At 68.2% G+C, this 47,993-nt stretch carries 49 protein-coding genes and 1 pseudogene; 19 read left to right on the top strand and 31 right to left on the bottom strand.

Annotated elements, in window-relative coordinates; all coding sequences use genetic code 11:
• Positions 1–256 (top strand): GNAT family N-acetyltransferase (locus DM816_RS11390; protein ID WP_162907351.1); only part of this gene is annotated, 256 nt, incomplete at its 5' end.
• Here DM816_RS11390 and DM816_RS11385 read toward each other — a convergent pair.
• The 4 genes from DM816_RS11385 to DM816_RS11370 form a co-directional block, all read right to left on the bottom strand.
• On the bottom strand, positions 235–990 hold the full coding sequence (locus DM816_RS11385; RefSeq protein WP_117210132.1) for a VOC family protein: 756 nt from the start codon (positions 988–990) through the stop codon (positions 235–237). The two genes, DM816_RS11390 and DM816_RS11385, sit on opposite strands and share 22 nt — an antisense overlap.
• A gap of 382 nt (positions 991–1,372) precedes the next feature.
• Entirely contained in the window at positions 1,373–2,875 is a 1,503-nt protein-coding gene (locus DM816_RS11380; RefSeq protein ID WP_211588642.1) for an alpha/beta hydrolase, read from the bottom strand.
• 87 nt (positions 2,876–2,962) lie between these two features.
• Complete coding sequence (locus DM816_RS11375; protein ID WP_117210130.1) at positions 2,963–3,616, bottom strand: response regulator; 654 nt, start codon at positions 3,614–3,616, stop codon at positions 2,963–2,965.
• On the bottom strand, positions 3,613–4,752 hold the full coding sequence (locus tag DM816_RS11370; protein ID WP_117210129.1) for a sensor histidine kinase: 1,140 nt from the start codon (positions 4,750–4,752) through the stop codon (positions 3,613–3,615). Before DM816_RS11370 ends, DM816_RS11375 begins: the two co-directional genes overlap by 4 nt.
• A 111-nt stretch (positions 4,753–4,863) precedes the next feature.
• Between DM816_RS11370 and DM816_RS11365 the strand changes: the two genes are divergently transcribed.
• Complete coding sequence (locus tag DM816_RS11365; RefSeq protein ID WP_211588641.1) at positions 4,864–6,498, top strand: alpha/beta fold hydrolase; 1,635 nt, start codon at positions 4,864–4,866, stop codon at positions 6,496–6,498.
• A gap of 49 nt (positions 6,499–6,547) precedes the next feature.
• Here the strand turns inward: DM816_RS11365 and DM816_RS11360 are convergent, their stop codons facing one another.
• The 4 genes from DM816_RS11360 to mshB all read right to left on the bottom strand — a co-directional run bounded on the left by DM816_RS11360 (position 6,548) and on the right by mshB (position 10,075).
• Positions 6,548–7,036, bottom strand: a complete 489-nt coding sequence (locus tag DM816_RS11360; RefSeq protein ID WP_117210128.1) for a hypothetical protein — start codon at positions 7,034–7,036, stop codon at positions 6,548–6,550.
• The gene (locus DM816_RS11355) at positions 7,036–8,673 is read right to left on the bottom strand and encodes a VanW family protein (RefSeq protein ID WP_246001870.1); all 1,638 of its coding nucleotides are present in this window, start codon (positions 8,671–8,673) and stop codon (positions 7,036–7,038) included. Before DM816_RS11355 ends, DM816_RS11360 begins: the two co-directional genes overlap by 1 nt.
• 183 nt (positions 8,674–8,856) lie before the next feature.
• The gene (locus tag DM816_RS11350) at positions 8,857–9,228 is read right to left on the bottom strand and encodes a hypothetical protein (RefSeq protein ID WP_117210126.1); all 372 of its coding nucleotides are present in this window, start codon (positions 9,226–9,228) and stop codon (positions 8,857–8,859) included.
• Positions 9,215–10,075 carry an N-acetyl-1-D-myo-inositol-2-amino-2-deoxy-alpha-D-glucopyranoside deacetylase gene (mshB, locus tag DM816_RS11345; protein ID WP_170318804.1) on the bottom strand — a complete coding sequence of 287 codons (861 nt, stop codon included), beginning with the start codon at positions 10,073–10,075 and terminating at the stop codon, positions 9,215–9,217. Before mshB ends, DM816_RS11350 begins: the two co-directional genes overlap by 14 nt.
• Before the next feature lie 142 nt (positions 10,076–10,217).
• On the opposite strand from mshB, the gene DM816_RS11340 reads away from it, so the two are divergent.
• Entirely contained in the window at positions 10,218–11,903 is a 1,686-nt protein-coding gene (locus DM816_RS11340; protein ID WP_117210125.1) for a S9 family peptidase, read from the top strand.
• A 334-nt stretch (positions 11,904–12,237) separates the two neighbouring features.
• Here the strand turns inward: DM816_RS11340 and DM816_RS11330 are convergent, their stop codons facing one another.
• Genes DM816_RS11330 through DM816_RS11320 form a run of 3 tightly spaced genes read right to left on the bottom strand, consistent with a single transcriptional unit; the run spans position 12,238 to position 14,896 of the window.
• The gene (locus tag DM816_RS11330; protein ID WP_117210123.1) at positions 12,238–13,032 is read right to left on the bottom strand and encodes an ABC transporter permease; all 795 of its coding nucleotides are present in this window, start codon (positions 13,030–13,032) and stop codon (positions 12,238–12,240) included.
• Complete coding sequence (locus tag DM816_RS11325) at positions 13,016–13,972, bottom strand: ATP-binding cassette domain-containing protein (protein ID WP_117210122.1); 957 nt, start codon at positions 13,970–13,972, stop codon at positions 13,016–13,018. Before DM816_RS11325 ends, DM816_RS11330 begins: the two co-directional genes overlap by 17 nt.
• 12 nt (positions 13,973–13,984) lie before the next feature.
• Positions 13,985–14,896 carry an ABC transporter ATP-binding protein gene (locus tag DM816_RS11320; protein ID WP_117210121.1) on the bottom strand — a complete coding sequence of 304 codons (912 nt, stop codon included), beginning with the start codon at positions 14,894–14,896 and terminating at the stop codon, positions 13,985–13,987.
• Positions 14,897–14,950: 54 nt separating this feature from the next.
• Here DM816_RS11320 and DM816_RS11315 point away from each other — a divergent pair, with 54 nt between their 5' ends.
• From DM816_RS11315 to DM816_RS11290, 6 genes are all read left to right on the top strand, one after another.
• Positions 14,951–16,381, top strand: a complete 1,431-nt coding sequence (locus tag DM816_RS11315) for a TldD/PmbA family protein (RefSeq protein WP_117210120.1) — start codon at positions 14,951–14,953, stop codon at positions 16,379–16,381.
• A complete protein-coding gene (locus tag DM816_RS11310; protein ID WP_117210119.1) occupies positions 16,378–17,679 on the top strand; it encodes a TldD/PmbA family protein in 1,302 nt (433 codons plus the stop codon). The genes DM816_RS11315 and DM816_RS11310 overlap by 4 nt, the downstream gene beginning before the upstream one ends.
• 71 nt (positions 17,680–17,750) lie before the next feature.
• Entirely contained in the window at positions 17,751–18,560 is an 810-nt protein-coding gene (locus DM816_RS11305; RefSeq protein ID WP_117210118.1) for a hypothetical protein, read from the top strand.
• A complete protein-coding gene (locus DM816_RS11300) occupies positions 18,560–20,434 on the top strand; it encodes a fumarate reductase/succinate dehydrogenase flavoprotein subunit (RefSeq protein WP_117210117.1) in 1,875 nt (624 codons plus the stop codon). The genes DM816_RS11305 and DM816_RS11300 overlap by 1 nt, the downstream gene beginning before the upstream one ends.
• Before the next feature lie 61 nt (positions 20,435–20,495).
• Positions 20,496–21,485: a succinate dehydrogenase/fumarate reductase iron-sulfur subunit gene (locus DM816_RS11295; RefSeq protein WP_117210116.1), complete on the top strand. Its 990-nt coding sequence runs from the start codon at positions 20,496–20,498 to the stop codon at positions 21,483–21,485.
• Between the two features lie 35 nt (positions 21,486–21,520).
• Positions 21,521–21,835, top strand: a complete 315-nt coding sequence (locus DM816_RS11290; RefSeq protein WP_162907350.1) for an STAS domain-containing protein — start codon at positions 21,521–21,523, stop codon at positions 21,833–21,835.
• 114 nt (positions 21,836–21,949) lie between these two features.
• Here the strand turns inward: DM816_RS11290 and DM816_RS11285 are convergent, their stop codons facing one another.
• Positions 21,950–22,252 carry a 4a-hydroxytetrahydrobiopterin dehydratase gene (locus tag DM816_RS11285; protein ID WP_117210114.1) on the bottom strand — a complete coding sequence of 101 codons (303 nt, stop codon included), beginning with the start codon at positions 22,250–22,252 and terminating at the stop codon, positions 21,950–21,952.
• Positions 22,253–22,439: 187 nt separating this feature from the next.
• Between DM816_RS11285 and DM816_RS11280 the strand changes: the two genes are divergently transcribed.
• On the top strand, positions 22,440–22,850 hold the full coding sequence (locus DM816_RS11280) for a (deoxy)nucleoside triphosphate pyrophosphohydrolase (protein ID WP_246001868.1): 411 nt from the start codon (positions 22,440–22,442) through the stop codon (positions 22,848–22,850).
• Here DM816_RS11280 and ychF read toward each other — a convergent pair.
• The 9 genes from ychF to DM816_RS11230 form a co-directional block, all read right to left on the bottom strand.
• Positions 22,840–23,913 (bottom strand): redox-regulated ATPase YchF, encoded by a 1,074-nt coding sequence (gene ychF, locus DM816_RS11275; RefSeq protein WP_117210112.1) that lies wholly within the window; start codon positions 23,911–23,913, stop codon positions 22,840–22,842. The genes DM816_RS11280 and ychF overlap by 11 nt on opposite strands.
• A 161-nt stretch (positions 23,914–24,074) precedes the next feature.
• Complete coding sequence (locus DM816_RS11270; protein ID WP_117210111.1) at positions 24,075–24,968, bottom strand: restriction endonuclease; 894 nt, start codon at positions 24,966–24,968, stop codon at positions 24,075–24,077.
• 669 nt (positions 24,969–25,637) lie between these two features.
• A complete protein-coding gene (locus DM816_RS42425) occupies positions 25,638–26,117 on the bottom strand; it encodes an excalibur calcium-binding domain-containing protein (RefSeq protein ID WP_162907349.1) in 480 nt (159 codons plus the stop codon).
• Positions 26,118–26,187: 70 nt separating this feature from the next.
• Positions 26,188–26,619, bottom strand: coding sequence for a hypothetical protein (locus DM816_RS11255; protein ID WP_162907348.1), 432 nt, complete (start codon positions 26,617–26,619; stop codon positions 26,188–26,190).
• A 46-nt stretch (positions 26,620–26,665) separates the two neighbouring features.
• Positions 26,666–27,730, bottom strand: coding sequence for a DNA recombination protein RmuC (locus tag DM816_RS11250; RefSeq protein WP_117210107.1), 1,065 nt, complete (start codon positions 27,728–27,730; stop codon positions 26,666–26,668).
• 3 nt (positions 27,731–27,733) lie between these two features.
• On the bottom strand, positions 27,734–29,188 hold the full coding sequence (locus tag DM816_RS11245; protein WP_117210106.1) for a S10 family peptidase: 1,455 nt from the start codon (positions 29,186–29,188) through the stop codon (positions 27,734–27,736).
• Positions 29,189–29,199: 11 nt separating this feature from the next.
• Positions 29,200–29,649: a methylated-DNA--[protein]-cysteine S-methyltransferase gene (locus DM816_RS11240; RefSeq protein ID WP_246001866.1), complete on the bottom strand. Its 450-nt coding sequence runs from the start codon at positions 29,647–29,649 to the stop codon at positions 29,200–29,202.
• Positions 29,636–31,012 carry a DNA-3-methyladenine glycosylase 2 gene (locus DM816_RS11235; protein ID WP_117210137.1) on the bottom strand — a complete coding sequence of 459 codons (1,377 nt, stop codon included), beginning with the start codon at positions 31,010–31,012 and terminating at the stop codon, positions 29,636–29,638. Before DM816_RS11235 ends, DM816_RS11240 begins: the two co-directional genes overlap by 14 nt.
• A gap of 132 nt (positions 31,013–31,144) precedes the next feature.
• Positions 31,145–32,119 (bottom strand): 4-hydroxy-3-methylbut-2-enyl diphosphate reductase, encoded by a 975-nt coding sequence (locus tag DM816_RS11230; protein ID WP_117210105.1) that lies wholly within the window; start codon positions 32,117–32,119, stop codon positions 31,145–31,147.
• A gap of 22 nt (positions 32,120–32,141) precedes the next feature.
• On the opposite strand from DM816_RS11230, the gene xseA reads away from it, so the two are divergent.
• The 3 genes from xseA (at position 32,142) to DM816_RS43445 (ending at position 34,029) form a co-directional block, all read left to right on the top strand.
• Positions 32,142–33,350: an exodeoxyribonuclease VII large subunit gene (gene xseA, locus DM816_RS11225; RefSeq protein WP_117210104.1), complete on the top strand. Its 1,209-nt coding sequence runs from the start codon at positions 32,142–32,144 to the stop codon at positions 33,348–33,350.
• A 151-nt stretch (positions 33,351–33,501) separates the two neighbouring features.
• Positions 33,502–33,699: an exodeoxyribonuclease VII small subunit gene (locus DM816_RS11220; RefSeq protein ID WP_117210103.1), complete on the top strand. Its 198-nt coding sequence runs from the start codon at positions 33,502–33,504 to the stop codon at positions 33,697–33,699.
• 132 nt (positions 33,700–33,831) lie between these two features.
• Positions 33,832–34,029: a hypothetical protein gene (locus tag DM816_RS43445; protein WP_117210102.1), complete on the top strand. Its 198-nt coding sequence runs from the start codon at positions 33,832–33,834 to the stop codon at positions 34,027–34,029.
• A 5-nt stretch (positions 34,030–34,034) separates the two neighbouring features.
• Here DM816_RS43445 and DM816_RS11210 read toward each other — a convergent pair whose 3' ends face one another.
• Both DM816_RS11210 and glpX read right to left on the bottom strand, forming a co-directional pair.
• On the bottom strand, positions 34,035–34,931 hold the full coding sequence (locus DM816_RS11210) for a DMT family transporter (protein WP_246001864.1): 897 nt from the start codon (positions 34,929–34,931) through the stop codon (positions 34,035–34,037).
• Between the two features lie 2 nt (positions 34,932–34,933).
• A complete protein-coding gene (glpX, locus tag DM816_RS11205; protein WP_117210101.1) occupies positions 34,934–35,926 on the bottom strand; it encodes a class II fructose-bisphosphatase in 993 nt (330 codons plus the stop codon).
• 86 nt (positions 35,927–36,012) lie between these two features.
• Between glpX and DM816_RS11200 the strand changes: the two genes are divergently transcribed.
• Genes DM816_RS11200 through DM816_RS11190 form a run of 3 tightly spaced genes read left to right on the top strand, consistent with a single transcriptional unit; the run spans position 36,013 to position 37,685 of the window.
• A complete protein-coding gene (locus DM816_RS11200; RefSeq protein WP_162907347.1) occupies positions 36,013–36,495 on the top strand; it encodes a DUF4245 family protein in 483 nt (160 codons plus the stop codon).
• A 38-nt stretch (positions 36,496–36,533) separates the two neighbouring features.
• Complete coding sequence (locus DM816_RS11195; RefSeq protein ID WP_117210099.1) at positions 36,534–36,725, top strand: hypothetical protein; 192 nt, start codon at positions 36,534–36,536, stop codon at positions 36,723–36,725.
• Positions 36,726–36,734: 9 nt separating this feature from the next.
• Positions 36,735–37,685, top strand: coding sequence for a PfkB family carbohydrate kinase (locus DM816_RS11190; RefSeq protein WP_117210098.1), 951 nt, complete (start codon positions 36,735–36,737; stop codon positions 37,683–37,685).
• On the opposite strand, the gene DM816_RS11185 is transcribed toward DM816_RS11190, so the two are convergent.
• From DM816_RS11185 to DM816_RS11165, 5 genes are all read right to left on the bottom strand, one after another.
• On the bottom strand, positions 37,639–38,589 hold the full coding sequence (locus DM816_RS11185; protein WP_117210097.1) for an NAD(P)/FAD-dependent oxidoreductase: 951 nt from the start codon (positions 38,587–38,589) through the stop codon (positions 37,639–37,641). The genes DM816_RS11190 and DM816_RS11185 overlap by 47 nt on opposite strands.
• Before the next feature lie 70 nt (positions 38,590–38,659).
• Positions 38,660–39,424 carry a serine protease gene (locus tag DM816_RS11180; RefSeq protein ID WP_117210096.1) on the bottom strand — a complete coding sequence of 255 codons (765 nt, stop codon included), beginning with the start codon at positions 39,422–39,424 and terminating at the stop codon, positions 38,660–38,662.
• A 40-nt stretch (positions 39,425–39,464) separates the two neighbouring features.
• Positions 39,465–40,052 carry an aggregation-promoting factor C-terminal-like domain-containing protein gene (locus DM816_RS11175; RefSeq protein ID WP_162907346.1) on the bottom strand — a complete coding sequence of 196 codons (588 nt, stop codon included), beginning with the start codon at positions 40,050–40,052 and terminating at the stop codon, positions 39,465–39,467.
• Between the two features lie 314 nt (positions 40,053–40,366).
• A complete protein-coding gene (gene phoH2, locus DM816_RS11170) occupies positions 40,367–41,653 on the bottom strand; it encodes an RNA 5'-3' helicase PhoH2 (protein ID WP_117210095.1) in 1,287 nt (428 codons plus the stop codon).
• Between the two features lie 3 nt (positions 41,654–41,656).
• Positions 41,657–42,592, bottom strand: a complete 936-nt coding sequence (locus DM816_RS11165) for a GlxA family transcriptional regulator (protein WP_117210094.1) — start codon at positions 42,590–42,592, stop codon at positions 41,657–41,659.
• A 121-nt stretch (positions 42,593–42,713) separates the two neighbouring features.
• Here DM816_RS11165 and DM816_RS11160 point away from each other — a divergent pair, with 121 nt between their 5' ends.
• The 3 genes from DM816_RS11160 to DM816_RS11150 all read left to right on the top strand — a co-directional run bounded on the left by DM816_RS11160 (position 42,714) and on the right by DM816_RS11150 (position 45,250).
• Positions 42,714–43,886: an MFS transporter gene (locus tag DM816_RS11160; protein ID WP_246001874.1), complete on the top strand. Its 1,173-nt coding sequence runs from the start codon at positions 42,714–42,716 to the stop codon at positions 43,884–43,886.
• Between the two features lie 123 nt (positions 43,887–44,009).
• Entirely contained in the window at positions 44,010–44,465 is a 456-nt protein-coding gene (locus DM816_RS11155) for an RrF2 family transcriptional regulator (protein WP_117210134.1), read from the top strand.
• Positions 44,450–45,250 carry an isoprenyl transferase gene (locus DM816_RS11150; protein WP_246001857.1) on the top strand — a complete coding sequence of 267 codons (801 nt, stop codon included), beginning with the start codon at positions 44,450–44,452 and terminating at the stop codon, positions 45,248–45,250. The genes DM816_RS11155 and DM816_RS11150 overlap by 16 nt, the downstream gene beginning before the upstream one ends.
• On the opposite strand, the gene DM816_RS11145 is transcribed toward DM816_RS11150, so the two are convergent.
• The 3 genes and pseudogenes from DM816_RS11145 to DM816_RS11135 all read right to left on the bottom strand — a co-directional run.
• Positions 45,247–46,296 (bottom strand): DUF695 domain-containing protein, encoded by a 1,050-nt coding sequence (locus DM816_RS11145; RefSeq protein ID WP_117210092.1) that lies wholly within the window; start codon positions 46,294–46,296, stop codon positions 45,247–45,249. The two genes, DM816_RS11150 and DM816_RS11145, sit on opposite strands and share 4 nt — an antisense overlap.
• A gap of 215 nt (positions 46,297–46,511) precedes the next feature.
• On the bottom strand, positions 46,512–47,636 hold the full coding sequence (locus DM816_RS11140; RefSeq protein ID WP_117210091.1) for a S8 family serine peptidase: 1,125 nt from the start codon (positions 47,634–47,636) through the stop codon (positions 46,512–46,514).
• Positions 47,633–47,993 (bottom strand): annotated as a pseudogene (locus tag DM816_RS11135) (hypothetical protein); the annotation flags it as partial. The pseudogene DM816_RS11135 and the gene DM816_RS11140, both read right to left, overlap by 4 nt.

Here is a 47,993-nt window from a genome sequence, read left to right as displayed (position 1 = left end):
ACTGCTGGCGATGGCCCGAGGCACGGTGACGCGGGGCTGGCTGGGCCTGCACCACGTGGAGACCGCAGCGGCCGCGCGCCGCCGTGGGCTCGCCCGCGCCGCGGTCGGCGCGCTGGCCCGCTGGGGTGAGGCACATGGCGCCCGCCATGCCTACCTGCAGGTGCAGGACGACAACGCGGGCGCTATCGCACTCTACGAATCACTGGGCTTCAAGACACAGCACTCCTACGCCCGCTACGTGGAGAACGGGCGGTAGCGGTCGCGTGGCGTGGGCCGGAGGCTGGCCTCCACGGCTTCGACGGCAGCAAGTGTTTCGCTGAGTTCGGCGCGCTCGGCTTGGGATAAGGTGAGCGCGCGGGCCCGTGCCAGGGCATCGCGGGCGGCGCCGGTGTCCTCGGCGCGGAGTGCGAGTTCCGCGCGGTAGGCCAGCGCTTGGAGTAGCTCAGCGACCGTGGCGGTGTCCCTGTCCCGTTCCAGGGCCGCATCGAGGATCTGGGCCGCCCGTAGGTGTTCACCGTGGGAGTCGCCCATGACGACCGCCTTTTGCAGGGTTGTCGTGAGCTTGCCGGAGACCGCGTCCCCGCCCTCGGGCCCGGGTTTGGCGGCCACGATCCTGATCGAGTTCCCGCCGGGGTCGATGATGGTGAATCCGGAATGGTCGTCGGCGTTCTTTCGTTTGCGGGGCCGGGTCATCCGGGGAATTCCGGAGACCAGGATTTTGCCGTGGGCCTCGCGCATACCCGCGGCGAACGCCTCGAAGAGCTCACCGGTGTCAGGCACGATTACCAGGCAGGTCCCGTAGGAGTTCGCGGGATCGAAGTCTTCGGGCATACCGAAGAAGTCCAGCTGGAGATCCTCACGTTTGAGCGACACATACGGGTTCGGGCGGACCTGGTAGTAGGTCCGCGTGAAGCCCAGCATGGTGTAGAACTCGGCGATCTCGTCAATGGACCGGCAGGGAAGCAGCGGTACGGTGATCTCGTTGGCCATGGGGCTCCGTTCTGATGAACCTGGGATCGTTGTCTTGGGTCGCCATTGGACGTGCGGTGCGGGTGGCGGGGTCCTCGCCGGCCATGGTGAAGGCGCCCTCTTCCAGGCGGCGGATCAACCGGTGAGTCCATTGGGCGCCTGTGTCGGCGGTGGTCAGCACCCCGACAGCACCTCTCCCGCTGCCCCCACGTGTCCAGATCGGTGTCCGCGGGCAGGTGCGAGGTGATGCTCCTGCGCCACTCGTGCATCGCGCGGGCCCGCTCGCGCGACAACTGCAGGGCTCATTCCCGGGGAAGGTCCTCGTTCAGACCAACAGCGCGCCCAGCTTACCGCAACGTGGGCCCCGCCAGGTTCTCGGCGGGGCCCACGTAGTCGGTCGGCATCAGCGGTGCACGACACCGTCGAACTGTGCCGGTGCCGCGGATGGCTCGGTCGGGAAGATGGCCGGGCAGTGCGAGCCCGGCGGCGGGGCCGCCAACGTGATCAGGTAGCGGTCGGAGGCTTCCTGCACGCACGGGCTGATCCGGTACGCGACGTGCCCCACACCGTCGTAGGTGAGCAGCACTGCGGAACTGCCGATCTGGCCGGCCGCGTTGGCCGCCCACGCCCACGGCGTGGACGGGTCGAACCGGCTGCTGCTCACCAGGATCTTAGGCGCGCCGACGACCTCCAGCTCGTGCTGCGGGTTGCTCAGCTGCGTCGGCCAGTTCTCGCAGCCGGTCATGTCGGTCCAGGCGAGCGTGTTCATCCGGGTGTGCCGCGCGACCTGGGCCAGATCCCGGCGAAGCTGCTCCAGCGCCTGGAACGAGCCGATCGTCAGGTCGAAGTCCTCGCACAGGATCGGGTAGTAGTCGTATATCTCTTCCTGCTGCGGCGCCCGCGTGCCGCTGACGGTTCCCGCGTCCCAGGCCGCGAGTTGCTCCGCGAGCGGGAACCAGAACCGGGCGGGGATGTCCATGGCCTCCAGTGTCGTGTTGATGATGAACTGCGGCGTGATCACGACCGGCGGTGGGCCGGGATCGATGATCTCGCCCCGGTCGGCGCGGGCCAGCAGGTTGTCGAAGAATGCCCGCACGTCACGCCCGTTCAGCGCGCACGGTTTGGTGCGCTCGCACCAGTCGGCGAACTGCTCGAACGACTCCTCCATGGCCTTGGCCGAGGTGGTCTGGTATGGCCTGAGGGCCAGGCTGTGGTCGATGTTGGAGTCGAGCAGCATGGCCCGGATGTTGCCGGGAAACATCTCGGCGTACTGCTGGCCGATCAGTGTGCCGTAGGAGAATCCGGCATACGTGAGATCGCCCTCGCCGAGCGCGGCGCGGATCGCCTCCAGGTCCCGGACCACGCTGGCGGTGTCGACGTGCTCCACCAGCTGGCCGGTGTGCTTGATGCAGTTGGCGCCGAGTTCCTCGTTGGTCTTGCGCAACGCGGTGAACTCGTCGGCGTCGCGTGGGAACTGCAGCGCCTCCTGCTGGTCGATCAGTGCCGAGTCGCACGTCACCCCGCGGCTGCGGTTGACGCCCCGCGGGTCGAACCCGACGATGTCGAACCGGGCACGCAGGTTCGCCGACAACGGCGATGGATTCCGGAAGACGAAGTCCACTCCGGAGCCTCCCGGCCCGCCCGGGTTGATCACCAGTGAGCCGATCCGCTGGGCCGGGTCGGTGGCCCGGCTGCGCGCCAGCGCCAGTTCGAATCGTGGACCGAACAGGTTGCCCCAGTCGACCGGCACGCTGATCGTGGCGCAGTCGAAGGTGGGCCGGTCCGGGCACGGTTGCCACGCGATGGGGCCGGCCAACGGAGTGGCCGAGGCCGGCGCGGGCAAGAAGGCGAACGCCCCGATCAGCGCCAATACGCCGCTGACGAACATTCTCGGTTTTCTTCGCATGTTTCCTCCCCGTCGTGGCCGGGCGTTTCCGGGCCACAGGAGCAACATGCCATTGATCCCCTTGCGGGCCAACGGTTTCAGCTCCGGCTAAAAGCCACCGGTGCGGACCAGGCCGCTCTCGTAGGCATAGACCACCGCCTGCACCCGGTCGCGCAGCCCGAGCTTGGCCAGGATCCGGCTGACGTGCGTCTTGACCGTGCCCTCGGACAGGTAGAGCCGCGCCGCGATCTCCGCATTGGACAGTCCGCGCGCGATGAGGCCGAGCACCTCGCGCTCCCGCTCGGTGAGCGTGGTCAGCCGGGGATCGGGTCCGGACGGGCCCGTGCCCACGTGACGCTCCAGCAGCCGCCGGGTCACGCTGGGCGCCACGATCGCGTCGCCGCGCGACACCGCGCGGATGGCCGACAGCAGATCGGGCGCGAGCGTGTCCTTGAGCAGGAAGCCGCTCGCCCCCGCCCGCAGCGCCGCGTAAACATATTCGTCGAGATCGAACGTGGTCAGCACGAGCACCCGCGTCGCGAGCCCCAGCGCGACGATGCGGCGTGTGGCCTCGACCCCGTCCATCATGGGCATCCGCACGTCCATCAGCACGACGTCGGGCTCGTGTTCACGGACCTGCGCAACCGCGGCGCCCCCGTCCCCGGCCTCGCCCACGACCGCCATGTCACCGGCATTCTGCAGGATCATGCGGAAACCCGTGCGCACCAAGGCCTGGTCGTCGGTGATGAGGACGCGAATCATGTCAGCGGGAGCCTCGCGTCCACCGCGAACCCGCCCTCGGCCGTCGGACCGGCCGTGACCTCCCCGCCCAGCAGCGCCGCCCGCTCCCGCATGCCGCGCAGCCCCGCTCCCCCGTCGTCGCTGACCCGCAGGCGCAACTCCCGATCTGTATAGGTGATGTGGACGCGTGCCTGGGCTCCCGGCCCGGCGTGCTTCATGGTGTTGGTCAAGGCTTCTTGGATGATGCGGTACCCAGAGAGGTCCACAGTGGACGGCAGGGCACCCGCCCGCCCCTCCACCACGACCTCCACCGGCACGCCCGCATCGGTGACGTGCGCCGCGAGGCGGCGCACGTCGGCCAGCCCGGGTTGCGGCTCCCGCGCCACCGCACCCAGCACGTGCCGCATGTCCGCCAGCGACTTGCGTCCGGTTTGGACGATCGCCTCCAGCGCGGCGCGCGTGTCGGCGGGCCGGTTGTCCAGTGCCGCCGCCCCACCCTGGGCCTGCACGACCATGACCGAAAGCCCGTGCGCCACAACGTCATGCAGCTCTCGGCTGATCCGCGCCCGCTCGGCGGCCGTGGCCAGCTCGGCCTGCCGGTCGCGCTCGCGCTCCAGATATCGGCGCCGCCCACGGGCGCTCGACCCCACGGCCCACGCGGCCACGAGCATCGAGCCGAGCACGGATATCCCGCCCGTGATGTTGAACGTGGTCGCCTGCTTCTCGATGAGCAGGATGCCCGGGGGGTTCGGCCTCGGGGGCGGCTCGACGATCGGTGCGACGGACACCTGGCGCTCCCATGCGAAATCGCGGTCTGCCGTCTGCACCACGCTCAACACCGCGCCCAGGGGCAGCAGGATGGCGAGGCACGACAGCGACACGGCCCGGCGGTAGCGGTCGGCGACCGTGTAGAGCAGGATCGGCGTGGCCAGATCCACGATCACGAAGGGTGCATCCGACGTCAGGTGAATGCCGGCGGCGACCGCGCACAGGGCGAGCATCGGTAGCGGCGCGACCCGGCGCAGCGCGACCCCGACGCCCGCCATGAACGTCGCGGCCCACCACATCGCGGGCGTCCTGGGATCATCGAGCAGGGCGCAGCTGACCACGAGCACCGACGCCAGTCCGACGTCCTGCACCCACGGTCTGCGCCACATAGGTCGCGAGCCTACCCACCGGAGACGCTCACCGGATCTGTCTAAAGTCAGATGTGCGAGCCGACTGAAGACGGATGTGCGGGCATCAATCGGCCGCGCAGGATCGGTCGCATGAAAAAGCTCATGGTGCTCGGCTTGACGGCTGCCCTGCTCGCAGGGTTCGCCACGCCCGCAACCGCCGCGCCTTCTTCTCCCGCCCCCCTTGCGGCGGCGATCAGATGGCACGACTGCCCGCAATACTCCGACGAGGTGCTGAGGTTCATGTTCCCCACCGACCGCATCCCGGCGTTCCGGGAGCTGTGGGCGCGCACGGAGTGCGGCACGATCCAGGTGCCGCTGGACTACCGCAACCCCAAGGGGCGCCAGATCACCGTCGCGCTCAACCGGGTGCGTGCCACCGACCAGGCACGCAGGATCGGCAGCATGGGGTTCAACCCGGGCGGCCCCGGCGGCAGCGGCTATCTGATGCCGATCAACATCCTGTTCAACCCCGATATGGCCCGGCTCAACGAGCGCTACGACCTGATCGGGTTCGACCCGCGCGGCGTCGGCTACAGCTCCAAGATGAACTGTGCGCCGCCCGGCCCGTTCCCCGAGCCGCAGCCGGGCCCGCTGACCGAGCAGGAGGCTCGTCAGATCTACGCCGCCGAGGTGGCGTTCAACCAGGCCTGCGGCAACACCGATCCGGCCTTCATCTCCCAGCTGACCACGGTCAGCGTGGCCCGCGACCTCGACCGGATCCGGGCCGGGCTGGGCGAGCGCAAGCTCAGCTTCTTCGGCGTCTCGTGGGGCACGTGGCTCGGCGTCGTGTTCCGCAACCTGTTCCCCGAGCGGGTCGGCCGAATGTGGCTGGACAGCACGGCCATCCCCGGCCACCGGTTCGACCGGTTCCTCAACGAGCGCACCGCTGCGGCCGAGCGTAACGCGTCGCGCTTCGCCACGTGGCTGGCCGGATTCCACGCCGAGTACGGCTTCGGCACCACCCGCGAGCAGGTCGAGTCGGCTCTGCTCGGGCTGCAACGGGACTTCGACGCCAACCCGAGAAGGTTCACCGATCTCGACTTCGTCTTCGACGCCGAGTTCATCGCTCTGGCCAGTGGGCAAGACTCACCGACGTGGCCGCTGGCCGCGCAGGTGCTCAAGGAGATCCGCGACGCGATCGGGCCGCTGGCCCCGCCCACGGTGAAGGAGGTCCTGTCGGGTGGACCGGGCGGCCCACCGCCTGCGGGGCTGCCGGACCGGTTCAACCAGACCATGGGAACGGCCGTCTTCTGCAACGAGGACACGGGGCCGCGCAACGATTTCGCGGCGGCGTGGGCGGCATATCAGCGCCGGCTCGCCGACAACCCGCTGATCGGTGCCGCGATGGTGCCCTTCACCGCCAACTGCACGGGCTGGCCGCACGAGCCACAACCGGTCCACTTGCGACGGTCGAACGCCTCGGTGGTCCTGTCAGGGCACCTGCATGAGGCGCCGTCGCCCTACCAGTGGACGTGGGAGACGCAGCTGCGCGTCGGCGGTTCGGTGCTCACGGTCGACGACGACGTGCACGGCTCGGTGCCGTTCGCGCCCGGGTGCGTAGCGAAGCTGCTGGCATACTTCGACACCGGCCGCGCGAAGACGCACGACCGGTGCGAGGGAATCCCCACGCCCACCGCCACAGCGCCGCCGTCGGCCTCCGGACGAAGCGATCCTGGAGCCACGCTCTTCCGGCTCCAGGATCGGGAGGGAAGAGGCCGACTTTAGGGCGGCGCTGCCCCGCGGCTTGCCTTGGCAGGAGCAAAGAAGGCACAGCTCAGACGCGCTTGGGCACGACCTTCTTGCGCTCGGCGAACGCCTTGAGCTGGCGCGCCCGGTAATCCGCGGCAAGCGCGACCAACACGATGTAACCGAGGGCGGTGCCGCCGATGGCGATGCCGCCCCAGGTCCACACCTGGGCGAAGAAGGCACCGGCCCCGTTGGCGAACGGCGACTCGCCGACCGTCAACGGGCCGATGAAGACGCTCAGCAGGCAGGCGGCCAATGCCGACACGCCGAGGTCGAACCCGACCCGGTTGAACGGGCGCACGCGGCCCCAATAGATTGTCACGCCCATGAAGACCAGGCCGAGCACACCGATGATGATGAAGCCCGCGAGCGCCTTGCGGTCCTCGAGCGCCTGACTGTTCTCCGCCTTCAGCGATTTGGCGATCCACCGGCCGGCGACGTTGATCGCGAACAGGACGCCGACGAGAATGGCGACCTCGCGCCACCTGACCAGCAGCTCCCGCCACCTGAGTGCCATCAATTCCTCCCACGACACGTTACGCGTGGCTCAGCATCGTACCGCCAGGAGAACTTCTCCCGCCTCACCTCTTTGCCGCCTTTTTCAAAGATCCGCCAGGCGTCCTGGCGGAAGCCCTGCGAGCCGGGACGGGCGATGCAGTCGGACCCGCTGGATTGGATCTCCTCGGGCTCGGTGAAGTCGCGCTTGGCGCTCCACTCGGTGCGGATCTTGTCGTAGACCTTGGTCGACCACATGCTCACGGTGATCGAGTCGTCGGTGTACGAGGTGTCGATGAGCACGCCGTGCTGGGTGTCGTTGCGGAACTTCAAGTCCAGCTCGGGATAGAAGATCGTGGCTTCGATCACCGAAGGATAGCTGGAGAAGTAGAGGGTGTGCGGCTGGTGCTCCACGTCCTCCATGCCCGCGTAGTAGGCCGCGTTGAACAGGGTCGTGGTGAACTGCGACATGCCGCCGCCCACGCCCGGCACGAGCTTGCCGTTCATGATGATCGGGGCGTCCTTGTAGCCCTGCTCGTATCCGCGCGGACCGGTGAAACCGTTGAGCGAGAACGTCTCGCCGGGCTTGACGATCGCGCCGTCGACCTTCTTCGCACCCGTGATGATGTTGATACTGCGCCCGGAGTCCAGGCCGCCGCTGAAGTACGTGGTGAACGTGGACACCTGTTCCCTGATGCCCAGCGCCTCCAGCTCCGCGGTGGTCGTCTCCGGCTCGACCTGCTTGAGGGCCGCCCGCACCGCGCGCTCGGCGCCGGGCGCCTTGGGCAGCACCGGCATCAGGTCGGCCGCGAGTTTGGCCGTGTCCACGAGCGTGCCACCGGAGCTCGCGACGATCTGTCCATCCCCGACGGTCGCGCTCTGCGGGGTGATCTCCACCCGGGCGAGCTCGGGCTGCATCGCGTTGCGCAGCGCGGTTTCGTCCACATGCGGGTTGAGCTTGCCGAACTCATCGGAGTCGATGACCAGGCTCGCGGCGATACTTTCCGGGCCGGCGGTCAGCGGGCCCTGATCGGTGTCGATGGCGACGCCCGCCGCGACCGCGGGCCGGGCCAGCTCGGCGAGCATGCGATCGACGTCGGCGGGGGTGCTGGCCGGGACGACATCGACGATCGGGACCACGGTTTCCGGCTCGCGCAGCCACGACCTGGTCACGGCAGCTGTGGTCGTCGAAATTTCCAGGCCTTTCCCCGGTACCGGATAAACGGGTTGAGGGGTCAGGCCGTCGAAGCGGATGGCCGGCATGGTTGCCGGAGCACCGACCGCGTCTGCCGCCGGTTTCAGGGCCGCGACAAGGAGTTTGCCGTCGGCATTGACCACCGGCTCGACCTGGTCCCGGCCCAGCAGGGCGAGCAGCCGGTTGTGCCGCGCGGCCCGCTCGACCGTCGCATCGACGTCAAGGGATAGCCCGACGTCGGCCGGGTTGAGATCGACCGGCCGATCCTGGACCTTCACGTGGACGGGCTGGTCGATCCGGTCGGCGAGCCCGGCGTTGAGCGCGGCCCGGGCGTCGTCCCGGCTCATCCCGCCGATCGTGATGCCCAGCACGCTGACGCCGCGCGGGATGTCCGGCGCAGCGGAGTACGCCGTGACCACACCGCCCAGGACGAGCACGAGCGCGGTCGAAATTCCGGCGATCAACCACCCCCGGCTGCGTGTAAGCGAAGCCGTGCTCTTGGCCGGCTGAGGGCGGTCGCGGAGCGGCCCGGCCGCAGCCGCAGCCGCTGACGCTGACGCTGACGCTGACGCTGCGGGAGATTCTGGTTGCTTATCCATAGCCTTTTTCCGAGGGAGTGCCGTTTGCACTGACAAACCCGGACCAGGCTAATGCGATATGCCCGACACGCCCATTTTATGTGTGTTCGGTCTCATGATCGGCATAAGGAAGCCGAAGGCGCCCGCGGCAAACGCGCCCAGGCCCGTCCACGAGTTGGCCAGCTGATCGCCCTCGGACGTGGGCGCGATCGCGAGCAGCATGATGACTGTCCACGGCACGGCGGGCAGGAGCCATGCCCAGCCACGCTCCACAGTGGACACAGCGAACCACGCCAGGAACACGTTGCCGATCAGCGCCGCGGGCACGGCGATGAACCACGGCCCCGGCGTCGAGACCGCCTCAAGCAGCGCGAGCCCGACCGCCATGGCGATCGCGATCGCCCCGCCGGCGACGCGCAGCACGACATCAAAGCCCTGCAAACAGATCATCTTCCCAGCCGTAGGGGCCCTTGGCCGGGCCGCGCTCCCCGCGGGCGAGGGTGTAGTGCTCGACGCCCATGAATTCCTGGCCGAAGTTGCCCGCGATCGAGTACAGCCACGAGTTCGCCGGGATCTGCGTGGCATGCGCGCGCAGCGCGGCCATCTTGGCGTCGTGATAATCGGACCCGTCGATGCTCGCGGCGATCTGCTCGTCGGGCGTGCCGAACGGGAACTGATCGACGTCGGTGATCCCCTCGAACGGGTTGTGCTCCGACTCGGCGAACGCCTCGATCCCGGCCTTCAGCACGGAAAGCGGCATGGCCGTCCAGTAGATCTTGCTAGGCGCGGCGTCGCCCGCCAGCTCGGCCGCGCGCATGGCGACCCGATGCGCCTGGATGTGGTCCGGGTGGCCGTAGAAGCCGTTCGGGTCGTAGGTGACCAACACCTGGGGCCTGGTTTCCTTCATAACCTCGATGAGGTACCCGGCCGCCTCGTCAAGATCGGCACGCCAGAAGCACCGGGGATGGTCGTTGGCCGGGGTGCCCATCATGCCCGAATCGCGATAGCGGCCCGCCCCGCCCAGAAACCGATGATCGGTCACGCCCAGCGCGGCGCATGCCTCGCGCAGCTCCACCAGGCGGTAGCCGCCCAGCTGGTCCGCCTGGGCCGCCTCCAGCCGCGCCAGCTCGGGCACATGGATCTCGCCCTCTTCGCCCAGCGTGCAGGTCACGAGCGTCACACGGGCCCCGGTGGCCACGTAGTGGGCCATCGTCGCGCCGGTCCCGATTGATTCGTCGTCGGGATGGGCATGCACAAACATGATGCTTCTCGCCAGACCATCAGCCATGACAGGGACTCTATCTTTCCAGGAGCGGGAGGCCATGAACCACTCATTGGCCACGGCCACGCGCGCAAAAGCACGGCGTGGCCTGAACGGAGTTCCAGAGGTTCCGCAGCCGGAAGGGGGGCCGCGCCGATACCATTCGGCCATGGGGGCAGAGGTCACCGTCAGCCGTGATGGCCTGTGCGTGCTGCACTTGCGCGACGGCGTGCTGCGCGCTTGCGACGTGCCCAGCGGGCAGGTGCGCGAGCTCGGCGTGGGCGTGACCGACTACGCCGTCGACCGGACCGGCAGCATGATCGTGTGGCAGTCGGACGGGGAGGTGTTCACCGAAGCAGCCGGCCGCGTGCCCACGATCGGCCCGGCACAGTCGGCTCGGCCCGATCCGAGCGGGCGCCGCATCGCATACCTGACCGAAAACACCCTCCGGGTCATCCGCGAGGACGGGGCCGACGTGCTGCTCGCAGGCGAGCAGGACGGGATCGTCTGGGGCATGCCCGACGAGGCGTGCGGCTACTTCGGGCGCGAGGAAGGATGGTGGTGGGCTCCCGATGGGGAGACCATCCTCGCCACGCGCCTGCAGGGCGACCAGGTCTCGCTGCACCTGCTCGACTTGGACGGGGGCTGGGTCGACGTCCACTGGGATCGCGAGATCTACCCCTATCTGGGGATCGTGCGCTGGGTCGATGGAAGCCCGCTCATCACGGTGCTGCGGCGGTCTCAGTCGCACGGGCTCGTGCTCGCGATAGACCGGCGGACGGGCGAGACGCAGGTCCACGCCGAGCTGGCCGACCCGCGCTGGGTCAACCCGGTGCTCGGCACGCCCAGACACCTGGCCGATGGGCGAGTCTTGGTCGGTGGGGAGATCGCGCACGATGGATACGACGCGCGCTGCCTGTTCGCGGATGGGACATTGCTCACACCGCCCGGGTTGTATGTCCGGCGCGTTGTCGGGCGGCTCGGGCCGCGCGCCGCCGGGGGCGAGCTCGGCGAGCTACTGATCGAGGCGAGCGAGGGCGAACCGGCCGAGCAACACCTGTACAGGGTGCGTGGCGCGTCCAGCGGGGCCATGGCGGTACACCGGTTGACCACGACGCCCGGCTGGCACACGGCCGAATGCGCCGGCGACACCATCGTCACCGGGTCACGGTCGTTCACGCAGCAGGGCACGCAGTGGGTGGTCACGTACGCGGGCAAGTTCGCGGCCATGCTCAGCGACTACACGCCCGCGCCCGCCCCGCACTCCGGCGTCGACCGGGTCACCGATCGCAAGCTGCCCACGGCCGTGCTCTATCCGGCCGGGCATGTGTTCGGCCGGCGCCTGCCGGTGATCCTGCTGCAGCCGCGAACCCCTACGGCACAACAGATCCGGGCCGACTATGCCGCCTTCGAGGAGGCCAGGAGGTGGACCGAGGCCGGCTACGCGGTGGCTCTCATCGATGGGAGGGGGACCGTGGGCGTCTCGCCGAGCTTCGAGAAGGTCACCCACCGGCGCCTGGCCGACCTCGCCGTGGCCGACCAGGTCGACGCGCTGCGGGCCATCGCCGACAAACACTCCGATTTGGACCTGACCCACGTGACGGCGGTCGGGTCGGGCTACGGCGGCTGGCTCGCGGCCATGCTCGCCTCCCGCCGGCCCGAAGCCGTGCAGCGGGCCATCGCGATCGACCCGTGGGACTGGGCGCAGACGCCCGTGCCGCTCGCGGAGCGATACCTGGGGCCGCGCGACATCGAGAGCGAGGTCTACGCGCGGCACGAGCTCGGAGAGCTGCCGCCGTCGGTGCTCGTGCTTCCCGGGCCGGATCACCAAGCGGCGCTTGGCTTTTTGCACTGAGTTCACGTGCGGGACGGTTGGCTGGGCCAGAACGCGGCATAGAACCTGCAGCATCAAGGGATCTCGATGCCGTGCGCCTCGCATCCCCAGTTGTAGGAACAGATAACGGTGAGATCGTGGCGATGGGAACCGCCTGCCGCGCCGAGACTCCGGCCGCCGGCTGGGATGCGGCGTCAGCGCGGACCGAGGCGGCCGCGGGCGAGGCAAGCGCGAGAATGGGCGCGCCGCACGACACGGCACCGGCAACCCCAGCCGCGTCGATCATGAACTTATTGCCACGACACGCCGACGAGCATGCACTCAAGTTCATGATCGACGCGAAGAGGGGGCTGGGTTAGACGCGTTTTTTTAGTCTGTACAAGGAAAGTGGGGCGAAGACTGCCATGATGCCGATGGCCCACAGGATGGAGTAGAGGGCGGGCTGGGCGACGGGGCCGCCGATGAGCAGGCCGCGCACGGCGTCGGACAGTTGCGAGACCGGGTTGGCCTTGACCACCGCCTGCAGCCAGCCCGGCATGGTGTCGGTGCGCACGAAGACGTTGCTGACGAACGTGATCGGGAACAGCGCGGTGTATCCCAGGATCTGCACCTTCTCCGGATCGCGCGCGGTCACGCCGACAAGCACCGAAATCCACGAGAACGCGAGCGCGAAGAACAGGATGAGCACAGTGGCGACCGCCAGGCCCACGATGCCCGTGCCGAGCCGGAATCCGAGCAGGTATCCGACCCCGAGCAGCAGCGCGATCGACCACGCCTGCTTGAGCAGGTCGGCAGCGATCCGCCCGGCGAGCGGGGCCCACCGCGCGATCGGCAGCGAGCGAAGCCGGTCGAACACGCCCTTGGTCAGATCGGTGTTGAGACCCATCCCGACATACATCGTCACGAAGATCATGTTCATCACAATGATCCCGGGCAGGGCGAACCTCAGATAACCGCTCGTCGAACCCTCGATCGCACCGCCGAAGACATAGGTGAACAGCAGCACGAACATGATGGGCTGGAAGCTGAAGTCGCCGAGCTCGAAGGGGTTGTGCCGGATCTGCACGAGCGTGCGCCAGGCGATGGTGAGCGTCTGCTGCAGCCCTTCCCACGGGCCGACCCGCGGGCGCACCTCATTGACGGTCGTCATCGGACTCCTCCTCGATCGGCTGGCCGGTCAGCGACAGGAACACCTCGTTGAGGCTCGCGCTGCGCAGCCCCAGCTCGGTCACCTCGATGCCGTCTTGCGCCAGGCGTTGGTACAGCAGGGGCAGCACGCCGGGGTCGGCCACGGGCGCGCTCACCAGCTGCCCGTCGACCTCCGGCTCGACCCGTGCCAGCTCCGACAACGCGGCCACGACCGTGGGCACGTGGACCGGATCGACCGGCCGCACGGCCAGCGTCTGCGCCGCCGTTTTGGCCTTCAGCTCATCGGGCGTGCCCATCGCGATCACCCGGCCGTGGTCGATCACCACGATGTCGTCGGCGAGCGCGTCGGCCTCGTCCAGGTATTGCGTCGTCAACAAAACCGTCATGCCACCCGAGACCATGCCGCGGATGAGCTCCCACGCCTCCATCCGCGCCCGCGGGTCCAAACCCGTTGTCGGCTCGTCCAAATACAGCAGCCGCGGCCGCCCGACCAGCGACGCGGCCAGGTCGAGCCGCCGTCGCATGCCGCCCGAGTATGTCTTGGCCGCGCGTTCCCCGGCATCGTCCAATTTGAACGACCCGAGCAGCTCGCGCGCCCTTGCCTTCGCGTCCGCCTTGGGCATCCCGAGCAGGCGCCCCACGAACACCAGATTTTCCAAGCCGGTGAGGTTTTCGTCGACCGAGGCAAACTGTCCGGTGAGGCCGATCAGTTGGCGCACCTGGTGCGCCTGCGTCATGATGTCGTATCCGCCGATCGTCGCCCTGCCGCTGTCGGGCTGCAGCAGCGTGGCCAGAATCCGCACGATGGTGGTCTTGCCGGCCCCGTTCGGCCCGAGCAGGCCCAGGACCGTCCCGTTGCGCACCGACAGGTCCACCCCCGCCAGCGCTGTCGTCTCCCCGAAGCGTTTGACCAGACCTTCAGCCTGGATGACATCGCTCATTCTCGAAAAGTATCACTGTTCGGGAAAGTGGCATGCGACGTTTCCCGCCGTCAGCACCGGTTCCTGTGTGGCGCAAACTTCTTTGGCTTTCCAGCATCTGGTACGAAATCGGCACCCGCTGGGCGGGTTGAGCGGCGTGGGGACGTCACCCTCGAGCCGGATGCGCCCAGCCGATCCGGGCACGGCCGACAGCAACGCCCGCGTGTAAGGGTGCGCGGGGGCGCCGTAGATCTGCTCACGCGTGCCGAGCTCCACCAGCTTGCCCAGATACATGACCCCGACACGCGTGCAGAAATGCCGCACGATCGAAAGGTCGTGCGCGATGAACACGAACGCCAGCCCCATCTCCCGCTGCAGCTCCCGCAGGAGGTTGACGACCTGCGCCTGGATCGACACGTCCAATGCGGACACCGGTTCGTCGGCCACGATGAGCCGGGGCCGCAGCGCGAGCGCCCGCGCGACGCCGATCCGTTGCCGCTGCCCACCCGAGAACTCGTGCGGAAAGCGATTGTAGTGCTCCGGATTCAGGCCCACCAGCTCAAGCAGCTCCTGCACGCGCCGCTTGACTCCGCCCGGCGGCTTGACGCCGTTGACAATCATGGGCATCGCGACGATGTCGCCGACCGTGTGCCGCGGGTTGAGCGACGAGTACGGGTCCTGGAAGATGATCTGGATGTCCTGCCGGTCCTTTTTGGACCGCCGACGGGTGATGTCGCGCCCGTCGAACGCGATCGACCCGGCGGTCGGCTCGATCAGACCGACCAGCATGCGCCCGAGCGTGGTCTTGCCGCAGCCGGACTCGCCGACCAGGCCCACCGCCTCACCCGGGCCGACCGACAGCGACAGATCGTCGACCGCGCGGACCTTCCCACCCCGCACGGGGAAGTGTTTGACCAGACCGTTCACCTCAAGCACAGCCGACATTGATCCATAATGCGGCAGGCACGGCCCCTGCAAAAGGGTCTAGGGTCTACTGACATGGGCCACTTCGACGCCGCGCAGGCGGCCGTGTCCGCCGCGCTTGACGCCGGTGCTCGTTACGCCGACGCACGCGTCATGCACAAGCGATACGAGTCAATGAGCGCACGCAACGGTGACATCGAGGATCTCGTCTCGGACGAGTCGGCGGGGCTCGGTGTCCGGGCACTCGTCGGATCGAGCTGGGGCTTTTTCGCCGTACCGGATATGGAAAGGGTGACCGAAGCGGGGCATCGCGCCGCGGAGATCGCTCGGGCGAGCGCTCGCGTCCCTTCGGACCCGATCGACCTCATCCCCGTGCCGGCCCAGACCGCAAGCTGGGCAAGCGAATGCGTGATCGATCCGCTCGCCGTGCCGCTGTCGGACAAGGGCGACCTCCTGGTCCACGCGACCAAGGCGATCCGCGAGCACGGGGCCGATCTCGCCGAGGCGCACTACCAGATCTGGGACACGCGCAAGTGGTTCGTGTCCAGCGAGGGCCATCGCATAGATCAGCACATCCGCGAGTGCGGCGCCGGGATCAGCGCGACCAGCGTGGGCGATGGCGAGACCCAGCGGCGCTCCTATCCGGCCGGGCGGGGGCAGTTCGGCACGCGCGGCTGGGAGCTGGTCAACGAGATCGACCTGATGGCGCACGCCGCGCGCGTCGCCGAGGAGTCGCGGGCGCTGCTGAGCGCGCCGCTGTGCCCGTCCGGCGAGACCGCGCTGATCCTGGGCGGCGAGCAGATGTGCCTGCAGATCCACGAGTCGGTCGGGCACGCCATCGAGCTCGACCGCATCCTGGGCTGGGAGGCCGCGTTCGCCGGCACGTCCTGGCTCGACCTTTCCCGCCTCGGCAACCTCAAATACGGGTCCGAGCTCATGAACATCACCATCGACCCGACGATCCCCGGCGCGCTGGGCAGCTTCGGCTTCGACGACGAGGGCACGCCCGCCGCCAAGCGTTACGCGGTGCGCAACGGCCAGTGGGTGGGCGTGCTGGCGGGCCGCGACTCGGCCGCGCTCGCCGGGCTGGACTACGGCGGCAGCGTGCGCTCCGACGGCTGGTCCCGCCTGCCGATGGTGCGCATGACCAACGTGGGCCTGGAGCCCGGCCCGCACACCCTCGAAGAGATCATCGCGAGCACGGACGACGGCGTGTACATGGAGAACAACCGCTCCTGGTCGATCGATGACCGCCGGCTCAACTTCCAGTTCGGCTGCGAGATCGGCTACGAGGTCAAAAACGGCAAGCTCGGCCGGATGCTGCGCAACCCGACCTACACCGGGATCGGGCCGCGCTTCTGGTCGTCCATGGACATGCTGTCCAGCGAGATCGTCAACTGGGGCACGCCCAACTGCGGCAAGGGCCAGCCCAGCCAGACCGGGCATACCGGCCATCCCGCCGCGCCGGCCCGCTTCCAGCACGTGCGAGTAGGAGTGCGTTCGTGATCGACCAGATCTTCGAGCAGGCCCGCAAGGCCCTGCCCGGTGCGGATATAGAGGTGACGGTCGAGCACAACCGCGCGGCGCTGACCCGCTTCGCCAACTCGTTCATCCACCAGAACGTCGCCGAGGACACGACCACCGTCGGCCTGCGCGTGCACCACGAAGGGCGCACCATCGCGCTGTCGACCACAGCCGACCCGCAGGCGCTCATTGACCGGGCCGCCGCCATCCTCGGCGATGCGCCGCGCGACCCCGGTTGGCCTGGGCTCGCTCCTGCCGCGTCCCTCGCGGGCACCCCGCAGCTGGACCCGACCGACCCCGGGCCCGACGCGCGGGCCGAAGTGGTGCGTGGCTTCGTGGAGGCGGCCGGTGGCCTGTCGACCGCGGGCTACTGCCGCACGGTCCGTTGGGCGGGCTCCTACCGCAACTCGGCCGGGCAGGCGCTCGACGCCACCGCCACGAGCGCCGACATGGACGGCATAGCCCGGCACGACGGCGCCGACGGGGTCGCGCGACGCCACGCCGTGCAACTGTCCGACATCGACGGGGCGGCGCTCGGTGCGCGTGCGGCCGCGTCGGCACGGGCGCAGGGCGATCCCGTGGAGCTGCCGCCGGGCCGGTACGAGGTCGTGCTCCAGCCGGAGGCGGTCGCCGACATCCTGAGCAACTTCTCGTACCACGGCTTCAATGGGAAATATCTCAACGACGGGCGCTGCTTCGCGCATCTCGGCGAGGCCCAGTTCGACCCGGCAGTGAGCATCTACGACGACCCGTTCGCGGGCGTTGGCGGGCGGCCGTTCGACCACGAGGGCACGCCGCGCGGCCACCTGAGCCTGGTCGAGCACGGGGTCACGCGCACGGTGGCATACGACCGGCGCTCGGCCGCCGAGGCGGGCACCGCCTCCACCGGGCACGCGCTCTCGGACGACAACTGGGGCCCGATGGCCGTCAACCTCGCCTTCGCGGGCGGCTCGTCCAGCGCCGAGCAGATGATCAGTGAAATGCGCCGCGGGATTTTGGTGAGTGATTTTTGGTACACCCGCGTGCTCGACCCCCGCACGCTGGTGATCACCGGTCTCACCCGCAACGGGGCCTGGCTGGTCGAGCACGGTGAGATCGTGCGGCCGGTGCGCAATTTCCGCTTCACACAAGGCTATGTGAGCGCGCTCGCGCCGGGCCGGGTGCTCGGCATCGGGGCCGAGGTGACCCCGCTGCCCAACATCAGGCGGGAGCTGCAGAACGTCTCCTGCCCCGCCATGCGCCTCGCGTCGTGGAACTTCACCGGGGGCGCGAGCGGGTGAGACAACGCGCGGGCGTACCGTGTCGGTGATCGAGCCCGTTAACTGGGCCCTGCTGTGCTGGAGAGACAAAGATGACGACGTTGGCAACGAGGCCGACCGGCGCGAAGTCTCGCGCCGAGATCGCGGCCAAGACGTTGCGCACCGACCGGTGGTGGCTCGCTCCGCTGCTCACGGTGGTTGGGCTCACCGCGTGGGTGGCCTACGCAACGGTCCGCGTGTTCCTGCAGGACAACTATTGGGTGGAGGCATACAGCTACCTCACGCCCTTCTATTCGCCGTGCGTGTCGATGGGCTGCGTCGAGGGCGCCGCGCACTTCGGGCGCTTCCTGCCGGATCACCCGCTGATCCCCTATGCCGCACTGAGCCTGCCGTTCCTGCTGCTCTTCCGCCTGACGTGCTATTACTACCGGAAGGCTTACTACCGGTCGTTCTGGATGTCGCCGCCCGCGTGCGCGGTGCCCGACGGGCACAAGCGCTACGGCGGCGAGACGCGCTTCCCGCTCATCTTCCAGAATTTCCACCGGTACGCGTTCTACGCCGCGGGGATCATCTCGATCATCAATACTTACGACGCCGTGCTGGCGCACGTGAAGTCCGATGGGTCGTTCGGCTTCGGGCTGGGCAACGTGATCCTGTGGGTCAACGTCATCATGTTGTGGGCCTACACGCTGTCGTGCCACTCGTGCCGCCACATCGTCGGCGGGCGGCTCAAGCACTTCTCGAAGCATCCCATGCGGTACAAGGCGTGGACGCTCGTGTCGAAGCTCAACTCCCGGCACATGGGCCTGGCCTGGATCACGCTGGCGACACTGGCCGTCACCGACGCGTACATCATGGCCGTGGCCGCCGATTGGATTAGTGACCTAAGGTTCGTGGGCTAATGGACAAGTACCAATACGATGTCGTCGTGATCGGCGCGGGCGGCGCCGGGCTGCGGGCCGCCATCGAGGCCCGGCTGGCCGGCAAGCGCACCGCGATCATCTCCAAGTCGCTGTTCGGCAAGGCGCACACGGTCATGGCCGAGGGCGGCGCGGCCGCCGCGATGGGCAACGTCAACAGCAACGACAACTGGATGGTGCACTACCGCGACACCATGCGCGGCGGCAAGTTCCTCAACAACTTCCGCATGGCCGAGCTGCACGCCAAGGAGTCGCCGGACCGGATCTGGGAGCTGGAGACCTACGGCGCGCTGTTCGACCGGACGCGGGATGGGCGCATCTCGCAGCGCAACTTCGGCGGGCACGAATACCCGCGCCTGGCGCACGTCGGCGACCGCACCGGGCTGGAGCTGATCCGCACGCTGCAGCAGAAGATCGTGTCGCTGCAGCAGGAGGACAAGGCGCAATACGGCGACTATGAGGCGCGCATCCGCGTGTTCGCCGAGACGACCATCACGGAGCTGATGCTCTCTCCTGAAGGGGCGATCGCGGGCGCGTTCGGGTACTACCGCGAGTCCGGCGAGTTCGTGCTGTTCGAGGCGCCGGCGATCGTGCTCGCCACCGGTGGGGTCGGCAAGTCATACAAGGTGACGTCGAATTCCTGGGAATACACGGGCGATGGCCACGCGCTCGCGCTGCGTGCCGGGGCCAAGCTGATCAACATGGAGTTCCTGCAGTTCCACCCGACCGGCATGGTGTGGCCGCCGTCGGTCAAGGGCATCCTCGTGACCGAGTCGGTGCGCGGCGACGGCGGGATCCTCACCAACACGCTCGGTGAGAGATTCATGTTCAAATATGTCCCCGACGTGTTCCGCAAGCAGTACGCGGAGACGCCCGAGGAGGCCGACAGGTGGTACACCGATCCGGACAACAACCGGCGGCCGCCGGAGCTCCTGCCGCGCGATGAGGTCGCGCGTGCGATCAACAGCGAGGTGAAGGCCGGACGCGGTACCAAATCCGGAGGGGTTTATCTCGATGTCAGCAAGCGGCTTCCGGCCGAGGTGATCCGCAAGAAGCTGCCCTCGATGTATCACCAGTTCAAGGAGCTGGCCGACGTCGACATCACCAAGCAGCCCATGGAGGTCGGGCCGACGTGCCACTACGTCATGGGCGGCATCGAGGTCGACGCCGACACGGCCGCGACCTCGGTGCCGGGCCTGTTCGCGGCGGGCGAGTGCTCGGGCGGCATGCACGGCTCAAACCGCTTGGGCGGCAACAGCCTGTCCGACCTGCTGGTGTTCGGCAAGCGGGCCGGTGAGCACGCGGCGGCATATGCGTCCGCTTTGGACGGCAGGCCGAAGGTGCGTCCGTCCGATGTGGACGCCGCGTCGGAGTTCGCGCTCGCGCCGCTTTCGCGGGACGGCGGGGAAAACCCATACACGCTGCAGCACGAGCTGCAGGAGGTCATGGGCAGCCTCGTGGGCATCATCCGGCGCGAGGGCGAGCTGCAGCAGGCCATCATCGACCTGGCCGCGCTCAAGGAGCGGGTGCAGAAGGTCGGCGCCACGGGCGGCCGCCGCTACAACCCCGGCTGGCACCTGGCGCTTGACCTGCGCAACATGCTGGTGGTGTCGGAGTGCACGGCCAAGGCAGCGCTGGAGCGCACGGAGTCGCGCGGCGGGCACACCCGCGAGGACTACCCGAAGATGGACCCACAGTGGCGCCGGATCAACCTGGTGTGCGGGCTCGCCCCTTCGTCGGGGGACGTGGAGTTGACGCGCCAGCCCGTCCCCACCATGCGGCCCGATCTACTCGACCTGTTCGACAAGTCGGAGCTCGCCAAGTACATGACCGACGAGGAGCTGTCGCAGTCATGAGCGAGGGCTCGCCCCGAGTGAATCAAAAGCCAGGGCTCCCGGAGCGCAGCGGAGGAAGCAAGTGAGGAAGTTCAAGGTTTGGCGCGGCGACTCGTCCGGCGGCCGGCTCAACGACTACCAGGTGGAGGTCAACGAGGGCGAGGTCGTGCTCGACGTCATCCACCGGCTGCAGGCCACGCAGGAGCCCGATCTGGCGTGCCGGTGGAACTGCAAGGCGGGCAAGTGCGGCTCGTGCTCGATGGAGATCAACGGTATGCCGCGGTTGGCGTGCATGACCCGGATGTCCACATTCGAGGAGAGCGAGACCGTGACGGTGACGCCGCTGCGCACGTTCCCGGTGATCCGCGATCTGGTGACGGACGTGTCGTACAACTACCAGAAGGCACGTGAACTGCCGGCGTTCGCTCCGCCCGCGGATGTCGCGCCGGGCGACTATCGCATGCAGCAGATCGATGTCGAGCGCTCGCAGGAGTTCCGCAAGTGCATCGAGTGCTTCCTGTGCCAGAACACCTGCCACGTCGTGCGCGACCACGAGGAAAACAAGCGCGAGTTCGCCGGCCCGCGGTTCTTCATCCGCGCGGCCGAGCTCGACATGCACCCGTTGGACGCGCGCGGCGACCGCAAGGAGTTCGCCACGCAGCAGCAGGGGCTGGGCTACTGCAACATCACCAAGTGCTGCACCGAGGTGTGCCCGGAGCACATCAAGATCACTGACAACGCGATCATCCCGATGAAGGAGCGCGTCGTCGATCGCCGGTATGATCCGCTCGTGGTGATCGCTCGCAAGATTCTCCGGCGGGACCAGCTGCCCACGGCCGCGCCCGCCGAACCCACCCTGCACTCTCCCCCGGTCACGGTCATGGAGGGCAAGGCGCCGGTCGACTTCAGCCGCTCGGCCGAGGCCGCGGGCCCGGAGGTGGGCCCCGACGGCCACGTCAACCTCAACGAGATGCTCTCCGACCGCGTGGCCGCCGCGTCCCCGTTCGGCGACCAGACTCAGTTCCCGCTCGATCCCGGTGACCTGAACTACTACCATCCGGACAAAAAATAAGGTTTGGCGCGGGTCATCCGGGTTAAATGATCTGGATGCCCCGCGCCTACCGAATGACTGTGGTAGACGGCGTCTGTACCGTCCGCCTCGTCGGAGAAATCGACTTCGCCAATGCCGATCAGGTAACCGATTGGCTACTCAACGCCATCGACGGCTCGAAATGCACGCGCCTGGACATGAATTTCGCCGAGCTCGCGTTCCTAGACTCCTCCGGCATCCGGGCGCTGCTCACGGTGTACCGGCATGCCATCAACCGCGACGTGGAGGTGAACTTCCACACCATCCAGCCGGGCGTGCAGCGCACCCTCCGCCTCGCCGGCGTGGACTCATTGCTCGGAACTGGAACCTAGGACAGCGACTGATAGACGGCCTCGTCGCAGGCCGCCTGATTTGAGGCGGCGCACTTCGCGAAAGCAACTGATACACAGCCTCGACCCGGGCCGCTTGATTTGATGCGACGCGCTTCACGACAGCGACTGATACACAGCCTCGACCCGGGCGGCCAAGCCCACCTCGGCGGGGGTCAGCCGGCCGTCGCTTTCCGAGCAGACCTGGATCTGCGTGCGCCCATCGAGGCGCCGGATCTGTGGGCGCACTCCCAGCGCCTCGGCCGCGATCTGGATCCGCTCCGTCAGGATGGCATGCTGAGCGTCGTCAAGCAGAAGCGTCCTGCGGATGCAATCACCGTCGTGCAGCCATCCCGACAGCTGCGATAGTGCGTCGCTGAGGTAGTCGCGTCTCTGGCCCCGCTTCCAGACCACGCCCATTCACACCTCCAGCGTCGTTGCCGGCTTGTGGCCGAATCTTCTCCGCACCGTTGCCTTCCGGTTCTCCTATCCTGCCTGCTTACCCGCTGTGTGTCCACGCACACAAAACCGACCTTCAGGTACTTCGCAGGACGCTGCCGACATGGCCAATCGTGTTATGGCCGTTCGTCTGGCACGCTGTCATCCCGTGCCTACTTTCTCCGATCTCCGCGTCATCGTCGGTGCCGCGATAGTCTCCGACGGACGCGTTTTGGCCTGTGAGCGCTCCGATCCGCCCGAGGTCGCGGGAAAGTGGGAGTTTCCGGGCGGCAAGGTGGAGCCCGGCGAGACCGAGGAGGCGGCCCTCGTGCGCGAGTGCGAGGAGGAGCTCGGGGTCGTCATCGCGGTCGGCGTGCGGGTGGGGCAGGATGTGCCGCTGGGCAACGGGCGGGCCGTGCTGCGGGTCTACGCGGCGCAGCTCGTGCAGGGAACGCCGGAGCCGCTGGAGCACAGCGACCTACGCTGGCTCGCCGTCGACGAACTCGACTCCGTCACGTGGCTGCCGGCCGACGCGCCCATCGTGGCGGTCCTGCCGGCCCACATGGACATCACACGTTGAACCGGAACTCGACCACGTCGCCGTCAGCCATCACGTAGTCCTTGCCCTCGATGCGGACCTTGCCGGCCGCCTTGGCCGCCGCCATCGAGCCGGCCGCCATGAGGTCGTCGTATCCCACGATCTCGGCTTTGATGAACCCGCGCTGGAAGTCGGAGTGGATGACGCCCGCGGCCTCCGGCGCGGTGGCGCCGACCGGGACGGTCCACGCCCGCGCCTCCTTGGGCCCGGCCGTCAGGTAGGTCTGCAGGCCCAGTGTGCGGAAGCCGACCCGGATCAGCTGGTCGAGTCCTGGCTCGGGTTGCCCGATCGCCTCCAGCATCTCGCGCGCCTCGTCCTCCGGCAGATCGATCAGCTCGGACTCGATCTTCGCGTCCATGAAGATGGCCTCGGCGGGCGCCACCAGTGCCCGCAGCTCGTCCAGGAACGCCTGATTGGCCAGCTCCTCCTCGTCCACATTGAACACGTAGAGGAACGGCTTGCCGGTCAGCAGGTGTAGCTCGCGGAGTGGTTCGAGGTCCACACCGGCCGCGTAGAGCGTCGTGCCGTTGTTGAGTATCTCGCCCGCCTCCTTGGCCGCCTGGAACACGGGCAGGCGATCCTTGCGCGTCTTGCCCTCCTTCTCCAGGCGTGGCAACGCCCTTTCGATGGTCTGCAGGTCGGCGAGGATCAGCTCGGTGTTGATGGTCTCGATGTCGTCGCGCGGTGAGATCTTGCCCTCCACGTGCACCACGTTGGGGTCACTGAAGGCGCGCACCACCTGGCAGATGGCGCTCGCCTCGCGGATGTTGGCCAGGAACGCGTTGCCGCGCCCCTGCCCCTTCGAGGCGCCGCGCACCAACCCCGCGATGTCCACAAAGGACACAGGGGCGGGCACGATGCGCTGCGAGGCGAACATCTCGGCCAGCTTTGTCAGCCGCTCGTCGGGCAGGCCGACCACGCCGACATTGGGCTCGATCGTGGCGAACGGGTAGTTCGCCGCGAGCACATCGTTGCGGGTCAATGCATTGAACAGGGTGCTCTTGCCGACGTTGGGCAGGCCGACGATCCCAATGGTGAGTGACATACGAACGCGAGTACCCTTCTGACCTGTAATTTCGTGGCTCGGAGTGATCCGCCTATCCAGCTACTCAGACGAGTCTACGAGGTTCATCCGACACCATCTCCTCCACGCTCGGGCAGCTGACCAAGACAAGGTCCGGGACGAAGGCGTCGCACCCAGTCGAGCTAGCGATACTCGTCGAAGAATTCGGGTTTGACGGCGATGTCCTCCACCACCCGCTTGGTCACCGATACCCCGAGCCGAAACCGACGCAGCAGGTCGCAGAGCTCAGTGCCGTCAATCAGATCGATCGGCTTTGCCCCGTCTCGGGCCGCTTCCTTTCGCGCGTCACGAGTGAAGGCTCCTGTCGTGATGAAGAGACCATTCCCACCTCGGCCATCCATCGCCCCGCGGAAGTCGCGGACTTCACCTGCCGTCACAGAACCCGTGTATCGCTTGCACTGGAAGAAGACTGGGAATGACACGAGCGCGAACCGATAGGCTCCCTTGCCGTCGATGCCACCGTCACCGGACCTCCCAGTGACGACAACGTTCTCGAAGCCCGCTTCGCGCAACAACAACTGCGAGAGGCGCTCAAATCCTTCCGGGGAAAGGGCTCGCAGGCACGTGAGGAGCTGGTCCTTCCACTCGACCTCGGTGCCGTCGGGCTCGTCACCACCAGCGTCGTCCACTTCCTCCTCACCTCCGACGTCGGTGGTCTCCGACCCATCCGCACGAGCAGCTCGCTTGCGCCGTAGCTCGTCGCGATAAGCCCAGTGCTCGCTGATCATCTGGTCCTCGGTGAGCGAATCGCCGTGCTCGGTGATCGCCCACACGCCACGAGCAGTGTTGTTCGCCGCGCCGATCGCCTTCAAGTGGGTCAGCGCCCACCTCAGCCGGTACTGGATCTGAGCCTCCCGGCCATTCGGTGCGACGACAGCCTGCTGCTCTTCGGTGAAGCCCTCGTTCTGCACGACGAGCCCATACAGCTCGTTGACCGTCGCCGAACCACCCAGCTGCTTGAAGGCTGTGAGCGCCGGCCACATCAGCTTGTGGTACCTGGGGATGGCGAGCGTCATCTGAGAGCCTTCCGCAAACTGAGGGATTTGGAGGATACCGGACAAATCAGTCGATGCCAGTGCCATGAACGACGAGATCGTCTGTTCTTATGTCGTGGTTGACGATGCCTATGGTCAGACTCACGCCCAAGAAGCTTGCTTTCGCCGATAACGCGCCCCGATCTCGTCCCAGGTACCGCCTGCGGAGCTCGCTGCTTCGCTCGTCCCCCACCCAGGTCGACCGACTGGAGCTGCTTCCAGCAGCCGGGAGATGTCGCCGATCTCGGTGTCTTTGCGCACCGCACCGGCCGCCTTGGCGTTCTCCAGCAGGCGCCGTGACGCCTCCACCGCGCGGCAGCTCATCCCAGCTCCTGCGTGACGGTGAAAGCCCCGGCCAGCCGGACCGTCAGCGACCCCGAACGGGCGTCGGGCGCCTTCCGCACGAAGCTCACAAAGTCCTCCCACGGGTCCTGGTGGCAGGCCTGTGCCTTGCGCCCAGTCGACCCGGTACCAGGCATAAATCTCTGGAAAAGGGCCTGATGATCCGGCCACACCACATCGACATTCCGCAGACAGACCTCGACGGCCTCAAGGCGCGGCTGATGCGTGCCGTCGGCTAACTCAAGGGCCTGGTGAAGTACCGGCGCGACGCCTCGAAACGACAACTCGGCTCGCATCGCGTGGTGCGTCCTAATTGGACTCGCACGCGATGCCGTCGTCGTCGCGGTCAAGCTTGTACGGGTCGCGACCACCGATAACCCGGAAGTTCTTGTGTGGGATCTCCGTGCAATCGAGGTCCGTCACTCTGGGCAGGCACACGCTGTAGTTCGGGTGGCAGTCGGGCTTGGGGCTCGGCGACTTCGACGTCCGGGTTGCCGTCGGGGCAGGCCTTGGCGCGCTGGTCGTCGGGCTCATCAGGACCGCTGCCGGGCTCATGGCCGGCGACGGCACGGCCGAGGGCGAGGGCGACATGGAAGGCGACCGGGCTGCCGATGGCGTTGTCGTGGCCTGCTGCGAGACCGCCTTCTGCTGCCCACCGCTGGGCAACAGTCCACCTAGGATAGACCCGCCGCAGCAACACAAGACGACCAATGACAGTGCGACAACGGAAAGCACACCGACCGGCTGCTTAAGGAACGCCAGGATCTTTTTACCGAGAGCATTCGACACGGCACACAACGTATCTATGGCCACATGAATGTGCATGGCCCAATAGGCCAGGACTCGCGGCCGACGGTCGTCAGTCGCGCCGCCGTTCGCAGGCGATTCCGTCCCGATCGGGATCCAGACCGTACGGGTCTTTGCCGTCGATCACCTTGAAGTCGCGCTGCCGGATCTGGTTGCAGCTCAGCCTGCGCACGATCGGCAGGCACACGCTGTAGTTCGGATGACAGCGCGGGTTGCGGGTCATCGTCGGGGTGGGCGACGGTTCGGGCTCAAGCGGCGCCACCGACGGCGTGGCAACCGGCTCCGGCGCGGGCCCGGACGGCAGCGGCGGTTCGACGGCCTCCGAGACGGGTGGGCGCTTCTCGCCGCCGATGCCCGGGATCAGACCGCCCATCACCGCGCCCGTGTAGCAGCACATCACCACGAGCACCAGCGCCACAATGCTCAGCCAGCCAAGGGGCTGTTTGAGAAACTCCAGGATTCGCCGTCCTAAATGAGCGGGCACAAGCCGACGGTAGTGACTGCCGCCCCGTTTTCCAAGTCTGCCGATCCTAGGGCAGGCCGTCCACGAACTCCGGGGCCTGCGGCCGGCGCGGTGCCGACTCGACCGGCTCCAGGACCGGCAGCGTGTCGTCTGCCACACCCATTTCGGCCAGCCGCCGCGCGCTCACCAGCACCCGCTGCTCAAGCGAGCCGATCGCGTTGTTGTATGCCGCGACCGAGGCCGTGAGCGAGTTGCCCAGCTTGGTCAGGTGCCCGCCGACTGTGCCAAGCCGCGTGTACAGCTGCTTGGCCACCCGGTGCACCTCCATCGCGTTGCGCGACAACGCCTCCTGCCGCCAGGTGTAGGCCACCGTGCGCAGCAGTGCGACCAATGTGGACGGTGTGGCGAGCACGACGTTGCGGCCGAACGCGTGCTCCAGCAGAGTCGGATCGCGCTCAAGCGCCACGTTGAGGAACGGTTCGGCCGGCACGAACAACACGACGAACTCGGGCGCCTGCGCGAACGCGTGCCAGTATCCGCGTGCGCTCAACGCGTCCACATGTGCGCGAAGCGCCTTGGCGTGCCCGTCGAAGTCTTCGTTGAGATAAGCCTCAAGGGGTACCTTCGCGTCAACCACGACGCTTCGGCCGCCGTGCAGCCGGACGACCAGGTCGGGCCGCAGCACCGATCCCTCGACGACGGTCGTCACCTGCTCGTCGAAGTCGCAGTGCTGCAGCATGCCGGCCGCCTCGACGATGCGGCGCAACTGGTGTTCGCCCCACCGCCCGCGTGTGCCGCTGGTGCGCAGCGCGCCGACCAGCTGCCCGGTCTGCTCGTTGGCCACGCGCAGCTGCGAACGCAGCTCCGCGTAGGCGTCCACCCGGTCGTGCTCAAGCTGGCGCAACGTCTCGTGCAGCGGCGCGATAACCCGCGCCACCGCCTCCTGCGACTGCGCCGTCGCCTCGAACGACAAGGCCCGCATGGCCTGCTCCAGCCGGGTCTCGCCGGCCTGTGTGGCCTCAAGAGTGGCGGTCAGCCGGGCGAGCTCCGGCGCGACGCGGGCACGGGCGGCGAACCACCCGAGCCCGCCCCCGGCCAGCAGGCAGATGACGACTATCGCGAGAGTGGTCACCCCCTAAGCCTGAATGAACTCCGCGATATGTGCCGACTGCGCCACGCGGGAAGGTTCGTGGACATACATCATGTGGCCGGCCTCGTAGTAGCGGAACTCGATGTTTCCGGCCAGCTCACGCGGGATCTCCAGCTGGGCGAAGGTGTGCTCGCTCGCGTAATAGGGTGTGGCCCCGTCGTGGTAACCGCACGCGACCTGCACCCGCATGTGGGGATTGGACCGCATTGCGCGGGCGAGTTTGTCGGCCACGTTGACGTGCTGCCCCTCGAACTCCTTGAACGACCACGGGTTGACCTGCCGCCACGCCAAAACCTCGTAGGGCATGTCGTTTTCGACCTTCAGCTCCTCGCGCAGGTATTGGTTGATGGCCGCCGTGTAAGGCCCCATGATGGCGTCGAACGACGGGTCGGAGGTCCACATCTCCTTGCCGTAGTCGGCCTCCCAGCCGGTGAACCGCCCGTCGAGCCGCCCCACCGTCTTGCGCTGCGCCCGCAGCAGCTCGGTGTAGAAGCGCATGTGCTCCGGGCGCAGGTTGACGCGATCGACGTAATCCTCGGACAGCCCGCTGATCCGGGCCAGCCGGGCGATCGCGTCGGCGCGCTCCTCGTCGGTCAGCCGGGAGCCGCGGCTGAGCGCCCACGGATAGTCGCGCGCGGCGAACTGCTCGGCCTCGGCGAGCACGTCGGCCAGGGGACGCTCGCCGTGCAGCCCGTGATAGTGCGCGATCGCCGCGTAGGTGGGCAGGAACAGCGGATAGGCGAGGTCCAGGTGGGGATGGAACTCCAGCGTGCCCAGGTTGAGCACGCTGGACACGAGAATGAGCCCGTTGAGCCACATGCCGTGCCGCTCCTGCAGGTGCTGCGCCAGCCCGGCGGCGCGAAGCGTGCCATAGGACTCGCCACACAGGTATTTCGGCGACATCCAGCGCCCGTTGCGGGAACACCATAGCCGGATCAGCTCGCCGATGCTCTCGATGTCGGCCGTGAACCCGTGGTAGTCCTTGGGCTTTTCGCCCTTGACCGTGCGCGAGAAACCGGTCGACACCGGATCGATGAACACCAGATCGGCATGGCGAAGCAGCGTCTCGGCGTTGTCGCCGAGCTCATAGGGTGGCGGCAGGAGGTCGCCCGCGTCGCCCATCAGCACCCGGCGCGGGCCGAGCAGGCCCAGGTGCAGCCACACGCTCGACGAGCCGGGACCGCCGTTGAACGCGAAGATGACCGGGCGCCCGCGCCGGTCGCCGTCGTCGAGCACATAGGAGACCATGAACATCTCGGCCTTGGCCTTGTGCCCGTCGAACTTGTCGTCGGTGTGCGACTCGAACCGGAGCACGACCCGGCCCGCGGTCGCGGTGTAGCTCAGCCCCGCGACCTGGTGGTGTGTGGTCACCAGGTCGTCGGTGGGCTCCGGGGTGTCGTCGGTCTTCTTGTCTTTCTCTTCCTTCTGCTCCTGCGCCATGGGAGCAAACGTTAGCGCGTCCCTGCGACAATCAGCCGCTCGTGCTCCAGCAGTGCCCGCTTGATGTCCAGCCCCCAGCGGTATCCGCCCAGCGTGCCGTCCGTGCGCAGCACGCGGTGGCACGGCACGAACAACGCGATGAGATTCCGCGCGCAACCCTGGGCCGCCGCTCGTACCGCATGAGGTTTTCCGGTTATATGAGCGAACTCGGTGTAGGTGATCGGCTCAGTGAGCGTGCGCAGCACATCCCAGCAGTGCTCCAGGTAGGGCGTCCCGCTCTGTTGCACCGGCACCGAGTCCAGCGCGTGGAAGTCGCCGTCGAAGTAGGCGTGCAAGGCCTTGACCGCTTGCTCGGGCACCTCGCCGTCGGGCAGATCCGGGTTGCCGAACCGCGCCTGCGTGACCGCGAATCCGTTGCCCGTCATGCTGAACGGCCCGATCGGTGTCTCAATTGTGATCATTTGGTATCGCTCTCCAAAGCAGAATTTGGGCATACGATCGCCAGGGGCGCCAGCGTTCGGCGTGCCTGGCAAGCTCGGACGGATCGGTGGGCAGGCCCAGGGCGGCGGCCCCGTGCTTCGAGCCGAGATCGGTGGGCAGGAACACATCCGGGTCTCCGAGCGCGCGCAGCAGGATATAGTCCGCCGTCCATTCGCCTATGCCCGGCAGCGCGAGCAGCTCGGCCCGCGTCGTGGCACGGTCGCTTCCGGAATCGAGCGTGAGGCCGTCGAGCATGGCCCTGGCCAAGGCGCGCAACGTCTCCCGGCGCCGGCCCGGCATGGCGAAGGCCTCGTCCGGAAGCTCCAGCAGCTCCTCGGGCGTCGGGAAGGCACCGTTCACCAGCAGTCGTGAAAGGACGGTCCGCGCGCCGGCCACACTGATCTGCTGGCCCACGATGGCGCGCACGCCCATCTCGAACCCGTCCACGGCGCGCGGCAGCCGGACCCCGCGCGCGGCGTCACCGAACTCGGAAAGCGCCGACTCGATCGCGCCCGGGTCGGCGTCGAGATCGAGCAGGCGGCGGCAGCGCGCGACGGCGGGCGTCAGGTCGCGAATGTCCGACAGGTGCAGCGATGCCGCGATGTGCCCGTCCGCGGGAGTCAGCGTGACCCTCGCCCTGCCGTGCGGCAGGTGCAGCGGCCGCGAGTATGCGCCGTCCACATAGGACTCCATGCCCGGAATCGTCCGCGCGCCAAGGAAATCGAACAGCGGCTCGACCGCGATCGGCTGGCGGTAGCTCAGGCGCAGTGAGATCCCGCCGTCCGCCGCGATCGGGTGCCGGCGCAACATCGAGGGCGGACAGCCGTACACGTCGCGGAAAGTCTCATTGAATTGCCGCACGCTGCCGAAGCCTGACGCGAATGCGATCTCGGCCAGCCCCATGTCGGTCTTGCTGATCAGTGTTTTCGCCGTCTGGGCGCGTTGCGTGCGGGCGAGCGCCAAGGGGCCGGCACCGAGTTCGTCGGTAAGCAGGCGGTTGAGGTGACGCTCGGTGTAGCCCAGGCGCGCCGCGAGAGCGGGCACCCCTCCGCGATCCACGACCCCGTCGTTGATCAGCCGGACAGCGCGCGCCGTGATGTCGGCCCTGATGTCCCACTGCGGCGAGCCCGGCACCGCATCCGGAGCGCACCGCCGGCACGCCCGGAAGCCCGCCTTCGACGCGGCCGCCACGCTGGGGAAGTACCGCACATTCTCCCGCTTGGGCGTGCGGGCCGGACAGGATGGACGGCAATAAATGCCCGTCGTGGTCACGCCGATCCAGAACCGCCCATCGAACCGGCGATCCCTGCTGCTGATGGCTGAGTACAAATCCACGTCGCCCAGTCTGCCTCGCCGCAAGCCCGATGACTGGCGGAATTCGGACGCGGCGGCGATCGGGGGCTGCGGCTTTCATGTCGTGGCCGCTGCGTCCGTCATGTCGCACCTGCTCGCGGCAGCTCGGCCCATTCGGCGGGCTCAGCCTTTCGCGGCCGCTGCGGCCTTCATGTCGCGCTTGAGCTCCTGCGGCAGCGAGAACACGAGCCGCTCGTCCGTCGTCACGACCTCTTCCACGTCGGTGAAGCCACGCTCGGCGAGGTGGTCGAGCACCTGTGTCACGAGCTCGTCGGGCACGCTCGCGCCCGACGACACGCCGACGGTCGTCGCGCCGTCGAGCCACTCATCGCGGATCTCGTGCGCGAAGTCGACCAGATGCCCCCGCGGCGCGCCGGCCTGCACGGCCACCTCGACCATGCGCACCGAGTTGGATGAGTTGCGCGAGCCGACGACGAGCACGACGTCGCAGTCGGGCGCGATCTGCTTCATCACCTGCTGGCGGTTTTGCGTCGCGTAGCAGATGTCGTCGCTGGGCGGCGACTGGAGCAGCGGGAGCTTCTGCCTGAGCCGGTCGACCGTGGCGAGCGTCTCATCGACGCTCAGCGTCGTCTGCGACAGCCACACCACCTTGCTCGGGTCGCGCACGGTGACCTTGTCGACGTCGTCAGGGCCATCCACGAGCTGGATGTGCGCCGGGGCCTCGCCGCTGGTGCCGATGACCTCCTCGTGCCCATCGTGGCCGATGAGCAGGATGTCGTAGTCTTCGGCGGCGAACCGGCGGGCCTCCTGGTGCACCTTGGTGACCAGCGGGCAGGTCGCGTCGATGGCCTTGAGATTGCGCTGCCGCGCCTGCTCGTAGACCTCGGGCGCCACGCCGTGCGCGGAGAAGACGACCGTTGCTCCCTGTGGCACCTCCTCGTTCTCCTCGACGAAGATCGCGCCTTTGGCCTCAAGCGTGGAGACCACGTGCTTGTTGTGCACGATCTGCTTGCGCACATAGATCGGCGCGCCGTAGAGCTTGAGTGCCTCCTCGACGGTCTGCACGGCCCGATCGACACCGGCGCAGTAACCGCGGGGTTTGGCGAGAAGAACGCGCTTGCGAGGAGTGTTTGTCACACGGTGATTCTATCCTCGGTGCGTGAGCGAACAGAGCACAGCGGAGCAGCCATGGCCCGTTCGGGTGGTCAGTCAGAAAATTAGTTCATGGATCGGCAAGCTCGGCTGGGTGTGGGTGGACGGCCAGGTGGCGCAGCTGTCGCGGCGGCCTGGGTCGAGCACGGTGTTCGTCACGCTGCGCGACCCGAGCGCCGATCTGAGCCTCACCCTGACCGCCAACCGTGACGTGCTCGACAGCGGCGCGCCCAACCTGCAGGAGGGCGCGCGGATCGTGGCGCATGCCCGGCCCGAGTGGTTCGCCCAGCGCGGCACGCTTTCGTTGCGCGCCGATCAGGTGCGGCTGGTCGGGCTGGGTGAGCTGCTGGCCCGGCTGGAGCAGCTCAAGCAGTTGCTCGCCGCCGAAGGGCTGTTCGACCCGCGGCGCAAGCGCAGGCCACCGTTCCTGCCGCACCGCATCGGGCTGATCACGGCGCGCGCCAGCGCGGCCGAGCGCGATGTGCTGACAAATGCCAAGCGTCGCTGGCCGGCGGTCGACTTTCGCGTGCTCAACGTCACAGTGCAGGGGCCGACGGCAGCGCCGTCCATCATTGGCGCATTGCAGACCCTCGATGCGGACGAATCGGTTGACGTCATCATCCTCGCGCGGGGCGGCGGCTCGGTGGAGGATCTGCTGCCGTTCAGCGATGAGGCGCTGTGCCGGGCCGTGTTCGCCTGCCGCACGCCGGTCATCTCCGCCATCGGGCACGAGCCCGACACCCCGCTGGTCGACTGGGTGGCCGACATGCGCGCGTCGACGCCTACAGATGCGGCCAAGCGGGTCGTACCTGATCTGGGCGACGAGCTCCGGCTCATGGCGCAGGCCCGTTCCCGGCTCACCCAGGCGCTGCGCCACCGCATCGACCGCGAGCAGCAGCGGCTCGACTCCATCCGCAGCCGGCCCTCCCTGGCCAATCCGCACGCGCTGGTGGATCGGCTCGAAGCCGACCTGCACCACGCGGTCGACCGGCTGCGCCGGATCGTCGACTTTAGACTGAGCAGGGCCGACAGCGACCTGGCGCATACGCTGGCGCGATTGCGGGGGCTTTCGCCCGGCGCGACACTCAGCCGGGGTTATGCGATTGTGCAGACCAGCGATGGGCATGTGCTCACCGACGCGGCCAAGGCGAGCAACGGCGATGCGCTGCGGGTCCGGCTGGCCAAGGGCGAGCTTGCCGCTATGGTGACGTCATGACCACACGCCCCGGCCCCGCCCGCCGGCGCACCGCATCCGACGGCGCGGCAGCCGTGGCCCCGTCGCGCCCGCGGGTTGCGTTTGATGGCGCGGTTCGTCGGAGTGCCAGACTGTGGCGCGGTGTGGCGCAGGGAGTGATGGTGGTGTTGGCGTGAGTGAGGACCTGTCCTATGAGGCGGCCCGGGCCGAGCTGGCCGAGGTCGTGACGAAGCTTGAGTCGGGCGGCGGCACGCTGGAGGAAGCCTTGGCGCTGTGGGAGCGCGGCGAGCAGCTCGCGGCCATCTGCCAGGCGCGCCTCGACGGTGCCCGCGCCCGCCTCGATGCCGCGACCAAGCCGGCCACCGACTGACCGTCCATTGACGACAAGGCCGAATCAGGACACCTCCTACCCGCGAAACGGCAATGTGCGTGGGCCCTGCCACGCCCGCAGTCAAGTCCATCGCCGCCAAGGCAGAGGCGCCCGTGCCTGTGGAAACGCTCGGTGTGGTACCACCTGCTCACCGCGGAGGGCGGCACGAGCTGGGAGCACCGGGCGGCGGTCGCCCGGTCGCGCAACCTGTTCGGCAGCGGCACCTGCCCGTCGGCGAAGGCGACTGCGCGCGTCCCGTGGGCCGGCCGGCTAAGCGGCTCGTGGGCGGGCCGGCAGGCTAAGCGGCCCGTGGGCGGGCCGGCAGGCTAAGCGGCTCATGGGCGTTGAGGGCGGGTGGCGAGGGCAACCGCGACGAGGGCGAGTGTGGCGCCGAGGAACGTGAGCAGGTCGGGCCGGCCCGCGGTTGGGGCCACGCTGTCGATGACAAGCGCGCCTGAGATCTGGCCCGCGATCGTGCCCAAGCCCAACAGCAGTACGCCGATGCGCCGCACAATCGCGGCCGCCACGGCGATGAACGCGATGCCGAGCGGCCCACCCAGGTACAGCCACGGCTCGGTGGGCAGCGTAGCGGGTACCCGATGAAAAAGCATGACCACGACGAGGGCGATGGTGCCGACGGCGAAGTTCACGAAGGTGGCCGGCAACGCACCGTCGGCGGCCTGGCGGACGAAGCCGTTCATGCCCTGCTGCCACGCGATCCCGATGCCCGCGAGCGCCGGAAGCACCGCAAGGCCGATCGCACGGGCATCGCCGAGCCGGTCGCCGACCGCGATCACGACCGCGATCACGCACAGGATCGCGGCCAGCCCGCGGTTGAACGTGACAGGATGCGCACCGCCGGGTGCGAGCCCCGCCCGATCGACCGCCAGGCTCGACGCCGACTGTCCGGCCACCACCGCCACCGTGAACACGGCGACGCCAATCGATGCGACCGTCAGGCCCTGCGTGGCAACCAGAAACGCACCGCACAACCCGCCCAGCATCTGCCACCAGCGCAGTGTCCCGGCGCGCAGCGCCACCCGCACCTTGCGCAGGCCGGGCAGGATCCACGGCAGCATGCAGATCAGGATGACCATCCCCACCCCGAACGAGATGGTCGCCGCCGCTATCCCGTCGCCGAGCCTGCGCCCGAGCTCACCGTTGATCCGAGCCTGCACCGCCGTGCCCGCGCCCGCCAGCACCGCGAGGGCGAGCCCACTCAGTTTGTTCAATTTCAATCGAAATCGACGAGGGAGTACCGGGCCAACTTCTCCAGGCGGTGATAAGAGTCGATAACCCGGACCGTCCCCGACTTGGACCGCATGACGATCGACTGCGTGTACACGCTCCCGTCCCGATAGCGCACGCCGCGCAGCATCTCACCGGACGTGACCCCGGTCGCCACGAAGAATGCGTTTTCCCCCGACACCAGGTCGTCGGTCGTGAGCACCCGCTGCAGGTCGTGCCCGGCCGCCAGCGCCTTTTCGCGCTCCGCCGCGTCGCGCGGCCACAGCCGCCCCTGCATCACGCCGCCCAGGCACTTGAGCGCGCACGCGGCCGTGATGCCCTCCGGCGTGCCGCCGATGCCCATCAGCACGTCCACCGGCGACTGCTCGCGCGCCGCGTAGATCGCGCCCGCGATGTCTCCATCCGTGATGAACTGGATGCGCGCGCCCGCCTCGCGAATCTCCTGCACCAGCTCGGCGTGCCGCGGCCGGTCGAGCACGCACACGATCACATCCGAGACGCGTGATTTCTTCACCGCCGCGATCCGGCGCAGGTTTTCGGTCGCCCCGGCCGTGATGTCCACGACATCCGCATACTCGGCGCCGACCGCCAGCTTCTCCATGTAGAACACAGCGCTCGGGTCGAACATCGACCCCCGTTCGGACACGGCGAGCACGGAAAGCGCGTTGGGCATGCCCTTGCTCATGAGCGTCGTGCCATCGATCGGGTCGACGGCCACGTCCACCTCGGGACCGGTGCCGTCGCCCACCTGCTCACCGTTGTAGAGCATGGGCGCGTTGTCCTTCTCACCCTCGCCGATGACCACCGTGCCGCGCATCGGCAACGAGTTGATCAGCTTGCGCATCGCGTCGACGGCCGCGCCGTCGCCCGCCTCCTTCTCACCCCGGCCCACCCAGCGGCCCGCGGCCATGGCCGCCGCTTCGGTCACCCGGACGAGATCAAGTGCCAGGTTACGGTCCAGATCTTGAGGTGTGCGCATGGTCTTATCCTGGCATACCGTCATTAACGCTCGTTCGGGCGGATCGGATCGCGGCCACCGCCGGGCGAGGCGTTAACCTCGATGTCGTGACCGCAGCACCAGAGGCTTCCCCGGCTCCCGAGGCACCCGACACCGCCCCGGCGCCCAAGACCCGCAGGCCCCGCGACATGGCCATCTCCCTGCTCGTGCTGCTGATCCCGGTCTTCGCGGTCGTGTGGATGTATCGCACGCTCTACGGCGGCGACACGGTGGTGACGGTCGATCCGTCGGAGGCCATCGGGAGCGCGCAGCGCGCCGGGCTGACCCAGCTGCCGCCAGCGACCGCACCGCAGGGGTGGTTCATCGTGTCGGCCCATTTCCGCGATGGGTACCTCAGAATCGGTTATTTGAACCAGGACCAACAGGGTGTCCAGCTCGTCCAGGGGCGCGGCGAGCTGCCGCGGCCCGCCGAACGGCACTATGTCGGGCGCAGCGCAGACATGACCGTGATGCTGGTGACCGCCGGGGCCGACGTGGCACCGTTGGCCAAGCTGCTACCGATTCCGGTAAGCGTCGGCGAGGGCGGCTAGCGAGTCGGCAGCGGCGTCGGCTTGAGCCCAAACGTCTGATGCGTCAGCTCGCCGGCTTCCAGGTCCCCACTCCGAACCACCATCTCCTCAAGGGCATCACCGCATGGGTGCACCTGTTCGGCGTGGTCAACTTCGAGCTGTTCGGCAGGTTCCACAACGTGATCGAGCATGGCCGCCCGGAGCTGTTCGGCTACCAGCCGAGGGTTATGGCGCGACACATCGGCCTATAGGGTTACGCCATGATCCCAGCCACGGACCCGGACCGGGCGGCCATTGACGAAGGGCCCAGGATTGTCGTCGCCGGCGAGCAGGTTGTCGATCTGGTGCCCGCCGGGGATGGGCTATTGCGCGCCGCGCTCGGCGGTGGCCCCGCCACCACCGCGATCGCCGCCGCCCGGCTGGGCGCCCGCGTGGCGATGGTTGCCCGGCTCGGCCGGGACAGCTTCGGGCAGGCGTTCCGCAACCGTCTCGCACTGTCCGGTGTGGACACTTCGTTCCTCAAAACCACCGCGCAGCCATCCGCGCTCGCCCTGGCCAACGTCGACCCCGATGGCGAGGCGGCGTATGACTTCTGGCTGTCCGGTGCGGCCGACTTCGGCTGGCGCTTCCACGAGCTACCCAAGCTCGACCCGGGCACGACCATCCACATTGGATCGCTGGCCGCCTTCCTACCGCCCGGTGCCGACGCGATCGAGCGATGGGCGGCCGAGCACCGCGACCGCTGCATCATCAGCTTCGACCCTAACCTGCGCCCCGTCGCCCTGGCCCGGCCCGACTCCCTCGTGCGGCTCGAACGCCTGGCCGCGCTGGCCCACGTGATCCGGGTGAGTGAGCAGGACCTGGAGCTCGCCTATCCGACCGTCGCCGCCCTGGACACGGCCAAGCGCTGGCTGCCCGGCAAGCGGCTGATCCTGCTCACCGCCGGAGCCGCCGGCGCGACCGCGCTCACCGAGGACGGCATCGAGCACGTGCCCGCGCCCGTCGTGTCGGCCGTCGACACCATCGGCGCGGGCGACACGGCGACCGGCGCGCTGCTCGCGGGGCTCGACGCCGGCCGCGACGACCTGTATGAGTTTGCCTGCACGGCAGCCGCCCTCACCTGCACCCGCGTCGGCGCCGACCCGCCCACCCTCGACGAGGTGCTCAGCCGGATGAGTGACCCGGGAACAGGTGCGCCGCCGGGTCGATGACGATCGCCGCGTTGTTGACCGCCGTCGCGCCCTCCCCGAAACCGGTGGCGATGAGGCGCACCTTGCCGGGATATTCCACGATGTCGCCCGCGGCGAAGATGCGCGGCTGATTGGTGGCCATGGTCGAGTCGACCAGGATGTGCCGCTTGTCGAGCTTGAGCCCCCACTCGGCCAGCGGGCCCAGGTCTGCCGTGAAGCCGAGCGCCGCAACGACACAGTCGGCGGGGATCGTCTCCTCGCCGTTGAGCTCCACCGATTCGACCACGGCGCCGCCACTGATCTTGGTCACCTGGCTGTTGACCACGATCCGCACGGGCAGCGCCTTGACCTTGTCGACCGTCGCGGCGTGTGCGCGGAACTTGTCCCGCCGGTGCACCAGCGTCACGCTCGCCGCGATGTCGGCCAGCGCGAGCGCCCAGTCGAACGCCGAGTCGCCACCGCCCACGATCACCACATGCTTGCCCGCGAGCGCGACGGGGCTCGGTACAAAGAAAATCACGCCCTCGCCGGAGAAGTTGGCGGCGGCAGGCAGCGGCCGCGGGCTGAACGAGCCGAGCCCACCGGTGATGATGACCGATCCGCAGCGCAGCTCGGCGCCGTCGTCGAGGCCGAGCACCGGCAGACCGTCGGCATAGGACAGTGTCTTGGCCTGGACGCCCAGCCGGTACGAGGGGTTGTACTGGGCGGCCTGCTCGACCAGATTGGTGATCAGATCGCGCCCGAGCACCTGCGGGAACCCACCGACATCGAAGATCAGCTTTTCCGGGTACATCGCCGTAACCTGGCCGCCGACCTCGGGGAGGGTATCGATCACCACTGTGGACAGACCGCGAAAACCAGCATAATAGGCGGCGAAGAGCCCGGTGGGCCCCGCCCCGATGATCGCGATATCGACGTCGCTCATGGCGGCAAACCTAGCCTGGGAAACCTGACGACTCAATCGTGGCTTACTTGATCCCGCTTTCTCAAGGCGTCTAGGCCATCGCGCCCCGGATTTCGCCCACGAAGTGGGACACCTGGGTGTAGACGCCGGGCGCATCCCGCCGCGCACAGCCCACGCCCCAGCTGACGATCCCGACCTGGATCCAGCGGTTGTCGTGCCGGCGCAGCAGCGGCCCGCCCGAGTCGCCCTGGCAACTGTCCTTGCCGCCGTGCTCCGTGTCGCCGGCACACAGCATGTCGGAGGCCACGATCCGGTACCCCTGCCTCCTGTAGAGGTCTTGGCATTTTTCATCCGGTACGAAGGAGACGTTCACGCGTCGTAGATACCTTTGCTGGGTCTTCATCCCCTCCCATGTCGCGCCCCATCCGACGACCGTGAAGGTGCCGTTGTCCAGACCCGGGCCCGATGGCAGGTCGACCGTTGACACGTCGGCCGCCCACGCGAGCCGGATCACCGCCCAGTCGTCTCCCTCGACCACCGAATCGAAACCCTTGGCCTGGAGCACACCCGCGCTCGGGATGTCCTCGTTCTCGGGCGAGAACCGGTCCGCGGCGCCGACCGTGACGACGAGCGAACCGCTGCGCCGGACGCAGTGCGCCGCGGTGAGCACGCGGTCGGGCCGGATCAGCGTGCCGGCGCACCCGTTGGACAGCCTCACCACCCACGGGAACTCGTCGCCGTCCGCCTGCTCACCCCCGACGATCTCGATGTGCGGATCGTCGGGGTGAGCGTGCGCGGGGGTCCCCTGTAGGGACAGCATCGTGACCAGGCCAAGTGTCGTCGCCAAAGCTCGCATAACGCGATGTTAGGCGCAACTTGTCCGCTTTATGTGCGTTTTAGTACCAACCCGAGTTGAGGAAGTTCTGCCAAGCGCCGCAGGGTGTGTCGTAGCGGCTCTTGATGTAGTCGAGGCCCCACTTGATCTGCGTGGCCGGGTTGGTCTCCCAGTCGTCGCCGAACTTGGCCATCTTGCTGCCGGGCCGCGCCTGCGGGATGCCCTGGGCGCCCGACGACTTGTTGTAGGCCAGGTGGTTCCAACCGGATTCCTTTGTCCACAGCTTGTCCAGGCACGGCATCTGGTCCAGCCCGAACCCCGCCTGCAGCATCAGCGTGCACCCGATGGCACGGTTGCCGCTGAACGTCTGACAGCTCTCGGGAATCGGCCCGAACTTCGGCGGTGTGGTCCGCTTCTTGCGCGCCGCTTCCTCGGCGGCGCGCTGCCGCTCGGCCTCCGCCGCCAGGCGCGCCTGTTCGATGGCGTTCTCCTTGGCCCATCGCGACTTCTGCTCGGCGAGCAGGCCCTGCTCGGTGTGCTCGGCGTCGGCGTAGGCCTGAAGATGGGCGACGGCTTCTGCTTGTTGCGCTTTGTCGTTCTCGTCATCCAGGAAGAGCCCGCCGGTCACTCCCATCACGAGGGTCAGCATCGCCGCGATCCTGATGCCCAGCTGTCGCTTCCTGTTGCTGCGCGACTTGCTGCGCGGCTGGGCGGAAGACACAGTTTCTTCAGGCGAAGCCGTGCTCGTGGCGCGGTCGTGGTCGGGCGCGAAGCGATCCGGCCACTGCCGCTGCATGGAATGCCGGAGACTCCGTCGATGTCGGGGCACGATGGCGTTCCTAACGTCGGCGTCAAGGACACAAACAAGGACCCACCCTTGCTCAGTCGTTTAACGCCGACTCACGGCAGCCCGCAACGGTGTGACGCTGGTCACACCGCATTTCACCGCACAGTGGGGTGAAACTATCCCTCCAAGAGGTCGGTCACGACTTCGGCGATCGCCGACCGCTCCGAACGGGTGAGTGTCACATGCGCGAAAAGCGGGTGCCCCTTAAGGGTTTCGATAACCGCAGTAATACCGTCATATCGGCCTACACGCAGATTGTCCCGTTGCGCCACATCGTGCGTGAGCACCACCCGCGAACCCGCGCCGATTCTACTTAGGACAGTCAACAGCACGCCGCGCTCAAGCGACTGCGCCTCGTCCACAATCACGAACGCGTCATGCAGACTGCGGCCCCGAATGTGAGTCAGCGGAAGGACTTCCAGCAACCCGCGCGCGAGCACCTCCTCGCGCACGTTGTCGTGCACGACCGCGCCCAGCGTGTCGAAAACCGCCTGCGCCCACGGCGACATCTTCTCCTGCTCGGTGCCCGGAAGGTAGCCGAGCTCTTGTCCGCCAACGGCATACAGCGGGCGGAAGACGACCACCTTCTTGTGCTTGCCGCGCTCCATCACCTGTTCGAGCCCGGCGCACAGGGCAAGCGCCGACTTGCCCGTCCCGGCGCGCCCGCCGAGCGAGACGATGCCCACCGAATCGTCCAGCAGCAGATCCAGCGCGATCCGTTGCTCCGCGCTCCTCCCACGCAGGCCGAAGGCCTCGCGGTTGCCTGGTACCAGAACAATGGTTTTATCGGTTTTGATCCGGCCCAACGCCGAGCCTCTTCCCGCATGCAGGATCAGTCCGGTGTGGACAGGCAAATCGATGGGGCTGTCAAGGGTTTCGCCCGCATAGAGGGCGCTCATCTGCTCGTCGGTGATGTCCAGCTCGGCAAGGCCGGACCAGGTCGGGTCGATTGCCTGCCCGTGGCGGAACTCGTCGGCGGCAAGGCCCACCGCCGCCGCCTTGACCCGCAACGGCATGTCCTTGGTCACCAGGGTCACGTTGAGACCCTCGCCGGACAGTCCTAATGCGACAGACAGGATGCGCGCGTCGTTCGAATCATTCCGGAATCCCAAGGGAAGCAGCTGCGCGTCGGCGTGATTGAGCTCGACCCGGATCGTGCCGCCCGCCTCGTTGACCGGGACCGCGACATCGAGCCGGCCATGCTTGATCCGCAGCTCGTCGAGCTGGCGCAGCGTTTGGCGGGCGAACCAGCCGAGCTCCGGGTGGTGCCGCTTGCCCTCCAGCTCGGAGATGACGACGAGCGGGATCACCACGTCATGCTCGGCGAAGCAGCGGAGAGCGGCCGGGTCGGCCAGGAGGACGGAAGTGTCTAGAACGTACGTGCGTTTTTGGACATCGACCATGACTCAGCGTACGTCAGCTTGGAAGGTTCGGCGGTATGTCATCGGAGACACGCCCACCGCGGCACGCAGTTGTTGACGCAACGCTGCGGCCGTGCCGAAGCCCGACTCGTGCGCGACGCGGTCGACGGACAGGTCGGTGGATTCGAGCAGGTGGCGGGCGTGCTCGACCCGCTGGGTGATCAGCCACTGGCCCGGGCTCATGCCGGTCTCCTCGCGGAAGCGCCTGGTGAACGTGCGCACGCTCATGCGCGCGTGCGCCGCCAGCGTGGCGAGGTCCAGCGGCTCGTGCAGCACGGTCTGGGCCCAGTGGCGGGTCGGTGCGGTGGTCGTGTCGCCCTCGTCGGGGATGTGCCGCTCGATGAACTGGGCTTGGCCGCCGTCGCGCCAGGCCGGGGCCACACACCTTCGCGCCGCGTGGTTGGCCACGTCGGTGCCGAAGTCCTTGCGCACGATGTGCAGGCACAGATCGACGCCCGCCGTGACGCCCGCGGACGTCATGATGTCGCCGTCGTCCACGAAGAGCACGTCGGGGTCGAGCTCCACGTCCGGGTAGAGCGCGCGGAACCGGTCGGCGTGCCGCCAGTGCGTCGTGGCCTTGCGGCCCTTGAGCAATCCGGCCGCGGCGAGCACGAAGGCTCCCGTACAGATGGAGACGATGCGCGGCGCCTTCAGGGCCTGCTGGATCAGTGGGTCGAGCGTGCCGTCCTCGAAGGGCGGGCCGCCGTGGATGCCCGGAATCACCACGGTGTCGGCGTCTTCGAGGGCCTCAAGGCCGTGCTGTGTCTTGATTTCGACGTAGCCGCCCTCGCTCTTTATCAACCCGGGCGATGCCACGCGGATGTCATAGCGCCCGCCCGTGCTCCCGAAGACCTGCAGGGGCGTGCCGACGTCCATGGGCACCACATGATCGAGTGCGAGGATCACGAGCCTGTGGGACATGGCTCGATTCTTTCACACAACGGCTCACGGGCCACTGTTCGATCTTCCGAGGGCCGAGCACCCTGGTACGGTGCGTCGCCTTCACTACGCCTGGGTCGTCGCCGGCGTGACGTTCATCGTCATGCTCGGCGCGGCCGGATTCCGTTCCGCGCCATCGGTGCTGATGGTGCCCCTGCAGGACGAGTTCTCGTGGCCCCGCGGCGAGATCTCCGTCGCCGTGTCGATCAACCTGCTCCTGTTCGGGCTCATCGCCCCGTTCGCGGCCGCTTTGATTGAGCAGTACGGCATCCGGCGCGTCATCGGCACCGGCCTCGCGCTGATCACCCTCGGCAGCGCCCTGCCGATCTTCATGAACGCCAGCTGGCAGTTGATTTTGTTTTGGGGGGTACTGGTCGGCGCCGGCACCGGCTCGATGGCCCTGGTGTTCGCGGCCACCGTCGTGAACCGGTGGTTCGTCAAGCACCGCGGGCTGGTGACCGGCATCCTCACCGCCGCCGGCGCGACCGGTCAGCTGATCTTCCTGCCGCTGTTGGCGTCGCTGGCCTCGTCTTATGGTTGGCGCACCGTGTCTCTTGTCGTGGCCGGGTGCACCCTTGCCATGGTCCCGTTGGTGTTCCTGTTCTTGAAGGAGCGGCCCACGGGCGACCCGTATGGTGGAAAGGCCCTACCGTCGCAGCCTGCCGGATCGGCGTTGGGCGCGCTGCGTTCCGCCGCGCGCACGCGCACATTCTGGTTGCTGGCGGGCGGTTTCGCCATCTGCGGCGCGACCACCAACGGGCTCATCGGCACGCACTTTCTGCCCGCCGCACACGACCACGGCATGGCGCCGACCACCGCGGCCGGGCTGCTCGCGCTCATTGGCGTGTTCGACATCATCGGCACGATCGGCTCCGGCTGGCTGACCGACCGGATGGACTCCCGCGTGCTGCTCGGGGTGTACTACGGCCTGCGTGGGCTATCGCTGCTCAGCCTGCCGCTGCTGCTGTCGGATCAGGTACGCCCCAGCCTGCTGCTGTTTGTGGTGTTCTACGGGCTCGACTGGATCGCCACGGTACCGCCCACGGTCGCGCTGTGCCGGGAAAACTTCGGCGCCTCCGGCACCATCGTTTTCGGCTGGGTCTTCGCCTCCCACCAGATCGGCGCCGCCATCGCGGCCACCGCAGCCGGATATGCGCGAGACGCGTTCGGCGACTATGGCGGGACATGGATCTTCACCGGCGTCCTGGCCATCGCGGCCGCCGGGCTTTCTGTCGCTATCCGGGCGCGCCAAGCAGCAATTCCGGCGCGTGCATAGCAACGCGCAGGCGAGATCGCCCTTAAGGCGACGGTTGCATCCGATTTGCGAGGTGCTTTGCACGCACGCAAATCGAACGCGCCCGCCGCCGCGATCTCGCGCTTGTCCGGGCATGATGGTGGGGTGCAAATCTCCGCTAGAGGTGACTATGCGGTCCGGGCGTCCCTGGAGCTCGCTGCCACCTACCCCGCGACGGTCTCCGCACAGGCCCTCGCGGACGCCCAGCGCCTGCCCCGCAAGTTTCTCGAAGCCATCCTCGCCGACCTGCGCCGCTCGGGCATCGTGCACGCCGTGCGCGGCGCCGAGGGCGGCTACACGCTGACCCAGCCGCCGCACGAGATCACCATCGGCATGGTGCTGCGCGCGGTCGACGGCCCGCTGGCGGGCGTGCGCGGGCACCGGCCCGAGCAGACCAGCTATGAGGGCACGGCCGTGCACCTGCCCCAGGTGTGGGTGGCGGTGCGGGCGGCCGTGCGCAGCGTGGTCGACGAGATCTCGCTGGCGGAGGTCGTCACGGGTGAGATGCCCGCGCAGATCAGCGAGCTGACCAAGGGTCCGGACGCATGGCAGCCGCGCTGATGGCCGGCCTGCGCGACAAGGTTCGCGATCTGCTGACTTCTGTGTACAGTCACCGCCTCGCAGCGAGCCTGGCGGGCAAGGCGCGCCCGCGCCACGTCGGGGTGATCGTCGACGGCAACCGGCGCTGGGCGCGGGAGATGGGCTACGTCGACCCCAACGACGGACACCGGGTGGGCGCTGAGCGGATAAAGGAACTGCTGCGCTGGTGCGACGAAGCCCAGATCGAACTGGTGACGCTGTGGCTGCTGTCCACCGACAACCTGTCCCGCCCACCGTCCGAATTGGACCCACTGCTGCAGATCATCGAGGATCTCGCCACCGAGCTGGCCGAGGACGGGAACCCTTGGCGGCTAAGGATGATGGGCGCGCTCGACGTGATCCCCGGCCCGCACGCGACCGCGCTGAAGCTCGCCGAGGAGCGCACGGTGCAGCGGCAGGGCGGCGCTCAGGTCAACCTGGCCATCGGCTACGGCGGGCGCAAGGAGATCGCCGACGCGGTGCGGTCGCTGCTGCAGGAGCACGCGCGTGCCGGGTCCACATTGGAGGAACTGGCCTCGGTGCTCGACGTCGAGCACATCGCCGGGCACCTCTACACCAAGGATCAGCCGGATCCGGATCTCATCATCCGCACCAGCGGCGAGCAGCGCCTGTCGGGATTCCTGCTGTGGCAATCGGCGCATTCGGAGTTCTATTTCTACGACGGCAACTGGCCCGACTTCCGGCGCGTCGATTTCCTGCGCGCGCTGCGCGACTACGCCAACCGCCAGCGCCGCTTCGGTTCCTAGTGCCCCATTAGGTGCGATAGCCGCTCGAAGGCCGGGTCGAGCGCGGCGTCGACGATCGCCCGGCTCTCCGTCCACGCGCGCGCGGCCGCCTCGATTCGCGAGCGGGCGTCGCTCTGCGCGTCCACATAGAAGTGCAACGCCCGCTGACCGTTGTGGGTCTCGTGCGCGACCAGCGCGCCGTTGCCACCGACGACCCCGGCCAGATAATCCTCGAACCGGCGCAACGCCTGCAGCGACTCGTCGACGGGCAGCAGGCCGTCGTTAAACCGTTGGTACCCAAGGACGACCGCCACGTGCAGGTCGAAGCGCGGCCAGCGGGCCGGGCGCAGGGGCATGCTCACCGTGGCGATGAGCGGAAGCCCGTCGCGGTCCTCCGCGGTCATCAGCGCCCACCGATCGTCTTCCGCGATGGCGTGCACCGCGTGCTTCAAATCGTTGGGGCGCCTCAGGTTGGGCGGCTCGCTCGGGGTCCAGCAGATCTCGCCCAGCCAGATCTCCACGTTGTCCTCGCCCAGCAGCCAGTCCAGCGACAGGAACGTCACCTGGGCCTGCGCCTCCTCGGGCAGCTCAGCGAAGGCCGGGTGGTAGCAGCTCACATCGATCTGGCTGCGCTGCCGGTCCACCGCGATCGCATAGCCCAGCTTCGCCAGCTCCAGCTTCACCACACCGACCTGCAGCGTGCTGGTGAACACGGCCGGGTCGGCGATGCGCACGCAGTGGTATTCCCACACCGCGTCGGGCTGCGGGGCCTGCGCCAGCCACCGGTGCGCGACAGCGCGCAGCTCCGGCTTGCCCGCGGCGGTGACCACGAGCGCATGGGCGGCCGCACGCCCCGGCATCAGCTCCCACTCCAGCCCCGGATGAATGGCATGGACCCGCTCGCTGAACGCGTCGGCCAGCCCGGCCGCGCCGCCGCTCTGGATGGCGGCGGCGGCCTCGTTGCGAGTCCGGCTCCACCACCGCCAGAACTCCGCGATGCTCGCGGCCTGGCGGGGGCGAGCGGCCGGCCTGAGCCTTGCCCGGCGAAGCCCGGCAGAGTCATGCATGGGCAAGGCCCTTGCCGTCGGCCTGGTGCATCGCCGGCTGAGGGAGCGGAGCGTCAGAACCAGGACTCAAACCCAAGGGCGACAAGTCGGCTTCGGGCATCCCCGCCCGAGGGAGCGGAGCGTCAGAACCAGGACTCAAACCCAGGGCCGGCACGAGACGGCCGCGGCCATGCACACCGCCGCTCCTGTCACTCCTGCCAAGCAGCCCCATGCGGTCAGGCTCGCCGCCTGCGCATCACGAACACGATGACCACGATCGCCCCCGCGACCACCGCCACACCCGCGCCGACGAGCAGCCAGGTGCCCATGCCGCTGCCGCCCGAGTCGTCGCCGCCCTGGGCTTCCGCCTGCCGTGAGGCGAGGCCCGGCGGCAGTTTGCGGCTGATGTCGGCGGGAGAGCTGGGTGGGGCGACCGGCGTCGACAGCGCCTTCACCGGGTTGACCACACCGAAGCCGTATTCGTCGTCGCGGCCCGGGGCGCCCTTGTCGATCGCGGTGGTCGTGAGGTGGTCGGCGACCTGCTTGGCCGTCAGGTTGGGATTTTTCGACCAGATCAGCGCGGCCACGCCGGACACGATCGCCGCCGCCGGGCTGGTGCCCGAGCCGGTCCGGTAGCCGTTGCCCGTGACCGTGCTCATGACGTCGACTCCCGGCGCGGCCACGGCGACGGCCTGGCCGCGGGTGGAGATGTCGGCGATGTTGCCGTCCCGGCCGATCGCGCCGACCGCGACGACGCCCGGGTAGGAGGCGGGCGCGATGACGCGGTCGTTGCGCGGGCGGTTGCCCGCCGCCGCGATGATGACCGTCCCCGCTGCGAGCGCCTCCTTCACCGCGTCGAACGCGGACACGTCGGACTCCACCGAGATAGAGATGATCTTCGCACCCCGCTTGACGGACTCCCTGATCGCGTTGGTCATGGCCTCGCCGGTGCCGATGTCGGCGGTGACGCCGATGTCGATGGGCAGGATCTTCGCCTTGGGCGCGATGCCCAGCGCTCCGTCGGCGTTGCCGCTGCCATGCCCGTGCGCCGCGATGAGCCCGGCCATTGCGGTGCCGTGCCCGTTGGTGTCGCCCCAGCCGTTGCCGCTGCCGCCGGTCACCACATCCAACCCGGGCAGCACGTTGCCCTTCAGGTCGGGGTGGTTGCCGTCGACGCCGGTGTCGATGACCGCCACCGTGATGCCCTCACCCTGGCTGACCTGGTGTGCCTTGGCAACCTCCAACAGGGACAGATGCCACTGCTTGTCGCGGTTTTGGTCGGCCGGCGCGGGTGCACCGAACGCCAAAGAGGTGATGGCGGCGAGCGCGCTCGCCGCCATCACGGAGATGAACCTTCTCATCGAGCCAGGCCAATCGCGGGGCCGGGGTCGATGTGATCGTCTCGCTGCTCGGGTGTGTCGAGCACCGGCGCGACGCCCTGCGCGACATCCCACTGGGTGTCGGGGTCGAACTGCATGCCGTCCTCGTCGTGCTCCTCACCGGGCCGCACCGTGCCGACGCCCATGGCGCCCATCGCACCGCGACCGGCGACACCACCGGCACCACCCGCCGGACCGCGACCCGCGACACCGGGGGCCATGCCGGCCACACCGGGCATGGCCGGGCGGCCACCGGCCGCCGGGCCACCGATCATGCCGCCCACCGGATTGGGCCGCGCTCCCGCGGGACCACGACCGGCAGTCGCAGGCGGCGGAGTG

Source organism: Allorhizocola rhizosphaerae, from assembly GCF_003426775.1.
In the GTDB taxonomy this organism is placed as follows: domain Bacteria; phylum Actinomycetota; class Actinomycetes; order Mycobacteriales; family Micromonosporaceae; genus Allorhizocola; species Allorhizocola rhizosphaerae.
The sequence above is the reverse complement of the archived record's forward strand: the minus strand, read 5'-3'. Positions and strand labels throughout refer to the sequence as shown.

Bases quoted from the DNA above. Each gene is read 5' to 3' on its own strand.
- DM816_RS11385 (WP_117210132.1), bottom strand. From the start codon at position 990: ATGGCCAACGAGATCACCGTACCGCTGCTTCCCTGCCGGTCCATTGAC.
- DM816_RS11380 (WP_211588642.1), bottom strand. From the start codon at position 2,875: ATGCGAAGAAAACCGAGAATGTTCGTCAGCGGCGTATTGGCGCTGATC.
- DM816_RS11375 (WP_117210130.1), bottom strand. From the start codon at position 3,616: ATGATTCGCGTCCTCATCACCGACGACCAGGCCTTGGTGCGCACGGGT.
- DM816_RS11370 (WP_117210129.1), bottom strand. From the start codon at position 4,752: ATGTGGCGCAGACCGTGGGTGCAGGACGTCGGACTGGCGTCGGTGCTC.
- DM816_RS11365 (WP_211588641.1), top strand. From the start codon at position 4,864: ATGAAAAAGCTCATGGTGCTCGGCTTGACGGCTGCCCTGCTCGCAGGG.
- DM816_RS11360 (WP_117210128.1), bottom strand. From the start codon at position 7,036: ATGGCACTCAGGTGGCGGGAGCTGCTGGTCAGGTGGCGCGAGGTCGCC.
- mshB (WP_170318804.1), bottom strand. From the start codon at position 10,075: ATGGCTGATGGTCTGGCGAGAAGCATCATGTTTGTGCATGCCCATCCC.
- DM816_RS11340 (WP_117210125.1), top strand. From the start codon at position 10,218: ATGGGGGCAGAGGTCACCGTCAGCCGTGATGGCCTGTGCGTGCTGCAC.
- DM816_RS11330 (WP_117210123.1), bottom strand. From the start codon at position 13,032: ATGACGACCGTCAATGAGGTGCGCCCGCGGGTCGGCCCGTGGGAAGGG.
- DM816_RS11325 (WP_117210122.1), bottom strand. From the start codon at position 13,972: ATGAGCGATGTCATCCAGGCTGAAGGTCTGGTCAAACGCTTCGGGGAG.
- DM816_RS11320 (WP_117210121.1), bottom strand. From the start codon at position 14,896: ATGTCGGCTGTGCTTGAGGTGAACGGTCTGGTCAAACACTTCCCCGTG.
- DM816_RS11315 (WP_117210120.1), top strand. From the start codon at position 14,951: ATGGGCCACTTCGACGCCGCGCAGGCGGCCGTGTCCGCCGCGCTTGAC.
- DM816_RS11305 (WP_117210118.1), top strand. From the start codon at position 17,751: ATGACGACGTTGGCAACGAGGCCGACCGGCGCGAAGTCTCGCGCCGAG.
- DM816_RS11300 (WP_117210117.1), top strand. From the start codon at position 18,560: ATGGACAAGTACCAATACGATGTCGTCGTGATCGGCGCGGGCGGCGCC.
- DM816_RS11290 (WP_162907350.1), top strand. From the start codon at position 21,521: ATGCCCCGCGCCTACCGAATGACTGTGGTAGACGGCGTCTGTACCGTC.
- DM816_RS11285 (WP_117210114.1), bottom strand. From the start codon at position 22,252: ATGGGCGTGGTCTGGAAGCGGGGCCAGAGACGCGACTACCTCAGCGAC.
- ychF (WP_117210112.1), bottom strand. From the start codon at position 23,913: ATGTCACTCACCATTGGGATCGTCGGCCTGCCCAACGTCGGCAAGAGC.
- DM816_RS11270 (WP_117210111.1), bottom strand. From the start codon at position 24,968: ATGACGCTCGCCATCCCCAGGTACCACAAGCTGATGTGGCCGGCGCTC.
- DM816_RS11245 (WP_117210106.1), bottom strand. From the start codon at position 29,188: ATGGCGCAGGAGCAGAAGGAAGAGAAAGACAAGAAGACCGACGACACC.
- DM816_RS11240 (WP_246001866.1), bottom strand. From the start codon at position 29,649: ATGATCACAATTGAGACACCGATCGGGCCGTTCAGCATGACGGGCAAC.
- glpX (WP_117210101.1), bottom strand. From the start codon at position 35,926: ATGCGCACACCTCAAGATCTGGACCGTAACCTGGCACTTGATCTCGTC.
- DM816_RS11195 (WP_117210099.1), top strand. From the start codon at position 36,534: ATGCGTCAGCTCGCCGGCTTCCAGGTCCCCACTCCGAACCACCATCTC.
- DM816_RS11190 (WP_117210098.1), top strand. From the start codon at position 36,735: ATGATCCCAGCCACGGACCCGGACCGGGCGGCCATTGACGAAGGGCCC.
- DM816_RS11185 (WP_117210097.1), bottom strand. From the start codon at position 38,589: ATGAGCGACGTCGATATCGCGATCATCGGGGCGGGGCCCACCGGGCTC.
- DM816_RS11180 (WP_117210096.1), bottom strand. From the start codon at position 39,424: ATGCGAGCTTTGGCGACGACACTTGGCCTGGTCACGATGCTGTCCCTA.
- DM816_RS11175 (WP_162907346.1), bottom strand. From the start codon at position 40,052: ATGCTGACCCTCGTGATGGGAGTGACCGGCGGGCTCTTCCTGGATGAC.
- phoH2 (WP_117210095.1), bottom strand. From the start codon at position 41,653: ATGGTCGATGTCCAAAAACGCACGTACGTTCTAGACACTTCCGTCCTC.
- DM816_RS11165 (WP_117210094.1), bottom strand. From the start codon at position 42,592: ATGTCCCACAGGCTCGTGATCCTCGCACTCGATCATGTGGTGCCCATG.
- DM816_RS11160 (WP_246001874.1), top strand. From the start codon at position 42,714: ATGCTCGGCGCGGCCGGATTCCGTTCCGCGCCATCGGTGCTGATGGTG.
- DM816_RS11150 (WP_246001857.1), top strand. From the start codon at position 44,450: ATGGCAGCCGCGCTGATGGCCGGCCTGCGCGACAAGGTTCGCGATCTG.
- DM816_RS11145 (WP_117210092.1), bottom strand. From the start codon at position 46,296: ATGCATGACTCTGCCGGGCTTCGCCGGGCAAGGCTCAGGCCGGCCGCT.
- DM816_RS11140 (WP_117210091.1), bottom strand. From the start codon at position 47,636: ATGAGAAGGTTCATCTCCGTGATGGCGGCGAGCGCGCTCGCCGCCATC.